The sequence below is a fragment of the Cupriavidus sp. GW823-FHT07A04 genome, from assembly GCF_058794615.1.
The window spans coordinates 57,286-107,926 of the sequence record NZ_JBXAHA010000009.1; the positions used below are offsets into that span (position 1 = coordinate 57,286).

The window sequence follows — 50,641 nt, forward strand, 5'->3', positions numbered from 1 at the left end:
TGCGGAACAACATGTCCCACCACGGAAAGATCACCCCATAGTTGCATCCGCCCAGCTTGGTGGGCCGGCCGATGGCTTCGTGGCCGACGCCAACCGCATGGTGGGTGCGGTGAAAGCGCGGTGAGACCAGCAGCCGCTCGCCCAATGTGCCAAAGTGCAGGCGCAGGTTGGCATGCTGCAGGCTCTGCAGCAGTTGCGACAGCGCCACCAGCAGCACGTACTGGGAAGGCTCCACGCCCACCGCGAGCGCCGCCACCGCAAACACCACGTCGCGCAGCATGTCGTCGAGCAGGTGGTTGCGGTTATCGCTCCATAGCGTCATCTGGCGCTGGCTGTGATGCAGCGAATGCAGGCTCCACCACCAGCGGTAGGTATGCGAGAGGCGGTGGTACCAGTAGTCGAGCAGGTCGAACAGCAGCAGGTAGATAAAGAAGCTGACCAGCGGGATCGACGTCACCGCCGGCCACCAGTCTTCCACATTGACCCGCTGCCAGCCGAGCAGGCGCAGATGCCCTTCCACACCGTCCATCAGCGGACCGAGCAGGAAGAACATGGCCAGCCGGAACAGGCCGAGGCGATGCACGACGGTGTAGAGGATGTCGGTGCGAATGGCGGCGCGGTCGGTCACGGCTTCGACCGGGCGCAGCTTTTCCAGCGGCCCGAGGATCAGCACCATCACCACGATCTGCACCAGCCCGACCAGCAGCCATTCGGTGCCGGTGAAGGCGTCCTCGGCATAGCCGCCCAGCCCAAGCTGGTAGACCACCGGCAGGATCACGTCCTGGAACAGCGTGGCTTCAATCTGGCCGATCCAGCCGTTGAGCAGGTCGAGCATCAGCGGCTCCCGGCTGGTTGTCCGGCCACCGTGGCGGACTGCCCGCGCTGCCAGTCGCGATAGGCGGGATGCTCGCGCAACGTGGCAAAGCAGAAACCCTTGCGCTCCAGGCCGCTGATCAGCGGCTCGAGCACGCCGGGCGCCCAGGGGTCCTTGCGCGACCAGATCCCGAGGTGCGCCATGGCGATGTCGCCATCGCGCAGGCCGCTCAATGCGCGCTCCAGCAGCGCCTTGTTCGGGAAACGCTCGGACGAAAGCTCGTCACCCAGGAAGCCGGCTGGCGCCCAGGCCACGTGCTTGAACCCGCATTGCTCGGCCCATTGCAGCGTCTGCGGCGCGGTATGGCCGCCCGGCGCCCGCCACAGCGGCGACATGGTCGCGCCGCTGAGGTGCTTCAGCGCCTGCGCGCTGCGGTTCAGCTCGCTGCAAAAGCTTTGCTGGTCCATCACCACGTCCTGCCCCGCATGCGCGCCGAACTGCGGCCGCATGGTGACCTTGCCGTCGCGTACGCCGCGCAGGTAGACATGATCGAACGTGTGGCTGCCAAAAACATGGCCATCGGCGGCCAGCGTCTTCCAGTACGCCGCCCAGCCCGGGTCGAGCGAGCTGTCCTTGTTGATGGTGGGTTCGTTGGCGAGGAAGAACGTGGCCTTGATATGGTGCCGGCGCAGCGTATCGGCGATCAGCGCCGCCTGGCTCATGCTGCCGGTGTCGAAGGTCAGGTAGAGCGTGCCGGCGCGGCAGGCCTGGGGCGCGCCGGCAGGCACCGGGCCCGCCGAACTGGCCGGCCCGGCGGCCAGCGCCAGTCCGGTGGCTGCAAGCCCGGCAGCCACCGCGCGGACCAAAGCGCGGGGCAACCGGGGCTGCGAATGCTTGCTCATGATGCCTGTCCTGATTTCCTGTGACTGCATTGGAGTGGCGGCGGCCATACTAGTTCGATGCCGCGCCCGCCATGGCGTTCCCGGACGGGCGCCCTCTCTCAATAAAGCGGTGCGCGGGTACGGAAATAAATGCCGTGCGGCGAGCGGCCCACGCGGATGGTCTTGACCAGCTTGCGGCTGGCCACGTCGATCAGGCCCACCGAACGCGCCCAGCGGAAGCTCACCCACAAGGTCTTGCCGTCGGCGGTCAGCTCCATGTCATCGGGGCCAGCCGGCAGGCCGGTGATGTCGCCAACCTTGGTCAGGGTCTGCTGGTCGATGATGCTGATGGTGCCGGAGACCCGGTTGGACAAGAACAGATGGCGCTTGTCGCCCACCGCGCGGAAATTGTGCGCGCCCTTGCCGGTCTGGATCTGCTTGACCACGGTGCGGGTATGCCAGTCGATCACGGCGACATAGTCGGCACCGGTCATGCCCACCAGCAGGTATTTCTGGTCCGGCGTAACCCACACGCCCGCCGGCGCCGAACCGGCGTTCATGCGCCACATCACGGTCTGCGTGGGCAGGTCGATGGCGACCACTTCGTTGGAGTCCTGCAGCGTGACGAAGGCAACACGGCTGTCGGCGGTAAAGGCGATATGGCTCGGCGTCTTGGCCAGTGGCAGTTGCTTGGCGATCTTGAGCGCCTTGCCGTCCCAGCGATACACGTCGACGCGATCAAGGCGGTTGCCCGTGGTCAGGAACCACTTCTGGTCGGGCGAGAAGCCGATCTGGTAGGGATCGTCGATATTGGCCACGCGCTGCTGGACCTTGCCGGTAACCGGGTCGAGGAACACGAGGTCGTTGCCGACCGCATTGGCAACGATCAGCGATTTGTCGTCGGGCGTGGCGATCAAGTGGTGCGGCTCCTTCCCGACCGGGAACGTCTCCAGCACCTTCTGGGTGTCCTTGTCGATCAAGGTGACGGTAGCATCACCCGAATTGAGCACCACCACCACTTCCGCCAACGCCGGCGCCGCTACCATCCCCAGGGCCAGGGTGCCGATGGCGGCAAACCCGGAAACTACACGACGCAATGCGAGCATAAGACTGTTAAACAATGACTTAATCGACCATTCTAACGTTTTCGGACTGTGATCCGATGACGTAGCGCAACAAACTAACATTTGGTCACAATCTCCGCGCGGGCTAGCGTTCGCGCGAAAGGCCGGCAACCCTGGTTTCAGCGCTGCATCGCTTCCCACACCTTTTGCAGACGCTTGACCGACATCGGCACAGGCGTGCGCAACTCCTGCGCGAACAGCGCCACACGGAGTTCTTCCAGCATCCAGCGGAACTCGTCCAGGCGCGCGTCTTCCACGCCCCGCCCCTGCTGCCGCAACTGCGTCTCGGCCCGCTGCCATTGCTGCAGCAGCGGCGTGATTTCCTGCAACCGCTGGGTGTCGCGCGCGGGATCGCCCTTGATCTTGTCGATGCGCATGGCGATGCCCTTCAGGTAGCGCGGGAAATGCACCAGTTGCAGGTAAGGCGTATCGGCCACAAAGTGCTTGCCCATCAGCCGCGTCAGCTGCGCCTGCATGTCGGCGTGCGCCGCGGCGAACGGCTTGGCCTGGATCAGCTTGCGCGGCAGCGTCGCGTACTCGGCCAGCACTGCCCCTACCAGCCGGGCAATCTCCTGCGCCAGCAGGCTCAGGCGCGAGCGCCCTTCTTCCTTGCGGGCGGCGAACTCAGCCTCGTTGCGCGGCAGCGGCGCCTGCAGGCAGGCCCGCTCCAGCGCCAGCATCACGATCTGGTCGCGCAACATTTCCTGCGTGCCCAGCGTCATGTACTGCATCGCCATCTGCTGCATGCCGGGGATGTTCTTCTCCAGGAACTTCACCTGCTCGCGCAACTGCAACGCAAACAGGCGGCGTAGCCCGGCTTGATGGATGCGCGCAGCTTCCTGCGGATCGTCGAACACCTCCACGTCGCAATGCGTGGCGTGGTCGACCAGCGCAGGATAGCCGTACAGCGTCTGGTTGCCCTTGCGGACCTCCAGCAGCTCGGGCAGTTCGCCGAAGGACCAGCTGGTCAGGTTTTCGTATTGCCCCGCCTCGGCCGCCGGCACATCGCGCGCGGCGATGTTCTGGAACGACTGCTGCGCCTGCCCGCCAAACTCGGCGCGCAACTGCGCCAGGTTGCGGCCCATGTCCAGTTGCCGGCCGTGCTCGTCCACCACCTTGAAGTTCATGGCGTGGTGGGCGGGCAAGGTTTCCAGCTTGAAGTCGGCGCGCTTGACCATGGTGCCAGTCTGCTCGCGGATGTCGGCAATCAGCACATCCAGCAACTCGCCCTCGCCAAAGGCATTGCGATCGACGAAGCCCGCCGCGTAATCCGGCAGCGGCACGCAATGGCGGCGCAGCTTCTGCGGCAGCGACTTGAGCAGCAGGTGCACCTTCTCCTTGACCATGCCCGGCACCAGCCAGTCCGCACGCTCCTGGCGCACCTGGTTGAGCGCATACAGCGGCACCGTCAGCGTCACGCCATCGCGATGGCTGCCGGGCTCGAAGTGGTACGTCAGCGACATATCCACACCCGCCACCGGCATCAGCTTGGGGAACAGGTCCGTGGTGATGCCGGCCGCCTCGTGGCGCATCAGCTCCTCGCGGTTCAGGTAAAGCAGCTTGCGCTCGCGCGCGCTCTCGGCCTGGTACCACTGCTCGAAGGTGGCCTGTTGGTGAATCTCGGCGGGGATCAGGCGATCGTAGAACGCGAAGATCAGCTCATCGTCGACCAGAACGTCCTGGCGGCGCGCCTTGTGCTCCAGGTTTTCGATCTCGCGCGTCAAGCGCTGGTTATGGGCGAAGAACGGCAGCTTGGTATCGAACTCGCCTTCCACCAGCCCGCGGCGGATAAACAGCTCGCGCGCCTCGGCCGGGTTCATCGGCCCGTAGTGCACGCGCCGGTGCTGGTAGACCACCAGCCCATACAGCGTGGCGCGCTCCATTGCCATCACCTGGCCGGATTTCTTCTCCCAATGCGGATCGCTCCAGCTGACGCGGAGCAAATGGCGGCCGACCTGCTCCAGCCATTCCGGCTCGATCTTGGCCAGCGTGCGCGCAAACAGCCTGCTGGTTTCGATCAGCTCGGCGCCGATGATCCAGCGGCCGACCTTGCGCGCGATCAGCGAGCCGGGCCACAGGTGGAACTTGATGCCGCGCGCGCCCAGGTACTCGCGCCCGCGGCCGTCGGCGTCTTCAATCTTGCAACCTACGTTGCCGAGCAACCCCGTGAGCAGCGCCTTATGCACCTGCTCATAGGTGGGCTCGCTCTCGTTGAGCTTCCAGCCCTGCTCGGTGACGGTAGTCAGCAGCTGCGAATGCACGTCGCGCCATTCGCGCAGGCGCACATGCGACAGGAAACTGGCGCGGCACTGGTCCTGCAGCTGGCGGTTGGTCTTCTTGTGCGCCACCGCGTCCTCGAACCACTTCCACATCTTGACCCAGCCCAGGAACTCGGAGCGTTCGTCCATGAACTTGCGGTGGGCCTGGTCGGCGGCTTCCTGCGCCTCCTGCGGACGATCGCGCGGATCCTGCACCGACAGCGCGCTGGCGATGATCAGCACCTCGCGCAGGCAATGGTGCTCGCGCGCGGCCAGCGTCATGCGGGCCACGCGGGGGTCCAGCGGCAGGCGGGCCAGCTGGCGGCCGACCTGGGTCAGCGCGTTGGCGTCGTCGCCCACGCTTTCCACCGCGCCCAGCTCCTGCAACAGCTGGTAGCCGTCGGCAATGGCGCGGCCCAGCGGCGGCTCGATAAAGGGGAATTCCTCGATCGCCGTCAGCTTCAGCGCCTTCATGCGCAAGATCACCGCGGCCAGCGACGAGCGCAGGATCTCCGGATCGGTAAAGCGCGCCCGGCTGACGAAATCGGCCTCCTCGTACAACCGGATACACACGCCGTCGGCCACCCGGCCGCAACGCCCGGCACGCTGGTTGGCGGCGGCCTGCGAGATCGCCTCGATCTGCAACTGCTCGACCTTGTTGCGGTAGGAATAGCGCTTGACCCGCGCCATCCCGGTATCCACCACATAGCGGATGCCCGGCACGGTCAGCGAGGTTTCTGCCACGTTGGTGGCCAGCACGATGCGCCGCGCGTTGGAAGGCCGGAACACCCGTTCCTGCTCCTGCACCGACAAGCGCGCGAACAGCGGCAGGATCTCGGTATGCGGCGGATGGTGCTTGCGCAGCGCCTCGGCAGCCTCGCGAATTTCGCGCTCGCCGGGCAGGAACACCAGCACATCGCCCGGGCCGAGGCGGCACAGTTCGTCCACCGCCTCGACGATGCCGTCGAACAGGTCGCGATCTTTCGATTGCGCGGACTTGGGCGCGCCCTCGCCGGGCGCCGGCTTGTCCTTCTCGATCGGCCGGTAGCGGATCTCCACCGGATACAGGCGCCCGCTGACCTCGATCACCGGCGCGGGCTTGCCGCCCTGCGCAAAGTGCTCGGCAAAGCGATTGGCGTCGATGGTGGCCGAGGTGATGACCAGCTTGAGGTCTGGCCGCTTTGGCAGGATCTCCTTCAGGTAGCCGATCAGGAAATCGATATTGAGGCTGCGTTCGTGCGCCTCGTCGATGATGATGGTGTCGTAGGCGCGCAGCAACGGATCGTTCTGCGTCTCGGCCAGCAAGATGCCGTCGGTCATCAGCTTGACCGACGCGCCCGCCGACATGGTGTCGTTGAAACGCACCTGGTAGCCCACGTGCTCGCCGAGCGGCGTGCCGATCTCCTGCGCGATGCGCTTGGCCGTGGAGGTGGCGGCAATCCGGCGTGGCTGCGTGTGGCCGATCAGGCCGCCGGTGCCGTCGGCACCCGGGCCGCGCCCGATCGACAGGCAGATCTTGGGCAACTGGGTGGTTTTGCCGGAGCCGGTCTCGCCGGAGACGATCACCACCTGGTTGGCCAGCAGCGCCTGTGCGATCTCCTCGCGGCGGCCGGATACCGGCAGCGCCTCGGGGAAGGTGATGGGCGGGAGCAGGTTGGCCTGGCGCACCGGGCGGCGTGCCTCGCGGGGCGGGCGTTCGGTGCGTTCGGTGCGCTCCGGGCGAGGCGGCCGGGGAGGCCGGGGCGTGCCGTTTGCCGGCTGCGGCCTGGCTTGCCGGGCCTGGCCCGGCTGCCGAGGTTGGCGTTCGGCCGGCGGGCCGGCCGCCGGCGTGGTGGACACGGCCGGCGCGCGCGCCGGCCTGGCGACAGGCTGGACAGCAGGCTGGGCTGGCGAGGGGGCGGCCTTGGGCGCGGGGCGGCCGGCATCGGTTTTCCGATCCGGCGACAAAGGTTTGGCGGGGCGTTGTGCTGACATTGGCCGGGATTATAATCCGCGGCATGAATGCAAGAACCGACACGCCAGCCGACGCGCCCGCGCCGTCCGAAATGGACGAGCCCCTGCCCGTCACCGCCCCTTCCACGCTGCCCGCGCACGCTACCGGCGCCGACCCCGTCGAGCGTGGCGCCCCCGACCACCAGCAGTTCGTCGACTGGCTGCGAGCGGTTGCGCCCTATATCCACGCCTTCCGCGGCAAGACCTTCGTGATCGCCTTCGGCGGTGAGCTGGTCAAGGCCAACATCCTTAACGCCCTGGTCAATGACGTGGCCCTGCTGCACGCCATGGGCATGCAGATCGTGCTGGTGCACGGCTCGCGCCCGCAGGTGGAAGAGCAGCTGGCTCTGCGCCATGTCGAGTCGCAATTCGCCGACGGCGTGCGCGTGACCGACAACGCGGCGCTGGAGTGCGCCAAGGAAGCCGCCGGCGAACTGCGCCTGGATATCGAGGCCGCCTTCAGCCAAGGCTTGCCTAACACGCCCATGGCTGGCGCCCAGCTGTCGGTGATCTCCGGCAACTTCGTCACCGCCCGCCCGCTCGGCATCGTCGACGGCGTGGATTACCAGCACACCGGGCTGGTGCGCAAGATCGACGGCGAGTCGGTTCGCATGTCGCTGTCGCACGGCAAGATCGTGCTGCTCTCGCCGCTTGGCTTCTCGCCCACAGGCCAGGCCTTCAACCTGTCGATGGAAGACGTGGCCAGCGCTACCGCCATCGCCCTGAAGGCCGACAAGCTGGTATTCATCACCGAAGTGCCAGGCGTGCAGGACCCCGTTGGCAAGCTGATGCCGGAAATGTCGCTGCGCACCGCCATCGAGCGGCTGCAGAACAACCACCTGCCGCCCGATGTCTCCTACTACCTGGAACACCTGGTCAAGGCGCTCAAGGGCGGCGTGCCGCGCGCCCACCTGATCCCCTTCCAGCTGGACGGCTCGGTGCTGCTGGAGCTGTTCCTGCACGACGGCGTCGGCACCATGATCTCCGACACCGACCTGGAAAGCCTGCGCGAAGCCACGCTGGACGACGTCGGCGGCATCCTGCAGCTGATCGCCCCGCTGGAGCAGGACGGCACGCTGGTGCCACGCGGGCGCCACCTGATCGAGCGCGACATCGCCAACTTCTCGGTGATCGAGCACGATGGCGTGCTGTTTGGCTGCGCCGCGCTCTACCCCTACCCGCGCGAAGGCATGGCCGAGATGGCCTGCCTGACTGTGTCATCCGAAGCCCAGGGCACCGGCGACGGCGAGCGCCTGCTCAAGCGCATCGAGCGCCGCGCCCGCAGCCTCGGCCTTGACCGCCTGTTCGTGCTCACTACCCGCACGGAGCACTGGTTCCTCAAGCGCGGCTTTGTCCACGCCACCGTGGACGACCTGCCGGAAGACAAGCGCAAGCTCTACAACTGGCAGCGCAAGTCGATGGTGCTGATGAAGAAACTGTGACGGCGGTGGGGGTAGCCTGAAGGCCGGCCCCCGCTTCGTTACAATAGCGGCACCGCAACGGTCGGCCCCTCGCCGCGCCGGCTACATCACACGACAACAAGGAGTTCCCATGGCCCGCATGGTTCAATGCGTCAAGCTCAACAAAGAAGCCGAAGGGCTAGACCTGCCGCCGCTGCCGGGCGAACTTGGCAAGAAGATCTGGCAAAGCGTGTCGAAGGAAGCCTGGGCCGGCTGGCTCAAGCACCAGACCATGCTGATCAACGAAAACCGCCTGAACATGGCCGACACCCGCGCTCGCCAGTACCTGCTCAAGCAGACCGAGAAGTACTTCTTCGGCGAAGGCGCGGACCAGGCACAGGGCTACGTGCCGCCGCCGGCTGCCTGATCTGGCTGAGCGCGGCTTGGCGCCGCGCGGTGGAAAACAAAAAGGGTGCCTGTTACGGCACCCTTTTTCATGTAACGATCCTCCAACGGGACCGGCAGACTCAATAATCGCTGCGCTTCACGCCCTCTGGCGTGCCCAGCAACAGTACGTCCGCGCCGCGCAGGGCAAACAGCCCCACCGTGACCACGCCCGGCATGTGATTGATGGCTTCTTCCATCGACTTCGGATTGTTGATCTTCAGGCCTGCCACATCCAGGATCACATTGCCGTTGTCGGTCTTGAAGATACCGCCTTCCTTGGTCATGCGCAGGCGCGGCTGGCCGCCAAATGCGGCCAGTTGGCGTGCGACCGCGGCGCGTGCCATCGGAATCACTTCCACCGGCAGGGGAAACGCGCCCATCACATCCACCAGCTTGCTGCCGTCGGCGATGCAGACAAAGCGCTTGGCCACCGAGGCCACGATCTTCTCGCGCGTCAGCGCGCCGCCGCCGCCCTTGATCATGGCGCCGCTGGCATCGATCTCGTCCGCGCCGTCGACATACACGGGGATCTCGTCGACCTCATTCAGGTCCAAGACCTGGAAGCCGTGCTGCTGCAGGCGGCGCGTGGACGCCTCCGAGCTGGAGACCGCGCCGGAAAAGCGTTCCTTGAACGCCGCCACCGCATCGATAAAGAGGTTGGCCGTGGAGCCCGTGCCCACGCCCAGCACCGCGCCCGCCGGCACTACCTCTTTGACATAGTCGGCCGCGGCTTGCGCCACCAGCGCCTTGAGTTCATCCTGTGTCATGACAACAGCCCATCTGCTTTGGGGGAAACCGCATAGTGTACCGGAATGCCGTGACATCCCCGGCGTAGGCGCGAGCCGACGGTACAATGACCCGAGGCATGCATCAGCGCGGCGCCCGGGGCCTGCCGTTTTGGTCCTGCGCCATCACCAACCCTTAAAAGCAACTCACTGACCATGAACCAGCTCGATCAGCTCAAGCAGTTCACCACCGTGGTGGCGGACACCGGCGATTTCCAGGTGATGAAGCAGTACACGCCGCAGGACGCCACCACCAATCCTTCCCTGATTCTGAAGGCCGTCCAGAAGGCCGAGTACCGTCCCCTGCTGGAAAAGGCCGTGCGCGGCAATGAAGGCACCGACGCCGTGATGGACGCCCTGCTGATCGCCTTTGGCTGCGAGATCCTGGCCATCGTGCCGGGCCGTGTGTCAACCGAGGTCGACGCCCGCCTGTCCTTCAACACTGAAGCCACACTGGCCAAGGCCCGCCACCTGATCTCGCTGTATGAGCAGCGCGGCGTGGCCCGCGAGCGCGTGCTGATCAAGATCGCCTCCACCTGGGAAGGTATCCGCGCAGCTGAAGTGCTGCAGCGAGAAGGCATCAACTGCAACATGACGCTGCTGTTCTCGCTGGCCCAGGCCGTTGCCTGCGCCGAGGCCGGTGCGCAACTGATCTCGCCCTTCGTTGGCCGCATCCTGGACTGGCACAAGAAGCAAGCCGGCGACAAATGGGACACTGCCGCCAACGCGGCCGACAACGATCCCGGCGTGCGTTCCGTGCGCCAGATCTACGACTACTACAAGAAGTTCGGCCACCCCACCGAAGTGATGGGTGCCAGCTTCCGCAGCACCGAGCAGATCCTGGCGCTGGCCGGCTGCGATCTGCTCACCATCAGCCCGGACCTGCTGGAGAAGCTGGCCGCCAGCGAAGGCACCGTGGAGCGCAAGCTGTCGGTCGACCAAGCGCAGGCCGGCAATATCGCCCGCATCGAGTGCGGCGAGGCGGCTTTCCGCTGGCAGCTCAATGAAGACGCGATGGCGACGGAAAAGCTGGCAGAGGGGATCCGCGCATTTGCGGCGGATGCGGTCAAGCTGGAGGCGTTGATTACGGCTTGAGAGGGGGGAATTGAGAGGGAGAAAACAGAAGCCGCCCGGGAATCCAGGCGGCGAGCCGGTTCAAGCTGGTGTCGCGCTCACACCGTCCCACAGCAAAGGCAAGACCACCCCGGCCGGTCCGCGCAGCACCAGATCGGCGGTCTGGTCCAGCGCCGAAGGCTCGGGATTGACCACGATGACATGCGCGCCATGGTCCTTGGCAGCGCCGGGCAAGCCGGCTGCCGGATAGACCAGCCCGGAGGTGCCCACCACGATGCACAGATCGCACTGCTCGGCCGCGTGCTCGGCGCGATAGCGGGCCACGCGCGGCAGTTCCTCGCCGAACCACACCACGCCGGGGCGCATCATGGCATTGCAAAGGGAGCAGCGCGGCGGCATGCCCGGCACGGCGGTCGCCGGGTCGCAACGGCCGCAGCCGTCAAGCCACTTGTTGGCGAACAGGTTGCCGTGCAGCTCGATCACCTCGCGGCTGCCGGCGCGCTGATGCAGGCCATCCACGTTTTGCGTGACCAGGGTCACGGCCTTCTGCGCGGCGAGCGCCACCAGGGCGATATGCGCTGGGTTGGGATCGGTGGCCGCCACCAGCTCGCGCCGGTGCAGGTACCACTCCCAGACCAGCGCGGGCTGTCGCCGGTAGGCGTCTTCCTGGGCCAGCTCCTCGGGATTGAAGCGCGACCACAAGCCGGTCATGGCATCGCGGAACGTGGGCACGCCGGACTCGGCGGATACGCCCGCGCCGGTGAGCACCATGATATTGGTGGCTTCGCCGATCAGGCGGCGCGATGCCGCGAGCGCCTGCGCGTCGATGTACGCCGTCATGGATGCCGCCCCAGCGCTCAGCGCTTCAGGCGGCGCTGGCGCACCGCCTCATACAGGCACACGCCGCTGGCCACGGAAACGTTCAGGCTTTCCACGCCGCCGGCCATCGGGATGCTCACGAGCTCGTCACAGGTTTCGCGGGTGAGGCGGCGCATGCCCTCGCCTTCGGCGCCCATCACCAGGGCAACCGGCCCCTTGAAATCGACGTCATAGAGCGTCTTTTCCGTGCCGTCGTCCGTACCGATCACCCAGATGCCGCGTTCCTGCAACTCGCGCAGCGTGCGTGCCAGGTTGGTGACAGTGATGTAGGGGACGGTTTCCGCCGCACCGCTGGCCACCTTGGCCACCGTGGTGTTCAAACCCACGCTGCGGTCCTTCGGAGCGATCACAGCGTGCGCGCCAGCGCCATCGGCCACGCGCAGGCAAGCGCCCAGGTTGTGCGGATCGGTGACGCCGTCGAGCACCAGCAGCAAGGGCGTGCCCTCGATGCCGTCGAGCAGTTCATCAAGATTGAGGGCCAGCGCCACATCTTCGGCGCGGGCGACCACGCCTTGGTGGCGGTCGGTGCCGGCCATGCCGCGCAGGCGCTCGGCATCCACCGGATGCAGGCGCACTTTGAGGCTTTCGGCAAGGCGGATGAAGTCCTGCATGCGGCGGTCACGCCGCGCGGATTCTACGTAGACATCGGTGACGCCAGCGGCGTCCTGGCGCAGGCGCGCGGTGACGGCGTGAAAGCCGATCAGGAGTTTTTGTTTAGCCATGGCGAGATTGTACATTCCCGCCGGAGCTTGCCCCGTGTCCGCAGCCATGGCGCCGGAACCGGGCAAGCCGGCGCCGGCGCCATGGCCGTCAGGTGCGCTTGCGCGAAGCGCGGCTGCTCTTGCCGGCCGGCTTGGCGCCGCCCTTGTGCGTCGAGCCCAGATGCTGCGGCTTGGGCTTGGCGGCGCGCTTGGCCGGCTTGCCGCCGGCCTTGGCGCCCTGCCCCACGTGCGGCTTGACCGGCGTCATGACAGCTTCGAACACCGGCTGCTCTTCGATCACGCGGTCCAGCGTTTCGTCGAACGACTCTTCCGGCTTGGAGCTGCCACCCAGCAGCGCGGCCAGCTGACGGCCCTTCTTGCGCGCGGGCACGGCGTGCGCGGCGGGCACGCGCGGCGCGGCATCGACGGTCGGGGCGCGGCCACGCAGGTTCTTGGCTGAGGGCTCCTGCACCAGGCGGAAGTCGATCTTGCGCGCATCGAGGTCCACGCGCGAAACCTGCACGCGAACGCGGTCGGTGAGGCGGTAGCGGATGCCGGTACGCTCGCCGCGCAGTTCATTGCGCGCCTCGTCGTACTGGAAGTAATCGCTGCCCAGCTCGGTGACATGGACCAGGCCTTCGACATAGAGCTCGTCGAGCTGCACGAAGATGCCGAACGAGGTGACCGAGCTGATGGTGCCCGAATATTCGCTGCCAAGCTTGTCGCGCATGAAGTAGCACTTGAGCCAGGCCTCCACATCGCGCGAGGCTTCATCGGCGCGGCGCTCGTTGGCCGAGCAGTGCAAGCCGAGCTCGTCCCAGATGGCTTCGTTGCGCTGGGCGCGCGCGGCGCTTCGCTCTGCCTTCTCGGCGGCGTCCTTGGCCTGCATGCGGCGTGCCTTGGGCGCGATCGCGGTGTTCAGCGCGGTGCCCGGCGCAAATGCCGGCCGGTACTTGGTATGGGCCAGCACGGCCTTGATGGCGCGGTGCGTGAGCAAGTCCGGATAGCGGCGGATCGGGCTGGTGAAGTGGGCGTAAGCCTCATACGACAAGCCGAAGTGGCCGATGTTGTCCGGGCTGTAGACCGCCTGCTGCATCGAGCGCAGCAGCATGGTCTGCAACATCGGCGCGTCGGGACGGCTCTTGATCTTGTCCATCACGTCGGCGTAGTCGCCCGCTTGCGGCTTGTCGCCACCGGCCAGCGAAAGCCCGACGGTGCGCAGGAACTCACGCAGGTTCTTCAGCTTTTCCTCGCTCGGGCCGGCGTGAATCCGGTACAGCGTGGGATGCTTGAAGCGTTCGAGGAAGTCGGCGGCGCACACGTTGGCGGCCAGCATGCATTCCTCGATCAGGCGGTGGGCGTCGTTGCGGGTGCGCGGCAGGATCTGCTCGATCTTGCCCTGCGCATTGCAGACGATATAGGTCTCGGTGGTATCGAAGTCGATCGCGCCACGCTCGCGCCGCGCCTTGAGCAGGACCTGGAACAACTCGTACAGGTTCTGCAGGTGCGGCACCAGGTCGGCACGCTTGTGCGCCTCCGGGCCCTTGGTGTTGGACAGCACCGACCAGACCTCGTTATAGGTCAGGCGCGCCGCCGAATGCATCACGGCGGGATAGAACTGATAGCCCTTGAGCTCGCCCTTGGCGGTGATCACCGCATCGCACACCATGCACAGGCGGTCGACTTGCGGGTTCAGCGAGCACAGGCCGTTGGAGAGCTTTTCCGGCAGCATCGGGATGACGCGGCGCGGGAAGTACACCGAGGTGGCGCGATCCAGCGCATCGGCGTCGAGCGCCGTGCCAGGGCGCACGTAGTGCGACACATCGGCAATCGCCACCACCAGGCGCCAGCCCTTCGAGCGGCCGATCTTGACGGGTTCGCAGTAGACGGCGTCGTCGAAGTCGCGCGCGTCTTCGCCGTCGATCGTCACCAGCGGCACGTCGCGCAGGTCGATGCGGTGCTCCAGGTCGGACTCGCGCACCTCGTCGGGCAGGCCGGCGGCTTCTTTGGCGCAGGCATCCGAGAATTCATGCGGCACGCCGTACTTGCGCACGGCGATTTCGATTTCCATGCCGGGGTCGTCGAAGTCCCCCAGCACTTCCACCACTCGGCCCACGGGCTGCACGTAGCGATCGGGGTAGTCGATGATCTCGACGCTGACCACCTGGCCGACTTGCGCCTTGCCTTGCGACTTCGGCGGGATCAGGATGTCCTGGCTGATGCGCTTGTCTTCGGGCGCCACCACGAGCACGCCGCCTTCGCTCAGCAGGCGGCCGATCACGTAGCGGTTGGCGCGCTCAAGGATCTCGACGATCTGGCCTTCGGGCCGGCCGCGCCGGTCGTAGCCGATCACGCGCACCTGGGCACGGTCGTTGTGCATGGCCTTCTGCAGCTCGCGCTCCGGCAGGAAGATGTCGTCATCGCCATCGTCGCGGATCAGGAAGCCGAAGCCATCGCGGTGGCCCTGCACACGGCCGACCACAAAGTTAGGCTGGTTGGCCAGCTCGTAGCGACCCTTGCGGTTGAGTTCGATCTGGCCATCGCGCTCCATGGCGGCGAGGCGTTTCTGGAAGCCGTCGTGTTCTTTGCGCGTGACAGCGAGCGCCTTGGCGATATCGCCGCCCGACAAGGGCGACCCCGACGTCCGCAGGACGCCAAGGATTTCTTCCCGACTAGGGATCGGATAGTTATTCTGATTCAATTTTTTCTAGAATTATTTGACAAACGATTTGCGGTCGCTATAATGAGCGCTTCGGTTGTTTCGACGCCCGCCCAGGTGGCGAAATTGGTAGACGCACTAGGTTCAGGTCCTAGCGGTGGCAACACTGTGGAGGTTCGAGTCCTCTCCTGGGCACCAGATCAAACGGAAAACCCGCAGCGCTTTCGAGCCCTGCGGGTTTTTTGTTTTCCGGCGTCTGATCTTGCAACTTGGCACTCCCGATTCGATATTGGCGCGACTGCGCGACTTAACTATTAACTATTGACTAAATACCAGTCGCAGCAACGACCGCTCCGGGGCGTGGAGTCCGCTCTTGCCTGTTGAGGCAGAGGCATCCACACAGCCTGGCGCTCACACGAACTGCCAGGGCGCGACCGGAGCAGCAGCCGACTGCTGCGCTGCGGGTGAGTGTATCAGTTTCAGTGGCGCTCCCGGCATTCTTCCGCCATCCACACGCTGGAATGTCGCGTTTTCCGACGTATTCAGGCGCAAACCACCCTATTGCTGCAGGCGTATGCCACACCGGCATGCCTGCGTGGCCCGCCAGTCGCTTGACAGCGACGGCCATCTGCAACTAATATAGTTTCACATCGCCTCACCCACCATGACCACCAGCAGCCGATTCGCCGTCGCCGTCCACATCCTCACCTTGCTGGCCAGCGCCGCGGAGCCCTTGCCGTCGTCATTGATCGCGGGCAGCGTGGGCACGAACCCGGTCCTGATCCGCCGCCTGGTCAGCCAGTTGGCCGAGGCGGGGCTGGTGAGCACGGTGATGGGCAGCAACGGCGGCGCCTCGCTGGCGCGCGCGGCGGCATCGATCACGTTGCTCGATGTGTTCCGTGCGGTGGAGTCGGCCACGCTGATCGCGCCGCACCACAGCGTGCCCAATCCGGCGTGCATGGTGGGACGGGAAATTACCGGTGCGCTGAAGCACGCCGCGGACCGCGCCCAGGCCGCGATGGATGGTGCGCTGGCCGAGATCACGATTGCCGGCATGCTCGCCGATGTGGAGCGCGCGGCCCGGCAACGCAAGCCGTAAAAATTTTTATCCCGATATGTAACTAAATTAGTTTCATATCGATATTCAACAGCGCAACAAAGGAGTCAACATGAAGATCGCAATCATCGGCGCCACCGGCCGTGTCGGCACCCGCCTCATCGACGAAGCCCTGAGCCGCGGCCACACGGTCACCGCCATCGCGCGCCAGGCCGACAAGCTGGCCACGCGGCCGGGCCTCGCCACGATCAATGCAGATGTCGCGGACACCAAGGCCCTGGCGGCCGCCCTCGCCGGCCACGACGTGGCAATCAGCACAGTACGTTTCCTGCAGACCACGGCCGAACAGATCACCTCCGCGGTCAAGGCCGCCGGCGTGCCTCGCCTGCTGGTGGTGGGCGGCGCGGGCAGCCTCTTCGTAGCACCAGGCGCGCAACTGGTCGATACGCCGCAGTTCCCGGAAGCCTATAAGGCGGAGGCCCTCGCTGGACGCGACTTCCTCAACGCCCTGCGCAACGAGACAGCGATCGACTGGACCTTCCTGTCCCCCGCCGCCCTGTTCGAGCCGGGCACGCGCACGGGCAAGTTCCGCGTGGGCGAGGAGACGCTGCTCTCCGACGCCAGCGGCAAGAGCTGGATCTCGATGGAGGACTATGCCATCGCCATGATCGACGAAGTGGAAAAACCGGCGCACTCGCGCCAGCGCTACACGGTCGCATACTAAGCAGGAAACAGGCAGGTGCCTCCGAAACATGCGTGCCATGGCGCGTGGCCATCGCGGCAAGCACGACGGAGGGCATAAAGAATAATGGCCGCCCTGCTGGCGGCCATTTGCGGCGAGCCGTGAAAGCGCAGGTTAGCCGAAGCGCCTGCGCCGCGGCGGTGCATTGCGCACTGCCTGCACGATGGGGGCACAAGGATGGGGCGAGCCCGCTCACCTCGGCGGCCATCTTCGATATCGGGCCGCCCGGGAATCAGGCCTGCGAGCTGCCGGCGGCGTGCTTGCCGCGCTTGAGCCAGGCCGCCAGGTTATGCGGACGCAGCGTGTCGTACTCTTCGAACGGCTGGTGAATCCAGGGATTCGTCGGCAGGAAGGTCACGTGGTAGTCCGGCTTGACCTTGGAGCAGGCCTTGTACCACAGCACGGACGAACGCACTTCCGTCACGGCGGGATAGCGCTCCTGCAAATGGCGGCCCACGCGCTCCAGCGTGACGCCGGAATCCACCAGGTCATCGACCAGCAGGATCTTGCCGGAGAGGTCGCCCTTGGTCATGGTGATGTACTGCGCGATATCGAGGTCGCCCTGCTGTGTGCCCGCTGCCTCGCGGTAGCTGCTGGTGGCCAGGATGGCGAGAGGCACGTCGAAGATACGGGACATCTGGTCGCCAACGCGCAGGCCACCGCGGGCCAGGCACAGGATCTTGTCGAACTTCCAGCCCGACTCGTGGACGTTCAGCGCCAGGCGCGCGATCAGGCTGTGGTAGTCGTCCCACGAGATCCACAGGTTCTCTTCGTCGTTCGATGGCAGGGTCATGATTGTTTTAGCTCTTCGGCTTTAGGCATAAGGTCTGTCGACCGATAAAGTTTCGGCCCGCTTGCGCGGGCCGATTTGCTCTTGTGCATCTGCCGTCTTTTTGCCTGCGCGGCTTCGTTCAGCCGCGCGGCGCCCTTACGGGCAAGACAGCATCAGGCTACGTAGGGGTGACGCAGCAGGATGGTTTCGTCACGGTCAGGGCCGGTCGAGATCATGTCGATCGGGATGCCGACCACTTCCTCGACGCGCTTCAGGTAGGTGCGAGCCTGTTCCGGCAGCGCATCCCAGGCCTTCACGCCGAAGGTGGATTCGTTCCAGCCCGGGAATTCCTCGTACACCGGCACGCAGCGCGCCACGGCATCCGAACCACGCGGCAGGATGTCGACGGTCTTGCCGTCCAGCTCATAGCCCACGCACAGCTTGAGGGTTTCAAGGCCATCCAGCACGTCGAGCTTGGTCATGCAAAGACCCGACACGCCGTTGATCTGCACTGAACGCTTGAGCGCGGCGGCATCGAGCCAGCCGGTACGGCGGGGTCGCCCGGTCACCGAGCCGAATTCCTTGCCGACGTTGGCCAGGCGCACACCCACCGGGTCCTGGCGCTTGGGGTTGTCGTTGTCGTACAGCTCACTGGGGAACGGGCCTGCGCCCACGCGGGTGCAGTACGCCTTGGTGATGCCCAGGATGTAATTCAGGCGGCCCGGGCCAACGCCAGCACCGGCGGCGGCCGCACCGGCCACGCAGTTGCTGGAGGTGACGAACGGATAGGTGCCGTGGTCGACGTCGAGCAGCGTGCCTTGCGCGCCTTCGAACATCAGGTTGCCGCCGGCAGCGTTGACCGCGTAAAGCTCCGCCGACACATCGGCCACCATCGGGGCCAAGCGCGGCGCGTAGGCCAGCATTTCGTCCAAAGTCTGCTGGAAGTCGACTGCTTCCGCGCCCAGGTACTGGGTCAGCATGAAGTTATGCAGGTCGAGGTTCTCGCGCAGCTTCTCGGCGAAGCACTTGGGATCGAACAGGTCCTGCACGCGCAGCGCGCGGCGGGCCACCTTATCTTCGTAGGCCGGGCCGATGCCGCGGCCGGTGGTGCCGATCTTGTCGGCGCCACGGCGCACTTCACGGGCCTTGTCGATGGCCACGTGGTACGGCAGGATCAGCGTGGTCGCTTCGGAAATGCGCAGGCGGTTCTGCACCTGCAGGCCGGCGGTTTCCAGTTCCTCGATCTCACGGAACAGCGCCTCCGGCGACAGCACGACGCCGTTGCCGATGTAGCAGATCGTGCCTTCACGCATGATGCCCGAGGGGATCAGGCGCAGGATGGTCTTCTTGCCGCCGATGATGAGCGTATGGCCGGCATTGTGGCCGCCCTGGAACCGCACCACGCCCTTTGCATGATCGGTAAGCCAATCGACGATTTTTCCCTTGCCTTCGTCACCCCATTGGGTGCCGATCACGACGACATTGCGTCCCTGGCTTACTGCAGAAGCGGACATGTTGATTTTGGTCAGTGGGTTAAAAACGTATTTTACTCTCGTTGCAGGTCAACTCCCCGATTTTGGGGAGATCGGCCTGCAACGCGGGGGAATTCCGCGGCCTGGCGCTTGCGCTCAGGCCCCGGCGCTGCGTGGAATCACCGTCCAGCCGCCATCCTGGCGGACCAGTTGGCGATCGCAGTTGAACTCGTCGAGCTGGTGCGTGTGCCCCGGCAGCGACTGGATGACGATCTCGCCGGCGGCGCGCAGCGCGGTAATCGCGGCACGCAAGGCAGGATCCGCATCCCACGGCGCGAAAATGGCAAAAGCACGCACTTCCAGCGGAGAAAGCGAGGCAACTTCGCGCAAATCCAGCGAAAAGCCGGTTGCCGGCCGCGCGCGGCCAAAGGCCTCGCCGACCTTGTCGTAGCGGCCACCGCGCGCCACGTAGTTGGGCAGGCCAGCCACGTAGGCAGTGAACATCACGCCACTGTGATAATGGTAGCCGCGCAGGTCGGACAAATCGATATTGACGCTCGCCCCGCTCACTTCCGCGGCCAGTGCAGCCAGTTCGTCCAGCGCACGGCCAATCGCCGGGCTCGCCGGCAGGGTCGCGCGGGCGCGCTCGATCACCTCCACGCCGCCGTACAGCGTCGGCAGCGCCAGCAGCGCGTCGCGCTCGGCCTGCGGCATGCCTTCGGTCAACTCGCGCAGCGCTGACACATCCTTGGTCTCCAGGGCCGCAAACAGCACATCCTCGATCCTGCGGCTGGACGGCAGGCCGTCCAGCAAGGCTTCCAGGATGCCCGCGTGGCAAAGGTCGAGGCGGATCTCGGTCAGGCCGGCAACCTGCAGCGCGGCCAGCATCAGGGCCTGGATTTCCACATCCGCTTCCAGGCCGGCATGGCCGTAGATCTCCGCGCCAACCTGGATCGGCTCGCGGGTTGCGCGAAAGCCGGCCGGGCGAGCGTGCAGCACATTGCCGGCGTAGCACAGCCGGGTCACGCCGGAGCGGTTCAGCAAGTGGGCATCGATGCGGGCGACTTGCGGCGTGATGTCGGCGCGCAGGCCCATGGTGCGGCCGGAGAGCTGGTCGACCAGCTTGAGCGTGCGCAGGTCGAGGTCGTGCCCGGTCCCGGTGAGCAGCGATTCCAGGTATTCCAGCATCGGCGGCATGACCAGCTCGTAGCCGTAGGTGCGGAACAAGTCCAGCATGCGGCGGCGCAGTTCCTCGATCTTGCGGGCCTCCGACGGCAGCACGTCGGCGATGTTTTCAGGCAGGAGCCAGTGATTGGACATGGTAAATCTCTTCACTTCACACAGTTGCCGGGGGGCCTTGAGCCACCCGTTGAAATTCGATCCCGCCGCGTGCCGTGCCGGGGGCACCAGCCGCAAGCGGGGAGCCAGTCACCTGGCATGGCGGATGAGACGGCAGCGACGCCCCTCGGGAGCCTCACTTGCCGCCCCTCCAGCCGGACAAAACCCCGGCAAGCCGGGGTTTTGTCGAAGCGCCTGGCGGACGGAACCGCCTAGCTTAGCGACGGCTCGCCGGAGGCGCCGCCGCCGGCGCCGCTGCGCCGCCCGACGACCGCATATAGCGGAAGAACTCGGAATTGGGCTCCAGCACCAGCACGTCGCGCTTGTCGCGGAACGTATTGCGGTAAGCCTCCATGCTGCGCCAGAACTGCGCGAACTGGGGATCTCGGCCAAACGATTCGGCGTAGATCTGCGAGGCGCGGGCATCGCCCTCGCCCTTGATCTTCTGCGCATCGCGGTAGGCCTCGGCCAGCACGACTTCACGCTGGCGATCGGCATCGGCGCGGATCTTCTCGCCCTCGGCCGCGCCGGTGGAGCGCAGCTCGTTGGCCACACGCTTGCGCTCGGCTTCCATGCGGCGATACACCGATTCGCTGATCGCGGGCAGCAGGTCGACACGCTTGAGGCGCACGTCGATGATCTCGACGCCCACGGACTGCGCATAGTCGGCCATCGCGGAGCGGATATTCTGCATCACCTTCTCGCGCTCGCCGGCCACCAGCTCCGCCACCGTGCGCTTGCCGAATTCCTCGCGGGCGACGGAGTCGATACGCTGGGTCATGCGGTCCTGCGCCCCGCGGATGTTGCCATTGAAGGCCACGTAGAACTTGCGCGGATCGGTGATGCGCCACTTGACGAACCAGTCCACCACCATGCTCTTCTTCTCGGCCGTCAGGAAGCGCTCCGAAGCGGCCACGTCGATCGTCAGCAGGCGGCGATCCATGAAAATCACGTTCTGCAGCGGCGGCGGCAACTTGAAGTGCAGGCCCGGCTCGTTCACCACCTGCTTGATCTGGCCAAAGGCAAACACCACGGCGTACTGACGCTGGTCCACCACGAACACCATCGAGGAGCCAATCGCCAGCACGATGAAGAGGCCGATTACTACGGAAATCAGTCGGTTCATGTCGGGTCTCCTCAGCGCGAATCGCGGTCACGGTTGCGCAACAGCTCGCGCGACCGGTTATCGCCGCTGGCATCGGGCGCGGGAGACGTGCCGCTGCCCGCGGCAGGGGCCTGCGCGGTGCCGGAAGCCGGCGCGCGCGCATCCACCGCCGATTGCGACATCAGCTTGTCCAGCGGCAGGTAGAGGAGATTGTTACCCTGGCGTGAATCCACCAGCACCTTGGTCGAATTGGTATAGATCTGCTGCATGGTCTCGATATAGATGCGATCACGCGTCACCTGCGGGGCCTTGGCATACTCGGCCTGGACCTGGCGGAAACGCGAGGCATCGCCTTCGGCCTGGGCGATCACTCGCGCCTTGTAGGCTTCAGATTCTTCGTTCAGGCGCGCGGCGGTACCCTTGGCACGCGGAATCACGTCATTGGCGTAGGCCTGGCCTTCGCTGATGGCGCGTTCGCGGTCCTGGCTGGCCTTGTTGACATCGTCAAAGGCCGCCTGGACCTGCTCGGGCGGCTGCACGCTCTGCACGTTGACGGAAATCACGCGGATGCCGGTCTTGTACGCGGTCAGGATCGACTGGATCGACTTGGCCAGGTTCTGGGCAATCTGTTCACGGTTCTCGTAAAGCACCGCGTCCATCTTGTTGCGCCCGACGATCTCGCGCACCGAGGTCTCGGCAGCCTGGGTCACCAGTTCTTCGTCGCCACCTCGGTCGGTCTTGTTGTAGAACAGGAATTCGCTCGCGTCCTGGATGTCGTACTGCACCGTGAAGCGGACGTCGATGATGTTCTCGTCCTGCGTCAGCATCGACGCGTCCTTCAGGTTGCTGTCCTTGATCGAGGTGGAACGGCCCACTTCAACCGAGCGCACGCCCGACAGGTTGACGATTTCGGCGGACTGGATCGGGTACGGCAGGCGCCAGTTGATACCCGGGCCCGTGGTGTACTTGAACTTGCCGAACTGGAGGATAACGGCCGTCTGGCCTTCCTGCACCATGAAGAAACCGCTGGCCAGCCAGATGCCAACCGCTGCGATCACCACCACGCCGGCGCCGATCCCCGAGCCCTTGCCCGGCGTGCGCGCACCGCCGCCAAAGCCCTGGTTGCCGCCACCACCGTTGTCCTTGCGGCCAAGCAGGCCGTTCAGGCGGCGGTTGAAATCGCGCCAGAGCTCGTCGAGGTCGGGCGGGCCATCCTGGGGCGGACGCTGGTTTTGCTGGCGATTGTTGTCGCGACTATCCTTGTCCTTGTCTTTGTCTTCGTCATCCGGGCCGCCCCTACCCCAACGGGGATCGTTCAAAGACAGGATCGCGCGCAAACGCTGCCAGGCCGTTCGCGACGGTGCATGGCCGCCGTTGCGGCCACCTGCGCGGCTGCCAAAGGCATGGCTCGATTCAGAATTCCGGGGAAACAGGGGCATGAAGTGCACGGGTCCGGGATAGTTGGAACAAGGGGATTCTAACAGTCATCGACGCCACTTTTACCCATTTGGGGCAATCTGGCTGCGATTTCCGTCGAACTGGCTCACTGCGTGTCGGGTTCTTCCGGATCCACCCGGGTGTCATCGCCGTCAAAACCGCTGTCGAGATCGTCGTCCGGGTAAGGCTGCGCATCGGCAAGGCGCGGATCCAGCGGGGGGCGCTCTGGCGGGCGCTCGGCCAGCCAGCGCGCCACCTCCACCAGCGCCTCGCGCAAGGCATCCAGGCCAATGCCGTCGCGCGCGCTGACGAACACGCGGGTCGGCACACCCTCCTCGTTGCGCTCCACGCGGGGGCCCTGCTCGAGCAGTTCCGGCGACGCGTCGATCTTGTTCATCACCACGATCTGCGGGATGTCGTCGGCATTGATTTCGGCCAGCACACGGTTGACCTGCTCGACCTGCTCATGGCGCACGGGGCTGGAAGCATCAACCACATGCAGCAGCAGGTCCGCGTGCACGGTCTCCTCCAGCGTGGCGCGGAACGCGGCCACCAGCTGGGTCGGCAGGTCGCGGATGAAGCCCACGGTATCCGACAGCACCACGTTGCCCGCGCCTTCCAGGTACAGCCGGCGCGAAGTGGTATCCAGCGTGGCGAACAGCTGGTCAGCGGCGTAGGCCCGGGCCTTGGTGAGGGCGTTGAACAGTGTCGACTTGCCGGCGTTGGTATAGCCGACCAGCGAGATGCTCAGGGTGTCGTTGCGCGCGCGCGCGCGCCGCTGGGTGCTGTGCTGGCGCTGCAGTCGCGTCAGGTCAGCCTTCAGCCGCTTGGCGCGCTCATCCAGCAGGCGGCGGTCGAGCTCGAGCTGGCGCTCGCCCGGGCCGCCACGCATGCCAATGCCCCCCTTCTGCCGCTCCAGGTGGCTCCAGGCGCGGACCAGCCGCGAGGCCTGGTACTGGACCTGGGCGAGCTCGACCTGCACCTTGCCGACGTGGCTCTGCGCCCGCTGGCCGAAGATGTCCAGGATCAGCCCCGTTCGGTCGATGACATGGCGCTGCAGGAAGCGCTCTAGATTGCGTTGCTGGGCAGGGCTGAGCGAGTGGTTGAACACCACCACGTCGGCATCGAGTGCATCGGCGGCCTCCTTCAGTTCCTCCGCCTTGCCGGAGCCGATGAACAGCGCCGGGTCGGGACGGGACCTGCGTCCGGTCAACGTGTGCACCGGCGTGGACCCCGCGGTCGACGTCAGCAACGCCAGCTCGCTCAGGCTTTCCTGGAAATCATGCTTGCCGAAATCGACACCAACGAGGATGGCGCGGGAGGACTCGGAATTGGAAGTGGCTCTAGATTGCAAACGGGAGGATCGCGAAACGCGAGAAAGGAAAACGGGTTGGAGGCTACTGGGAGGCAGCGGCTGGCGCCGTTAGGCAGAAGCCCTGGCCTGGGGAAGACGCTTGAAGCGGGGACTCTGTCCGTGGCGGAATGCACCAGGGTGAAGCATGTCCGTGCCCGTGGCCACTCTGCAGCCAGGATGGGCTGGCGTCTTTTGGTGTCGCGCCGGAGCATCTGGCCCCTGCGCGACACCGGCAACTGGCGGCCGTGCCGTGGTACGACTGGCCTGCCGGAAAACTGCGGTGCTATCCGCGAATGATCAGCCTTCAGCCGTTTCGTCCACGCGGAAATTCACGGCGCGGGCCGGTACGACGGTGGAAATCGCATGCTTGTAGACCATCTGCGTCACGGTGTTGCGCAACAGGACGACGTACTGGTCGAACGACTCGATATTGCCTTGCAGCTTGATGCCATTGACGAGGTAGATGGAAACCGGTACGTGCTCTTTGCGCAGCGCGTTCAGGAACGGGTCTTGTAGCAATTGCCCTTTGTTGCTCATGGCACACTCCAAATTTATAGATTTAGTGATAGATGATGGGGACGGTAATCCCCGATTCAAGTCAAACGGCGCAAGCCGCGCCAAAAAAAGATCAAAACGGTACCAAGCTAGCATCGCCTCGCAGGGAACCCCCTGCTACCGTGAATTTAGCCTCAGTTCCAAACGAACGCAAACGAAACTTGCCCGCCCGGGCTCCCGTCGACTGACTCAATCCTTCGAGTCGGCATATGGGTTTTTGTTCGTTCTAAATTCGATGCGAAGCGGTGTGCCCTTCAGTTTGAAAGCCGAGCGGAAACGGTTTTCGAGATAGCGCCGATATGTGTCGGCGATGCCGGAAAGCGAATTGCCGTGCACGATGATGATGGGCGGATTGGACCCGCCCTGGTGCGCGTAGCGCAGCTTGGGCCGCGTCGCGCCGACACGCCGCGGCTGCTGGAACTCGACCGCTTCCTGCAGGATCCGCGTGAGCTGCGGCGTGGGCAGCTTGACCATGGCCGCGGCATACGCGTCGTCCACCGAGCGCAGCAGCGCGCTGATGCCCGTGCGCTGCTGCGCGGACACAAAGTGGAAGTTGGCGAAGTCCAGGAACTGCAGCTTGCGCTCCAGATCGTGCTTGATACGGTCGCGGCTATGGCCGTCAAGGCCGTCCCACTTGTTGACGCCAACCACCAGCGCGCGCCCGGATTCCACGATGAAGCCGGCGATGTGCGCATCCTGCTCCGACACGTCCTGCTGCGCGTCGAGCAGCAGCACCACGACGTTCGCATCAGCAATCGATTGCAGCGTCTTGACCACCGAAAACTTCTCGATGGCCTCGAACACCTTGCCGCGCTTGCGCAGGCCGGCCGTGTCGATCAGCGTATAGGGCTTGCCGCCGCGCTCGAACTCCACATAGATGGCATCCCGCGTGGTGCCGGGCATGTCGAACGCGATCACGCGTTCTTCGCCGATCAGGGTGTTGACCAGCGTGGACTTGCCCACGTTCGGCCGGCCCACGATAGCGATCTTGACGCCGCGCTGGGCGCCCTCGTCTTCCTCGGCGAGTTCCGGGCGCTCTTTCACCGCCAGTTCCAGCGCCTCGTCGACCAGCTCGCGCACGCCATCGCCGTGGGTCGACGAAATGGCATAGGGATCGCCCATGCCAAGCTCGTAAAACTCCGACACCACGGTGGTGTATTTCATGCCCTCGGCCTTGTTCACGGCCAGCATGACGCGGCGCCCGGTCTTGCGCAGGTAATCGGCGATCACGCGGTCCTGGGGCGCCAGCCCGAGGCGGCCGTCGACGAGGAAGATCACCACGTCGGCCTCGACCACCGCCTGGCGGGTCTGCTTGGCCATTTCGGCAACGATGCCTTCCTTGGCCACCGGCTCGAAGCCGCCGGTGTCGATGGCGATGAACGGACGTTCACCGATGCGGCCTTCGCCATAGTGGCGATCGCGCGTGAGCCCGGGCAGATCGGCGACAAGCGCGTCGCGCGAACGGGTCATGCGGTTGAATAGCGTCGACTTGCCCACATTGGGACGGCCGACCAGAGCGATAACTGGTTTCATGCAATAAACGGAAATGGGGGCCGGCAGATGCCGCCCCCCAGGAACTCCGGAGTGATATGGGTCCGACGGCCGGGCGTCGCGCGCCTGGCCACTTTTCCTGTCGGGTGATCAGGCTTGCATTGCAACCCGACCTCGTTCACCTGCACGGCCAGAAGGGCCGTGCTACCGGATTGGCGCCGCCCGTGCCGACAGGTGCACGGACAGTCGCCATGAATGTCGACCGCCTCAGTCCGGCACGAAGCCGTAGAGGTTGCCGTCGCGTGTCTGTACCACCAGCGACGGGCCCGCCACCACCGGCGCAGCGGTAATCTCGCTGCCATCGGTCTTCAGGCGTGCCACGAACTGGCCGTCCTCGCGCGACAAGAAGTGTACATAGCCTTCGTAATCGCCCGCCACCACCGAACGTCCCACCGCCAGCGGCGTGCCGAGACGGCGATACAGCAGTTGATCGTTCTTCCAGCGTTCAGTGCCGTTCTGGCGGTCAAATGCATGGACCACGGAGCGCTCGTCCCCGGCGTACAGCGAAGTGTCATCCTGCGCGGGGCCGGTCGGCGAAGAAAAATCCTTGCCCCACTGCGGCTGGCCATTGGTCAGCTCAAGGCAGGCGATCCGGCCCTGGAACGTGGTCGCGCAGACCTGGCGGCCATTGACCATGGGCTGGCCCGTCACGTCATTAAGCCGTTCGATCTCGGACACGCCCTTCGGATAGGAAACCGTGCTCTCCCAGCGCAGCACGCCGTTGCCCGGAGCCAGCACACCCAGCTTGCCGCCGGGGAAGCCCATCACGATGCCGTCGCCGGCGAACACCATGCCCATCGAGGCGCGCAGGTTGAGCGCGGTCTGCGAGCGCTGGTAGATCCAGCGGCGCTCGCCGGTCTGCGCATCCAGGCCAAGCACCCGGGTATCGGTCGTGCGCACGACCACCAGGCCGTTGCCGACCAGCGGCGCCGAGAGAACCTCCCCATTGACCTGCTTCTTCCAGATCTGCTTGCCGCTGGCGTCAAAGGCAAAGACCGCGCCCTTCTCGCCCGCCACCGCCGTGACGGTGCCGTCGCTGCCGGGGCCGGAGGTCAGGTCGATGTCGGTCTTGGCCTCCCACAAGGTGCGTCCCGTGACGCCATCGAGCGCCAGCACCTTGCCGCCATTGGAAGATGCATAGACGGTGCCACCGGAGACAGAGGGTTGCAGCGAGTACGGGCCGCTCTTGCCGACGCTGGCCTTCCAGGCCTGGCGCACCGACAACGTCTGTGTGATCGGCTTGAGTTCGACCGGCGTGCGCTTGTCAGCCTTGCTGAACAGCGAGCAGCCGCCCAGGCTGGCGACGCTGGCCGCACAAGCGGCGGCCACCACCAGGCCGCGGACAGATTTGCCGTGTTGCTGGTTCTGGGCCGTGCCGGAAAACAATGACTTCATGAGGTTCCGATCCTGATTTAAGTTGAGGCGCAAGGGTGCGGGCAAGCGGGGCATGCATGGCATGCGAATCCCGCGGGCCTGCCGGCGAGCCGGGCCAACCGCCTTCAGGCGGTGCCCAGCGCGTCAAGCTTGAACTGAATGATCTGGCGCATGGCTGCATCGTTGGCGCTCAGCTTGTCTAGCGCCTTCTGGTAGGCCGAGCGGGCTTCCGGGCGCTTGTCCTGGGCAGCCAGCAGATCGCCCCGGCGGTCCGCATACAGCGCCACGAACGGTGCCGGCGGCTCGTCCTTGAGCAATGCCAGGCCCTGGTCGTAGGCCTTCTCGTCAAGCAGCACGCCAGCCAGGCGCACGCGCGCGAGGTGAGCGTACTCGCCATCGCCATGGTCGATCGCCCATTGCAACTGGGCCTTCGTACCTGCCAGGTCGCCTGCATCGTACAGCACCTTGGCCGATACCAGCGCGGTCATGGGGCCATAGGCGGTCTTGCCGAACTTTTCCTCGAGGTCGCCGGCGGCGCGCTTGATCCGCTCGACATCGCGGCTCTCGGCCGCCTTGACCACCTGCTCGTACAGCAGCGCCGCTTCTCCAGCCTGCTTGCGTTGCCAGTAGTTCCAGCCGCTCCAGGCAGCGAAGGCCAGCAAGCCGGCGATCAAGGCCCAGGTCACGGTGTTGCCGTACTGGCGCCACCAGGCCTTGAGGCTCTCAAGCTGTTCCTGTTCTTCTAGATCGTAAGCCATGTCGAGGGATCCACCCGCGTTTGTTTGTATGAAGGACCGCGCTCTTGCGGTCCCTGGTTCCGATACTGCCTGCTGACCAGCAGGCTTACTCGCTGGCGCCAACCATGGCGTCGATGATGTGGTCAACCAGTTTTTCAGCCTCCACCGTCACCTGCGCGCCGCCGCCTTCGGCCTGGGCGCCCTGGCGCAGGTCCTTGACCTGTGCCGTGCCCGCCACCACCTCATCCTCGCCAATGATAACGGCATAGGCCGCACCGCTACCGTCGGCGCGCTTCATCTGCGACTTGAAGCTGCCGCTCTTGCCGTCGGGCGTGGCATGCAGCAGCACGTCGAGGCCGGCATCGCGCAGGCGCTCGGCGATGATCATGGCCTGCTGGCCAGCCGCTTCGCCCTGGTGGACGAGGTACACATCGGCGCCTTCCGCCTGCGGCACGAGCTTTTCCTCTCGCAGCAGTTCGATGATGCGCTCGATGCCCATCGCCCAGCCACAAGCTGGTGCCGCCTTGCCGCCCATCCGCGCGATCAGCGGATCGTAGCGGCCGCCGCCGGCGATGGTGCCCTGCGCGCCGAGCTTGTCGGTGATCCACTCGAACACCGTCAGGTTGTAGTAGTCCAGCCCGCGCACCAGGCGCGGATTGATCTTGAACGGGATGTTGTTGGCCTTGAGCAGGCGCTGCACGCCGTCGAAGTGGGCAAGCGACTCCTCGCCCAGGAAATCGATCAGCTTGGGCGCGTTGCTTGCCATTTCCTGCAGCGCGGGATTCTTGGTATCCAGCACGCGCAGCGGGTTGGTGTACAGGCGGCGCTTGCTGTCTTCGTCAAGAATGTCCTGGAAGCCTTCCAGGTACTTGATCAGTTCTTCGCGGTGCGCGGCGCGCTCCTCGGCCTGGCCCAGCGAATTGAGCTCGAGGCGCACGCCGACCAGGCCCAGGTCATCCCACAGGCGCTGGCACATCATGATGATCTCGGCGTCCACGTCCGGGCCGGCAAAGCCTAGGGCCTCGGCGCCGAGCTGGTGGAACTGGCGATAGCGCCCGCGCTGGGGACGCTCGTGGCGGAACATCGGGCCGGTGTACCACAGGCGCTTGGGGCCGTCGTACAGCAGGTTGTGCTCGATGGTGGCCCGCACCGCGGCCGCCGTGCCCTCGGGGCGCAGCGTCAGTTGCTCGCCGTTGAGCGCATCGGTGAAGGAATACATTTCCTTCTCGACGATGTCGGTGACTTCGCCGATGCCGCGCACGAACAGCTGCGTGTGCTCAACGATGGGCGTGCGGACCTGCTGGTAGCCATAGGCACGCAGCATCGCGCGCGAGGCGTTCTCGAAATGCTCCCACAGCGGTGCGTCGGCGGGCAGCATGTCGTTCATGCCCTTGACGCCCTGCAGGGCTTTCACTGCCTTGCTCTTGCTCTCTGCCTTGCTGTCGGCAGCCTTGGCGCCATCGCTGGCGGCCGCCGGATTCACGGGTTGGTTCATTGTGTCTTGTCTTTCCCTGTAGCGCCTAGCCGCAACGGCTCAGGCTGCCACCTCATTGCCGGCGCTCCCGGCCTTGTTGCCGTAGTGGGTGCGCACATAATCGTCCACGATCGCCTGGAATTCCTCGGCGATGCGATCGCCGCGCAGCGTCTTGACCTTCACGCCGTCGACAAATACCGGCGCCGCCGGCGATTCGCCTGAGCCCGGCAGCGAGATGCCGATATTGGCATGCTTGCTTTCGCCCGGCCCGTTCACGATGCAGCCCATCACGGCCACATCCATTTCTTCCACGCCAGGGTAGGCGGTCTTCCAGGTCGGCATCTGCTCGCGCAGGTAGCTCTGGATGCTGGACGCCAGTTCCTGGAAGGTGGTGCTGGTGGTACGGCCGCAGCCCGGGCAGGCAATCACCATCGGGGTGAAGTTGCGCAGGCCCATGGTCTGCAGGATCTCCTGCCCCACGTAGACTTCCTTCTCGCGCGCAGCGCCGGGTTCCGGCGTCAGCGAAATGCGGATGGTGTCGCCAATGCCTTCCTGCAGCAGCACCGACAGCGCGGCGGTGGAGGCCACGATCCCCTTGCTGCCCATGCCCGCCTCGGTCAGCCCGAGGTGCAATGCGTAGTCGCAGCGCTTGGTCAGCTCGCGGTACACAGCGATCAGTTCCTGCACCTGCGAGACCTTGCACGACAGGATGATCTGATCACCCGAAAGCCCGATTTCCTCGGCCTTCTTCGCCGACTCGATCGCGGAGGTGATCAACGCCTCGACCATCACGTTCTGCGCCGGCCACGGCTCGGCGCGCAGGGCGTTCTCGTCCATGATGCGCGCCAGCAGCGACTGGTCCAGGCTGCCCCAGTTCACGCCGATGCGCACCGGCTTGTCGTAGCGGCAGGCCATTTCGATCATCTGCGCGAATTGCGTGTCGCGCTTGGCACCCTGCCCCACGTTGCCGGGGTTGATGCGGTACTTCGACAACGCCTGGGCGCAGTCGGGATAATCGCGCAGCAGCGTGTGGCCGTTGTAGTGGAAGTCGCCCACCAGCGGCACGTTCACGCCCATGCGGTCCAGCTGCTCGCGCAGGGCGGGCACCGCAGCCGCGGCTTCCGGCGTATTGACCGTGATGCGCACAATTTCGGAACCGGCACGCGCCAGTTCCTTGACCTGGATCGCGGTGCCGATGGCGTCCACCGTGTCGGTGTTCGTCATCGACTGCACGCGCACGGGAGCGTCGCCACCGATCGTGACCACATTGTCGCCCCACACCACGCGCGCCTGGCGCGTTTTGCGGCGGGGCAGCGGGCCGGGCAGCACCGGCATACAAGCCTTTTGGTTCATAGCATTACCACCTTGCAATGCGGCGTTGCGCATGGCTGGAGAAACGATGTTCAGGGCAGCGTCAGGCGCGCCACGTTATTGCGGTTGGCCGCCTGCAGGTCGACCGGCGTGCCGTTGCGCGTCAGCGACTCGACGCCCTTGACGTTGCCGATCACGATTTTGTACGGTGGCGTACCGCCGCCGCTGAGATCCTGGCCCGCACGCGCAGTACCGCCGAGCACAACCTTGCCGCTGCGGTCGCGGATCTCGTACCAGGTATCCGATGCGAAACGGATGCGCAGCTCGGCAGCACCGTCTGCCGCTGCGGGGGCAGGCACTGCCGCTGAAGCAGCTACCGCGGAGACGGCGGCCACGGCGGCCGGAGACGGCGCCGCCGAAGGTGCGGGTGCTGCCGAAAGCGCTGGCGCCACCGCCACCGGGCCGCTGGCGGGCAGTGACTCGGACGGCGCGGGGGCATCGGACGCGGCCATCACCGGCGGCAGTGCGGCCGTGACGGTACCGGGCTCGCTGCCTTGCACCGTGGCTTGCGCCGCCGGGGCCGCCGTGAGGGTTTCCTTGCGCGCTTCGATCCATTGCTTGAAGTGGTCCAGCCCGAACAGCACCCCGCCACCGATCACGGCGACCACCAGGGCCAGCCAGATCCACCGGCCGCCGGAGCCGCCGGAGCCAAAGCGGTTACGGTCGTCGAAGCTCTCGTTCAGGCCACCTTCGCGGCGCATGCCGATTTCCACCACCGGCACAGCCTGCGCGTGGAAACGCGCCAGCAAGGCGTCGATGTCGATCTGGAGCATGCGCGCGTAGGCGCGCATCACACCCTTGGCAAAGGTCACGTCGGGCAGCGCCGCGACGTCGCCCTGCTCGATGGCGGCCAGCTTGTGCGAGGCGACCTTCAGCCGCGCACTGACATCCTCCAGCGAGAAACGCTGGTCCTTGCGCGCTTGCGCCAGGCGTTCGCCAATCTCGCGCGCCACCGCCTCGCGCCCGGCATCCGCAGGGGTCCCCCCCGCATGACCCGTCGCTGCAGTCTGGCCTTCGGCGCGCTCGTGCTCACTCATCCCATGCTCCTTGTTCGTATGCGGTCAACTCACGCGAATCGGGGAAACGGCTGCGCAACTGTGCCACCAGGGCATTCTGCGCCGCTACATCACCCTGACGGCGGGCAATGCGCGCACCCAGCCAGAGGGATTGCGCGCTGACGAAATTGCTGCTGTTGATGCGGCCGACATACTGCTGGGCACGCTGGTAGTCCCCGCGCTGGTAATACAGCAGCGCCAGGTTGTTGTTGGCTACCGGGTTGTTGCGATCGTAGCGCAAGGCGCCAAACAAGCTCTTCTCGGCTGCCTCGCTGCTGCCATTGCGTAGCTGGCAGGCGCCAAGGCTGGTCAGTGCCTTGCCAGGCCCGCTTGCCGAGGGCGCGTTGACCGCGCGCTCCAGGTAAGGCACGGCCTCGGCATAGCGTCCGTTCACGCACAAGAACCAGCCGTAGTTGTTCAGCACGTCGCCGTCATCGGCACGCATGGCCAGCGCGCTACGGAAGCTCTCTTCCGCCAGCACGCGCTCGTTCATGTTCATGTAGACCAACGCGCGGATATGGTACGCGTCGACCAGCGTCGGGTCGATGGCAATGGCCTGCTTGGCCTCGTCCAGCGCGACGGTGTACTGCCCTGCCTCAAGGTAGCTGGTAGCCAACTGGAGACGGATGGTGGCACGCCGGCTCAGCTCGGTCTGGTCGGATGCGGTCTGCAACTCGGGCTTGACCGGCGGCGGCAACTGGCACGCGGACAGCAGCACCAGCCCCATCAGCGCCGCAACTATCAGACGGGTCATGCAGGCCGGGCCTCTTGCGGCTGGCCGGCCGCGGGCGCCGCCACAATCGGCGTGATCTTGCCGAACTTGCCACGCTGGGCCAGGCGGGTACGGTCCTTGACCTCGCCCGCGAGCTGGCCGCAAGCGGCATCGATATCGTCGCCGCGCGTCTTGCGGATGGTGGTGACGATGCCGGCGTCCATCAGGACCTGGGCGAAGCGGCGGATCTGCTCGTTGTTTGAGCGCTTGAGGCCCGACTCCGGGAAGGGGTTGAACGGGATCAGGTTGAACTTGCAGGGCACATCGGCCACAAGCTTCAGCAGTTCCCGGGCATGCTCGACGCCGTCATTGACGCCATCCAGCATGCAGTATTCGAAAGTGATGAAATCGCGCGGGGCGAATTCCAGGTAGCGGCGGCAAGCCGCCATCAGCTCGGCCAGCGGGTACTTCTTGTTGAGCGGCACCAGCATGTCGCGCAGCGGATCATTGGACGCGTGCAGCGATACCGCCAGCGCCACGGGCAAATCCTTGGCCAGCCGGTCCATCATCGGCACCACGCCGGAGGTGGACAGCGTCACGCGCCGGCGCGACAGCCCGTAGGCATGGTCGTCCAGCATCAGGCGCATGGCGGGCACAACCTGGTCATAGTTGAGCAGCGGCTCGCCCATGCCCATCATCACCACGTTGGAGATGACGCGGTCGTCCTTGGCGCCACGGCCCAGTTGGGCACGCATGGCAAACTCGGCCATCCACAGCTGGCCGATGATCTCGCCAGTAGACAGGTTGCGCGAGAAGCCTTGCTTGCCGGTCGAGCAGAACCGGCAATTGACGGCGCACCCCGCCTGCGAAGACACGCACAGCGTGCCGCGCGTCTCCTCAGGGATGTACACCGTCTCCACCGCATCGCCGGCGCCAACGTCCAGCAGCCACTTGCGCGTGCCGTCGGCCGACAGGTTGTCGGTGATGACGGCAGGCGAGCGGATCTCGGCGCGCGTGGCGAGCTTTTCGCGCAGCGACTTGGCGAGATCGGACATGGCATCGAAACGGCTGGCGCCGAACTGGTGAATCCAGCGCTGCAACTGCCGCGCACGAAACGGCTTCTCGCCGAGCTCTCCGCAATAGGCGGTAAGCGCGTCCGCATCCAGATCGAGCAGGTTGACGAGAGTGTTCATGACGGCAGTATCAACTTCTAAGGCAGTCTAGTCTTGTGGAATAGACCAGACAATCAGCGGCTGTAAACGTTCATGCCGGGGAAGAAGAAAGCGATCTCGACGGCAGCGGTTTCTGCTGCGTCCGAGCCGTGAACGGCGTTGGCGTCGATGCTGTCAGCGAAGTCAGCGCGGATCGTGCCGGCTTCAGCCTTCTTCGGGTCGGTTGCGCCCATCAGGTCGCGATGCTTGGTGATGGCGTTTTCGCCTTCCAGGGCCTGGATGATGACCGGGCCGGAAACCATGAAGTCCACCAGGTCCTTGAAGAACGGGCGCGCAGCGTGCACTGCGTAGAATTGCTCGGCTTCACCGCGCGACAGGTGAACCATCTTGGCAGCCACGATCTTCAGGCCTGCGGCCTCGAAACGAGCGTAAATCTGGCCGATGACATTCTTTGCCACGGCATCCGGCTTGATAATCGACAGGGTGCGTTCGATCGCCATAAAAACTCCAAAAAATGAAGGGGTTACAAGTCAAGTAAACGTGCAATTCTAGCACGAGACGGTTATGGTTTCGAGAAGGCCCATGGCCGCAGGTTCCCGGGAGCCAACCAAGGCACGGCACACACCATAAAGTTACCAAGAATGCACTTTTAATGACGTGCCACGCGCAGGGAACGCGAGAGGCCAGTTGCGATCCAATCACCACTGGCAGCGCGGATTTTGCGAAAATGTGGCTGATACGTTCCCTCAACCCTTGCAATTCCATTACTGCGATGCCACATTGGCGTTGTGCCCGCCTGGGTTACCCCGGCGCCTCACCGTTTTGAGACAGGAGTCACCATGGATAACAAGCTGAACACATACAGTTTCGGCAGCGGCACCGCGACGAGCGACGTCGTGGTGCGCAATCGGGTCATGCGCAACACCTACTGGTTGCTTGCCATTTCGATGATCCCCACCGTCATCGGTGCGTGGATCGGAGTCACCACGGGCTTCAGCCTGATGAAAGGCAGCCCCGGCCTGTCGATGATCCTGTTCCTGGGCATCGCGTTCGGCTTCTTCTATGCCATCGAGAAGACCAAGAACAGCAGCATGGGCGTGGTCCTGCTGCTGGCCTTCACCTTTTTCATGGGGCTGATGCTGTCGCGCCTGATCGGGTCGGTGCTGCAGTTCTCCAATGGTCCTGCACTGATCATGTATGCCTTTGGCGGCACAGCGGCGGTGTTCGGCGCCATGGCCACCATCGCGACTGTCAGCAAGCGCGATTTCTCCGGGCTGAGCAAATTCCTGTTCGTCGGCGTGATCCTGCTGATCCTGGCCAGCGTCGCCAACATCTGGCTGCAACTGCCGTCGCTGATGATCACGGTTTCGGTGATCGCCATCGGCATCTTCTCCGCCTACATCCTCTTTGACGTGCAGCGCGTGCTGAACGGTGGCGAGACCAACTACATCACGGCAACGCTGGCGATCTACCTGGACGTGTACAACGTCTTCGCCAACCTGCTGGCGCTGCTGGGCATTTTCGGCGGCAACCGCGACTAAGGCGGCGGCCCGGCCGCCCTGCCCCGGACTAAAAAGGCCAGCGCATCCGCGCTGGCCTTTTTCTTTGCCGCGGCCGCAAGGCCGCGCCCGCCTTCCTCAGCCGCTCAGGCGCGGTCGAACACCGCAATCGATTCCACGTGCGAGGTGTGCGGGAACATGTTGACCACGCCAGCACCGGAAAGCCGGTAGCCGGCCTCGTGCACCAGCAGGCCGGCGTCGCGCGCCAGCGTGGCCGGGTTGCACGAGACGTAGACGATGCGCTTGGGCAGCACGTCGCTGCCAGCCTGGGCCAGTTCACCCAGTGCCTTGCTGACCGCCAGCGCACCTTCGCGCGGCGGGTCGATCAGCCAGCGGTCGAAACGGCCCAGTGCGGCGATGTCTTCCGCACCCACCTCGAAGAGGTTCCTGCAGGCAAATTCGGTTTTGTGGTCCAACCCGTTGATGACCGCATTGGCCAGTGCCCGGGTGGTCAGGACCTCGCTGCCTTCGATGCCCATCACCGAGCGGCCGCGCGTGGCCAGCGGCAGCGTGAAATTGCCAATGCCGCAGAACAGGTCGAGCAGCCGGTCATCCGGCTGGGCATCCAGCAAGCGCAGCGCCCGGCCAATCAGCGCGCGGTTGATCTGGTGGTTGACCTGGGTAAAGTCGGTCGGCTTGAACGGCATGCGGATACTGAATTCCGGCAGCGTGTAGGCCAGTTCGCGGTCCAGCGGGTAGAACGGCACCACGGTGTCCGGGCCCTTGGGCTGAAGCCAGAACTGCACGCCGTGCTGGTCGGCGAAGGCGCGCAGCAGTGCCTCGTCGGCCTCGGTCAGCGGCATCAGGATGCGCAGCACCAGCACCGTCACATCCTGCCCCACTGCCAGCTCGACCTGCGGCAGGCGGTCTCGGATCGACAAACCCGTGATCAGTTCCCGCAGCGGCACCAGCAGGTCCGATACGTGCGGCGGCAGAACTTTGCAGCTCGCCATATCGGCCACATAGCTGCTCTTGCGCTCATGGAAGCCGACCAGCGCCACGCCTTTCTTTGCCACGTAGCGCACCGTCAGGCGCGCCCGGTAGCGGTAGCCCCAGTCCGGGCCGGCGATCGGGCGGAACACCACGTCCGGGCGCAGCTTCGACAAGTGCCAGAGATCGTCTTCCAGCACGCGTTGCTTGATGGCCACCTGCGCGCGTGCGTCCAGGTGCTGCATCGAACAACCGCCGCAAACGCCAAAATACTCGCAGCCCGGCTTCACGCGCATCGACGAGGCCTTCTTGATCATGCCCAGGTTGGCCTGCTCGAAGCTGGCCTTGCGCTTGAAGCTGCTGTAGCTGACGGTTTCGCCCGGCAGCGCGCCCTCGACAAAAATCACCTTGCCCGGGCTGCCATCCTCATTGACCAGCCGGCCAACGCCGCGCGCCTCCATGTCGAGGCTGTGGATCTGCACGACGGGCAGTTGCACGGGCGCAGGCTTGACCGGTGCGGGTACGGCCGGGGAGGCGAAGGCGCCACCTTCTGGCGCAGAATGGGCTTGCGTAAGAGTCACGGCTTGAGACACCTGGGGAACCTGACGTATTGTTTTGTGAAAGCGCGATTGTAGTCCAGACGCACAGCCGGGCGGCCCTGCGGCAAGCCCGGCGGCATGAAGACCGGGACAAGCGCGCGAGATAGGCGCAACATGGGTGCAGCACGCGCGAGGCACTCCCGGCACAGAACACCGGCACCGCGCGCCGTGGCAACCGAGCAGGGGGCGACATGGAACTGATTTCCTGGAACATCCAGTGGGGTCGTGGCGCCGACGGGCGCGTCGACCTGGCCCGCACCGTCAGGACGCTGCACGCGATCGCCGACGCCGATGTAATCTGCCTGCAGGAGGTGACGCGCGGCTATTCCGACCTCGCAGGCGAGCCTGGGCCCGACCAGGTGGCCGAGCTGGTAGCGCTGCTGCCCGGCTACCGGATCCTCTACGCGCCTGCGGTGGACCGTTTCACCGCGGACGGCGCGCCACGCCAGTTCGGCAACCTCATCGCCACCCGCCTGCCCTTGCTCGAAGTGTTTCGCCATGCCCTGCCCTGGCCCACCGATCCAACCGTCCCGTCGATGCCGCGCGTGGCGCTGGAAGCGACGGTAATGGCGGGAGAGCGTCGCCTGCGCGTGATCTGCACCCACCTGGAGTATTACTCGACACATCAGCGCGCGGCCCAGACCGACGCGCTGCGCGCCTGGCACCGCGAGGCCTGCGAGCACGCCAGCCAACCCGGCCTGCGCGAGACTGGGCCCGGCCCGTTCACGCCCGAAGCGCGGCCCGCTTCCGCCGTGCTGTGCGGCGATTTCAACGGCGCGCCGGACGATATCGCTTACCTGCGCATGTTGGCGCCATACGACGGTTGCCACGAAACCGGCATCATCGGCTGGCACGACGCCTGGACGCATACCCACCCCGGCAAGCCCCATGCGCCAACTTGCGCCCTGTATGACAAGGAGCAATGGCCGCAGGCGCCGTTTGCCTGTGACTTCGCATTCCTGACAGAGGACCTGCTGTCGCGCGTGCTGTGCTGCGAGGTGGATGGCGAAACACGGGCATCCGACCACCAGCCGATCTACCTGTCGCTGGCGGACGAATAGGGGCCTGTAACGGAGCGGCGCTTAGATTTCCGGTTCTTCGTCGTCATCGCCGCCGGCATATACCGGCTTGATGCGGAAAGACTGGAGGTACTGGATCCACTGCGAACCCGGCAACTCGGCGAGCGACTCCTGCACGAATTCGATTTCGGTATCGAACTGCTTCGGCGTCAGGCCGCCGCGCATCAACTGGAAACGGCAGTACACCAGGTAGGTATTGACGACATCGGTTTCGCAGTAATCGCGGATCGCGGGCAACTGGCCGTCCTGGTAGGCCTGCCAGACCTTGCTGCCGTCCATGCCCATCTTGCCGGGAAACCCGCACAGCTTGGCGAGATCGTCCAGCGGTGCGCTAGCGCGCGGCTGGTACATCGCCAGCAAGTCCATCAGGTCCAGGTGCCGCATGTGGTAACGACTGATGTAGTTGTTCCACTTGAATTCGCGGCTGTCGGACTCGCTGCCTTCGCCCATTTCCCAGTAGCGCGGCGCCACGATGCCATGCACCAGCCCGCGGTAATGCAGCACGGGCAGGTCGAAGCCGCCGCCGTTCCACGACACCATCTGGGGCGAGTAGCGCGCCACCAGGTCATAGAACTTCTGGATCAGCACCGCCTCGCCGTCTTCCAGCGTGCCAAGCGAGCCCACATGGAAAACCGGTGTGCCGTCGCGCTGATTACGGCGCAGCACGCAGGAAATGGCCGCGATGCGCTGCAGGTAGTGTGGCAGGAAATCGGTGCCGTTTTTCTCGCGGCGGGCCGCGAAAGCATGTTCGGCGACCTCGGCATCGGTCATGGAATCGGGATGGTCGTGCAGACGACGCAAACCATCGACATCGGGAATCGTCTCGATGTCGAATACCAGCACAGGTGTCATAGAACAGCGTCCTTGCGCACGCCTTGCGAAGCAAAATGGCGTTTGAGCTTGACCAGCGCCTCTTGCTGGATCTGGCGCACACGCTCGCGCGTCAGCCCCATTTCCTCGGCAAGTTCTTCCAGCGTGGCCGGCTCGATGTGATTAAGCCCGAAGCGGCGCTCGACAACATAGCGGTGCTTTTCGGACAAACGCGCCAACCATTGTTTCATCAGGTTTTCCAGCTCGCGGTGGGCGACTTCCTGGTCGGGCGCGGCGTTGTGCTCGTCCGAGAGGAAATCAAGCAGGCTGGATCCGGGATCGAGATCGAATGGCGTGTCGAGCGAGGTGGTGTGCTCGTTGAGCGCGAGCACGTCTTGTATTTCGTCAGGGGTCTTGCCCAGCAGGTGGGCAATATCTTCCAGGCTGGCATCGCGGCCGTCGGTGCCGCCCTTCTCCAGATGACGCTTGGCGCGCAGCACCTGGTTGAGTTCGCGGATGACGTGGACCGGCAGGCGTACGGTGCGCGCCTGGTTCATGATGGCGCGCTCGATGCTCTGGCGGATCCACCATGTGGCGTAGGTCGAGAAACGGAATCCGCGGGAGGGGTCGAATTTCTCGATGGCGTGCATCAGGCCGAGATTACCTTCCTCGATCAGGTCCAGCAGCGGCACGCCGCGATTGAGGTAGCCCTTGGCGATGCTGACCACCAGCCGCAGGTTGCGCTCGATCATGACCTGCCGCGCCGAGAAATCGCCGCCCTTGGCCAGGGTAGAAAAATGCAGCTCCTCCGGCGCAGACAGCAGCGGCTTGATGCTGATGCGATTCAGGTAATGCTGGACGGTGTCGGCTGCCAGTTCGGTGTGCAGCACGGTGCGGAAGTCGTCATGATCGGGCGCAGCCGGCTCGGCTGCGGCCTCGCCTTCTTCTTCGTCCTCGGACTCTTCTTCGTCCTCGTCGCGGGCCTGGCGCTCGACTTCCTCGACCATCAGGTCGGCCTCGCGCAGGCCTACCGCCGTACCCGTGGTGATGGGCTCATCGGTAAGCGGCACCAAGTCGGCGGCCGGGTCCTGGCCGTAGGACTCGGAATCTGCATCGGCATCGGCTTGCGCCACGCCAGTGGACTGCTGCAACTCCGGCTGCTTGGGACGCCGAGCGCGGCTGGTGCTTCCGGTGGAGACAGTTTTCTGGCGTGGCATGAACCCTCACTGTGGCGGCAAATACCGCATCGGATCGACTGGTTTCCCGTTCTTGCGTACCTCGAAATGCAGCTTCACACGATCGGTGTCACTGTTGCCCATCTCTGCAATCTTTTGTCCCTTGCGGACCGTTGCCTGCTCCGTCACCAGCACCTTGTCGTTGTGGCCGTACGCAGTGAGATATGTATCGTTGTGTTTGATGATGACAAGATTCCCGTAGCCGCGCAAGGGGCCAACGTGAATCACGCGGCCATCGTCGGCTGCTTGCACCGGATCGCCCTTTTTGCCGGCAATATCAATGCCCTTGTTGCCTTTTTCGTCGAAACGCCCGATCAGTTGGCCGGTGACCGGCCATGCCAGCTTGACCGAGCCATCGGCGGCTGGCGCGGAGCCCGCCGCCACGGGCGCGGAAGCCCCGCCAGCAGTGGCTGTCGACGGAACCGGCGTGGGCACAGGACGCGCCTGGTCGATCGGCTGGCCCTGCACGCCGCCTGGCGCCACCGGCATGGTGGCGACGCCGGTGCCCGCGTTGACGTCGGCGCCAGGAGGCGCCACGCGCAACAATTGACCCACTTCGATCTGGTTGGCATTGGCCAGCGAATTCCAGGCCGCGACATCGCGATAGGACTGGCCGTTCTCGAGCGCGATTCGATAAAGCGTATCGCCTCGCTTGACGCGATAGTACCCAGGCGGCGCGGGCTCCAGCGGGACGACACCGGCGACGCCGGCTCCGGAGGTGCGGTCCACCACGGGCGCCGGCATGGGCGAGGAGGCGCAGGCGGCCAGCAAGGCCAGCAGCAGGGAGGCGGTAGCGAGCTGCCCGGCGCGGGCGAAACGTTCCGTGTTCACGATATTGTGCATAGTTCGACTCAGATAGTGCCCGATTTTAATGGCACAAAGAAAACGGCTTCAAGCGCGGTCCGGTGAAATCGATGCCGGTTACGCCGCTCGATCAACAATAATTGCTGTGTGACGGTCTGCCCTGGGCCGCCGGCGGAGGGAGGTACCGCCACGGGCGCGATCAGCCGCCCGCCAATGGCAAGCTGCTCCAGCAACGCCTGAGGCACCTCCATGCCGGCCGCCGCCAGGATAATCGACGAAAACGGCGCCGCCTGGGGTAAACCCAGCATGCCATCGCCATAATGCAGGCGCAGGTTTGGCACCCGCAGCGGCCGCAAGTTCGCCTTGGCTTGTTCGTGCAGCGGACGAATCCGCTCGATAGAGAACACTTCGCGCGCCACCAGGCTCAGCACGGCCGCCTGATAGCCGCAGCCGGTGCCGATTTCCAGCACGCGCTCCAGCGGCTCATCCGCGCCGAGGCCATCGCGCAACAACTCGATCATGCGAGCCACCACCGACGGCTTGGAGATGGTCTGCTGGTGGCCGATCGGCAACGCCGCATCTTCATACGCTTGCGACGACAGGCCGGGCTCGACAAACAGGTGGCGCGGGATGGTAGCAATCGCGTCGAGCACGCGGTCGTCGCGGATGCCGGCCGCGCGCAGCCGCGCCGCCAGCGCGCCACGCGCGCGTTCCGAGGCCATGCCGCCGCCGCCCGCCGTGGCGGCACTGGCGCGCGCCTGCACGGCGCTCGCTGCCGGGGTGGGCGCAGCAGGCGCCTTGGCCGCGCGCGATTTGGCAGCCATCGCCGCGCCGCGCGCGCCGCCCACGGCAGGCATGCCAGCGGTACGCGCCGGCGCGGGCTTGCGCTCGACCACCGCGTCCAGCGACAGGGGAAATTTTGGGCGACGCGGGACGGAACTCATGACGGCCGGCTACTGCGCGGGCAAGGGCTTATGCCAGCCACTGGTTGACCTGCTCGAGCTGCCCGCGGTGAGTCAGGTCCAGCTGCAAAGGGGTCAGCGACACGAAGCCTTCGCCCGTGGCATGGAAATCCGTGCCCTCGCTCGCATCGCGCGCGTCGCCGGCGGGCCCGATCCAATAGTTGGTATCGCCGCGCGGGTTGACCTGCTTGATCACCGGCTGGGACGGATGGCGCTTGCCGAGCCGGGTGGCACGGTAGCCGTTGATGTGTTCGAACGGCAGGCTGGGAATATTGACGTTGAGCAGGAACGGCTCGGCCGAGGGCCTGGCGATATAGCGCTCGACAATGTCGCGTGCCACGCGCGCGGCGGCGTCAAGATGGGTCCAGCCCTTGTCCACCTGCGAAAAAGCGATCGAGGGAATGCCGAGCAGGAAGCCCTCGATAGCGGCGGCGACGGTGCCGGAATACAGCACGTCCTCGCCCATGTTCTGGCCCTGGTTGATGCCGGACACCACCAGGTCGGGCTTCTCGTCGAGCAAGCCGGTCAGCGCGATATGCACGCAATCGGTCGGCGTGCCGTTGACGAAGCGGAACCCTTTCTGCACGCCCTCCCGGGCTTCATAGATGGACAGTGGCCGCTGCAAGGTCAGCGAGTTGGATGCACCGCTGTGGTTTTGCTCAGGTGCAATCACCGTGATGCGCGCCAGCGGCGCCAGCGCGGCATGTAGCGCGGCTAGCCCCGGCGCCAGGTAACCGTCATCGTTTGCGAGGAGGATATGCATGGCCGGGATTGTACCTGACAAGGCTGCCGCAAGCGGCCTGTCCGCAGCGCAAATCCTGCTGCAAAACCAGTACCCGGCGGCGGCTCGCCAGCTTGTAACAGAACGACCGTGCTATTTTTGCGCTACACTTGCCCGGGCCTGCCTGGCGCAACTGGCATGGACCACGCGTGCACCGCGCATGCACCCTTTTGCGCCGTCTTCTGCCGGGCATCGAACATATCACCGGAGACATGATGAAAGCCGTACTTTGCAAAGCCTGGGGCCCGCCTGATTCGCTGGTGCTCGAAACCCTGCCGGACCTGGTGCCCGGCCCGGGCGAAGTCGTCATCGATGTGAAGGCGGCTGGCGTGAATTTCCCCGACGTCCTCATCATCCAGAACAAATACCAGGCCAAGCCGCAACTGCCCTTCTCGCCCGGCTCGGAACTGGCCGGCGTGGTCAATGCGGTGGGCGAAGGGGTGACGCACGTCAAGCCCGGCGACAATGTGATCGCCTACCTGGGCAACGGCGCCTTTGCCTCGCAGGCCAAGGCCCCCGCCGCCGCCGTGGTGCCGATGCCGCCGGGCATCGACTTCGAGACCGCCGCGGCATTCACCCTCACCTACGGCACCTCGCACCACGCGGTGATCGACCGCGGTGAACTGAAAGCGGGCCAGACCATGCTGGTGCTCGGCGCTGCCGGCGGCGTGGGCCTGGCCGCCATCGAAATCGGCAAGGCCATCGGCGCGCGCGTGATCGCGGCGGCCTCCACCGACGAAAAGCTCGCGGTCTGCAAGGACCATGGCGCCGATGCGCTGATCAACTACAGCACCGAAGACCTGCGCGAACGCGTGAAGGCGCTGACCGATGGCCGCGGCCCCGACGTGATCTATGACCCGGTGGGCGGCATCTACGCCGAGCCGGCGTTCCGCTCGATCGGCTGGCGCGGCCGCTACCTGGTGGTGGGCTTCGCCAATGGCGAAATCCCCAAGCTCCCGCTGAACCTGGCGCTGCTCAAGGGCGCCTCGCTGGTGGGCGTGTTCTGGGGTGACTTTGCGCGGCGCGAGCCCAAGGCCAATCAAGCCAACATGGCGCAGATGCTGGGCTGGATGAAGGAAGGCAAGATCCGCCCGCATATCTCCGCGCGCTATGCGCTGGAGCAGGCGCCGCAAGCCCTGAAAGACATGGAAGCCCGCAAGGTCACCGGCAAGATCGTCATCGTGCCCTGACGTTGCGCGCCTCTGGCGCCGTGCAAGAGCAAAAAAAGCGCCTGGTGCCGTAGCACCAGGCGCTTTTTTCTTGCTCGGCGGCGTTTCACGCAGCCATCACTGCGCGCATCAGAAGCGATGCTGCAAGCCGGCGGTCACCCCCACCTGGTTGTTTGCATAGCCGATGAAGTCCCTGGACAAGCTCACATTCTGCCCGTTGCGCGCCTTGGCATAGCCGCCCGACAGGTAAGCCGTGGTGCGCTTGGACAGCGCGTACTGGGCGCGCACCGAGAACAGGATCGGATCGGCATCGCTGCCGCCCTTGATATTCTGCTTGTAGACCGCGCCATACAACGTGAACGCCGGCGTGAAGTCATACGACGCGCCGCCCCAATACATATCGCTGCGATGAGACGCGGCTGCCGTGGTGAAGGTCCGCTTGTAGTTGCGATAGCCCGCGTAAAGCTTCAGGTCGCCGAAGTCATAGCTGGCGCCAGCGTGGATGCCCTGAATGTAGTCCGTGACATCGGCCGGCGTGGTGCTGGTGCCTGCGCCGTTCTGGCGGTCCCAGGTGGCGGCCGCGGCAAAGCCGCCCGCACTGTAGCCCACGCCGAGATCGTACTTGGACGAGCTCTTGAAGCTGCCGGCCACTTCGCCCAGTGCCACCGTGGCGCCCAGCTTCACGCCACCAAAAGTGCCGTCGTAGCGGATCGCGTTGGACGCGCGCGAGAACAAGCCATCCTTGCGCTCGCCGGTAGCGGTCGCCGAGGTCGCCCACGAGTAATTCGGCGCGTAGCCCATCGGGTCGAACGGCAGCATGAAATCATAGGTGGTGGTGAAGGTGCGGCCCAGCACCACTTGGCCGTACTTGCTGGACAAGCCAACAATGGCGCGCCGATCGAACAGCGTGCCATCGGAATCCAGCCGGCCTGTATCGATGGCGATGCCGCTCTCCAGCTGGAACAGTGCCTTGAGCCCACCGCCAAGGTCCTCGCTGCCGCGCATGCCCCAGCGCGACGTGTTCTTGCCACCCGAAGTCATCTTGACCACCGAACCATTCGGGCCGGCATGGCTGGCGTATTCGATGCCGGCATCCATGATGCCGTACAGGGTCACGCTGGATTGCGCCGCTGCGCCACCGGCCAGGCTCATGCCGACTGCTGCCAGCGCGATCGATTTCAGCTTCATGCTGTCTCCTCTTGTGATTTGTGAGTTGTGATTGTTGTGGTGATGTCCGGGCAGGCCCCCGGGATGGCACGCATGGTATGGCAGGCGCACTTTCAGTTCGCTTTCGAAATTCGACGGATTTCATCGCCGCGCCGGCGTTCGGGGTTGGGAGTTTCCCTAGCTTCAAAGTCGGGCCGGATACCTGTATTTCTCAGCGCGGCCCGCCTTCGCGGCCCTCCCCCGCTTTTACCGATTTCACCCGGGCGCCCTGCCCGCCAAGAGAATGCGAATCCTGCTCGTTGAAGACAATGTGATGCTGGCGAATGCCCTGGTCGAGGCGCTCGGCCAGGCGGGCTTCGCCGTGGACTGCATGCACGATGGCCGCGCGGCAGATCACCTGCTCTCGACTCAGGACTACGCGCTGGTCATCCTCGACCTGGGCTTGCCCAAGCTCGATGGCCTGGAGGTGCTGCGGCGCCTGCGGCAACGGCGCAATGCCATGCCCGTGCTGATCCTGACCGCGCACGGCTCAGTCGAGGACCGTGTGAAGGGGCTCAATCTTGGTGCGGACGACTACCTGTCCAAGCCGTTCGACCTGTCGGAGCTGGAGGCGCGCGCGCGCGCGCTGATACGCCGCAGCTTTGGTCACGAGAGCACGCAACTGCAATGCGGCCCGCTGTGCTATGACGGCATCAGCCGAGCCTTCGTGCTGGGCGGCGAGCCCCTGGCGCTGACCCGGCGAGAGCGCGCCGTGCTCGAGGTGCTGATGCTGCGCGACGGACGCGCCGTCAACAAGGAAGCCATGTCGGAGAAGATTTTCGGCATCGACGAATCGGTCAACCCGGACGCCATCGAAATCTACGTGCACCGCCTGCGCAAGAAGCTCGAAGGCAGCGGCGTGGCCATCGTGACCCTGCGCGGGCTGGGCTACCTGCTCGATGCCTGCGCACAAGCGAACATGGCCACGCCGGCTGCCCGATGAGAGTCCCGAGCCTGCGCCTGCAACTGTCACTCTGGCTGCTGCTGCCGTTGCTGGCCCTGCTGGCAATGGACGCATGGATGACCTATCACCGTGCGATGGACGCCGCCCACGTGGCGTTCGACCGCACGCTGGAAGCCTCGCTCAAATCGATGCGCGAAGGCATCCGCCTGCATGAGGGCCGCTTCGCCATCGACGTGCCTTACCTGGCGCTGGAGATCTTTGAGTCCGAGGCCGGCAGCCGGATCTACTACGTGATTCGCGACGAGCACGGCGCCACGCTGACCGGCTACGACGACCTGCCGATGCCGGCCACGCCAAAGCAGCCGCTCTACAAGACCGTCTTCTACGACGCCGTTTTCCGCGGCGAGCCGGTGCGCATGGCGGCGCAGCCGCTGCCGGTGCGCGACATGCCGTCGGGGCAAGCGCGGCTGGTCTGGGTGCTGGTCGGCGAGACCATCGAGCCGCGCCAGTCGCTGGCGCACGAGATCCTGGCCGGCTCGCTGCAACAGGAAATGGTACTGGTCACGCTGGCGCTGGGCATCGTGTGGTTCGGCGTGCGGCGCGGCCTGCGGCCGCTGCACCGGCTCAGCGCCACGGTGGCCGAACGTGGCGCCGACGACCTGGCGCCGCTGGAGCAAAAAGACCTGCCCGCAGAAATGAAGCCCCTGGTCGAGGCGATCAACCAGTACGTCGCGCGCCTGCACCGCATGTTGCTGGCGCGCAAGCGCTTCTTTGCCGATGCCGCCCACCAGTTGAAGACCCCGCTGGCCATCATGCAGGCGCAGTCAGAACTGGCGCTGCGCGAGCGCGATGGCGAACGCATCCTTCGCCATCTGCGGCCGCTGCACGATACCGTGCGCCACGCCGCCAAGGGCGTGCAGCAACTGCTTTCGCTATCGCGCCTGGAACCGGACAGTGGCTACGCGCCGGCGTTGCTGCCCTTGCGCCTCGATACGCTGGCCAGGGACGTCGCCCTCGAATGGGCACCGGTGTCGCGGGCCGGCCAGGTCGACCTGGGCTTCGAAGCCGATGCGCCGGTGCAAGTCTTGGGGCAAGCGGAACTGCTGCAGGAGTTGGCCGGCAACCTCGTGGACAACGCGATCCGCTATGCCGGCCCCGGCGCGCAGGTGACGGTCCGCGTGGCGGGTCCGGAGAACCAGCCGTTGTTGCAAGTGGTGGATAACGGCCCGGGCGTTGCTGCCGACGAGCGCGACAAGGTATTCCAGCGCTTCTATCGCGGCGAATCCACCCCGGGGCAGGATGGCAGCGGCCTGGGCCTGCCGATCGTGCGCCAGATCGCGCGCGCCCATGGCGCCACGGTGGCGCTTGAGGAAACCCCGGGCGGCGGCCTGACCGTCAGCGTGCGCTTCGCGGTGACCGCGGTGGCAGGCGCCGGGGCCGGGCTCGCGTCGCGCCAAAGCTGGCGGGACCACTAAGCGGCGGTTTCAAAATGAAGCGAAGCGGTTCTGGCTAGGCGGGCGGCCGCAGACAGTCAAGTGGATCGGCCAACGCCGTGCAACGACGCCAGCATCCTTTTGGAGATGGCCTCTAAGGCGGGCAATTGGACGGCAGCGCCAGCTCCTGCCGAAACGGATCGACCTTCAGGCTTGGATCCTTCATGCGCAAGCAGTAAGTCCCTGCAGCGCCGCGCACGCGCGCGGTACGACTCGTGCCCACCTGCGACTCGACAAGGGCTTCGCCCTGCGCGGCCCCTGCCATGCCCGCGGCAAGCCGCTGCGCAGGCGAGGCCACCGCGTCAGAGGCGGCGCGCTCGAAGACGGCCTCGCCCCGCTGACGACTGCGGGCGATATTGTCCCGCGCAACGCCAGTGGCAGATGCCGGATCTGCGGAGCGCATTGGTGCCAGCGGCAGCATGGGCACGCTGGCCGCGCTCGAACTGTTGAAAGGTACGCCCGCCCCGGGCGGCAAAGCCATCGTTGCGACTGGCTCCCGGCCGGGCTGCCCTGCGCACGCGCGCTCAGGCCGAGGCGCAGGCAAGGTCTGCGGCTTGGGAGAGGATGCAACGGGCTTGACGGTAGCGGCCGGCGTTGGCAACCCGGTGAACGGCAACACTGCCACCCACTGCATGGCCCGCGGGTCCCGCTCGCCCGGCCAAGGCAACGAGAGCGAGGCCTGCCGTGCCGGCCAGGGCACCGGACCCAGCACGAGCCCATGCGCCACCAGCACCAGCGCCACCACGATCGGCCACTGGCGGCGGCGCATGGCGTTCGCGCCGCGGTCAGCATTGGGCATCACGCTGGCTTAGCACCAGCTGACACGGACGATGCGTGAGGAAACAGGAGGATGCATAGCGACTCCGGTGACGGTGAGCAAGTCGTGATTCTATGCGGAAATGATTGTTTTACAAACAATTTTTATTGTAAAACAATAAATTAAAGCCAACTTCCACCACGTCCCGGCTCACTCTCGCTATCGCCCGGGCGCCAGCCCCACGGCTGGCTTACAGCCGCTCGGTCTCTCCGCTCTTGGGCTGCCACTTCATCAGCCGCTTCTCCACGCTGCCGACCAGCGTATCCAGCATCAGCGCCGCCGCGGTCAGCACCACGATGCCCGCAAACACGGTGTTGATGTCGAAGGTGCCCTCGGCCTGCAGGATCAGGTAGCCGACGCCGCGCGCCGAGCCCAGGTACTCGCCCACCACCGCGCCCACGAAGGCCAGGCCGACTGACGTATGCAACGAGGAAAACACCCAGCTGGTCGCGCTCGGCAGATAGACATGGCGCAGCAGCTGCTTGCGGTTCGCGCCCAGCATGCGCACATTGGACAGCACCACGGGGCTGACTTCCTTGACGCCCTGGTAGACGTTGAAGAACACGATGAAGAACACCAGCGTCACCGCCAGCGCTACCTTTGACCATATGCCCAGGCCAAACCAGACGGCGAAGATCGGCGCCAGGATCACGCGCGGCATCGAGTTCATCGCCTTGATATAGGGATCGAGGATGGCCGAGGTGAGCGGGCTGAGCGCCAGCCACAGGCCAACGCCAAGGCCCGCGGCCGTGCCGATGCCGAAGGCCAGCAGCGTTTCGATCAGGGTCACGCCGAGGTGGACGTAGATGTCGCGCTCGACGACGAACCAGTTCCAGATGCGCTGGGCCACCATCAGCGGCTCACCGAAGAAGAAGGCAACCTGCTGCGAGCGCGTGGCGGCATGCCAGGCGCCGAGGATCACAACGAGGACGAGCAACTGCCAGAATCGCAGCATGCCCTTGGAGTCGGGACGGAAAGCCATGGGAATCGAAACTCGAATTGAAATCAGACCGGATTGAATGGGAACGAAGCGCGCCAGGCCGTCTCAGGCCACCTTGCGCTGCTGCGCATAGCCCTTGAGGACTTCCTCGCGCAGCACGTCCCAGATGGCCGCGTGCAGCTCGATGAAGCGAGGATGGTTGCGGATCTCGGCCACGTCGCGCGGGCGCGGCAGGTCGATGGCGAACTCGCCGATCGGGTGCGTGCCGGGACCTGCCGACAGCACCACCACGCGATCGCTCATGGCGATGGCCTCGTCAAGATCGTGGGTGATGAACAGCACTGCCTTGCGCTTGGCCGCCCACAAATCCAGCACCTCGTTTTCCATCAGCTGGCGGGTCTGGATGTCGAGCGCGGAGAACGGCTCGTCCATCAGGATGATGTCCGGATCCAGTATCAGCGTCTGGGCCAGGCTCACGCGCTTGCGCATGCCGCCGGAGAGCTGGTGCGGATAGCGGTCGCCAAACCCGCCCAGGCCGACGCGGCGCAGCCAGGCCTCGCCCTCCTGCTGCGCTTCGGCACGCGCCATGCCGCGGAACTCAAGCCCGGCAATGACGTTGTCGAGCGCGCTGCGCCACGGCATCAGGGCTTCGGCCTGGAACATGTAGCCAGCGCGGGTGTTAATGCCGCGCAGCGGCTCGCCGAACACCCGTACCTCGCCGATCGAGGGCTGCAGCAAGCCGGCCCCCACATTCAGCAAGGTGGACTTGCCGCAGCCGGTCGGCCCCACCACGGAGACGAACTCGCCGGGCTGGATGTCCAGGGTGGTCTCCTTGACGGCGGTATAGCGCTGGCTGCGATCGTCGCGGGAGACGAAGGTGCAGGTGACGTTGTCGAGGGAAAGTGCGGGAGTGCTCATGGCAGGCTCTTGGCGGATACGGTGCTGAATGACGCAACGGGTGCGATCGATGCAGGCACCGCGGCTCCGCGCGATAGTAATGACGTGGAAAGCAGGTTCAGGACGGCGCGACCAGCGTCCCGCACGGCATCCCGTTTTCCCAC

The 50,641-nt window shown here is 65.4% G+C and carries 44 protein-coding genes and 1 tRNA gene (1 of these 45 cut by a window edge); 11 read left to right on the forward strand and 34 right to left on the reverse strand.

The genetic code is table 11. From position 1 onward, the window contains the following. The 4 genes from AC1Q7Q_RS16840 to hrpA form a co-directional block, all read right to left on the reverse strand. Window positions 1-835, reverse strand: the 5' portion of a protein-coding gene (locus AC1Q7Q_RS16840; RefSeq protein ID WP_492372417.1) for a sterol desaturase family protein. The gene continues 140 nt to the left of window position 1, outside the view; only the first 835 of its 975 coding nucleotides appear in the window; its start codon is at window positions 833-835; the stop codon falls past the left edge of the window. After that, complete coding sequence (locus AC1Q7Q_RS16845) at window positions 835-1,716, reverse strand: polysaccharide deacetylase family protein (protein ID WP_492372418.1); 882 nt, start codon at window positions 1,714-1,716, stop codon at window positions 835-837. The genes AC1Q7Q_RS16840 and AC1Q7Q_RS16845 overlap by 1 nt, the downstream gene beginning before the upstream one ends. A gap of 98 nt (window positions 1,717-1,814) precedes the next feature. Next, window positions 1,815-2,741 (reverse strand): YVTN family beta-propeller repeat protein, encoded by a 927-nt coding sequence (locus AC1Q7Q_RS16850; protein WP_492372450.1) that lies wholly within the window; start codon window positions 2,739-2,741, stop codon window positions 1,815-1,817. A gap of 197 nt (window positions 2,742-2,938) precedes the next feature. Further along, window positions 2,939-7,051 carry an ATP-dependent RNA helicase HrpA gene (gene hrpA, locus AC1Q7Q_RS16855; protein ID WP_492372419.1) on the reverse strand — a complete coding sequence of 1,371 codons (4,113 nt, stop codon included), beginning with the start codon at window positions 7,049-7,051 and terminating at the stop codon, window positions 2,939-2,941. A gap of 23 nt (window positions 7,052-7,074) precedes the next feature. Between hrpA and argA the strand changes: the two genes are divergently transcribed. Beyond that, entirely contained in the window at window positions 7,075-8,511 is a 1,437-nt protein-coding gene (gene argA / locus AC1Q7Q_RS16860) for an amino-acid N-acetyltransferase (RefSeq protein WP_492372420.1), read from the forward strand. Window positions 8,512-8,620: 109 nt separating this feature from the next. Then, a complete protein-coding gene (locus tag AC1Q7Q_RS16865; RefSeq protein WP_006157784.1) occupies window positions 8,621-8,896 on the forward strand; it encodes an oxidative damage protection protein in 276 nt (91 codons plus the stop codon). A gap of 100 nt (window positions 8,897-8,996) precedes the next feature. On the opposite strand, the gene rpiA is transcribed toward AC1Q7Q_RS16865, so the two are convergent. Beyond that, window positions 8,997-9,683, reverse strand: coding sequence for a ribose-5-phosphate isomerase RpiA (gene rpiA, locus AC1Q7Q_RS16870; protein WP_492372421.1), 687 nt, complete (start codon window positions 9,681-9,683; stop codon window positions 8,997-8,999). A 174-nt stretch (window positions 9,684-9,857) separates the two neighbouring features. On the opposite strand from rpiA, the gene tal reads away from it, so the two are divergent. Next, the gene (gene tal / locus AC1Q7Q_RS16875; protein WP_492372422.1) at window positions 9,858-10,796 is read left to right on the forward strand and encodes a transaldolase; all 939 of its coding nucleotides are present in this window, start codon (window positions 9,858-9,860) and stop codon (window positions 10,794-10,796) included. A gap of 60 nt (window positions 10,797-10,856) precedes the next feature. Here the strand turns inward: tal and AC1Q7Q_RS16880 are convergent, their stop codons facing one another. The 3 genes from AC1Q7Q_RS16880 to rnr form a co-directional block, all read right to left on the reverse strand. After that, window positions 10,857-11,615, reverse strand: a complete 759-nt coding sequence (locus AC1Q7Q_RS16880) for an SIR2 family NAD-dependent protein deacylase (RefSeq protein WP_492372423.1) — start codon at window positions 11,613-11,615, stop codon at window positions 10,857-10,859. A 17-nt stretch (window positions 11,616-11,632) separates the two neighbouring features. Beyond that, entirely contained in the window at window positions 11,633-12,376 is a 744-nt protein-coding gene (rlmB, locus tag AC1Q7Q_RS16885) for a 23S rRNA (guanosine(2251)-2'-O)-methyltransferase RlmB (protein WP_043352050.1), read from the reverse strand. An 88-nt stretch (window positions 12,377-12,464) separates the two neighbouring features. Beyond that, window positions 12,465-15,056 (reverse strand): ribonuclease R, encoded by a 2,592-nt coding sequence (gene rnr / locus AC1Q7Q_RS16890; protein ID WP_174423294.1) that lies wholly within the window; start codon window positions 15,054-15,056, stop codon window positions 12,465-12,467. 69 nt (window positions 15,057-15,125) lie between these two features. Here rnr and AC1Q7Q_RS16895 point away from each other — a divergent pair. From AC1Q7Q_RS16895 to AC1Q7Q_RS16905, 3 genes are all read left to right on the forward strand, one after another. Beyond that, a tRNA-Leu gene (locus tag AC1Q7Q_RS16895) sits at window positions 15,126-15,212 on the forward strand. A 466-nt stretch (window positions 15,213-15,678) separates the two neighbouring features. Continuing rightward, entirely contained in the window at window positions 15,679-16,113 is a 435-nt protein-coding gene (locus tag AC1Q7Q_RS16900; protein ID WP_043347423.1) for an Rrf2 family transcriptional regulator, read from the forward strand. Window positions 16,114-16,183: 70 nt separating this feature from the next. Next, a complete protein-coding gene (locus AC1Q7Q_RS16905) occupies window positions 16,184-16,795 on the forward strand; it encodes an NAD(P)-dependent oxidoreductase (RefSeq protein WP_492372424.1) in 612 nt (203 codons plus the stop codon). 250 nt (window positions 16,796-17,045) lie between these two features. Here the strand turns inward: AC1Q7Q_RS16905 and AC1Q7Q_RS16910 are convergent, their stop codons facing one another. From AC1Q7Q_RS16910 to ndk, 16 genes are all read right to left on the reverse strand, one after another. Then, the gene (locus AC1Q7Q_RS16910) at window positions 17,046-17,606 is read right to left on the reverse strand and encodes a phosphoribosyltransferase (RefSeq protein ID WP_043347431.1); all 561 of its coding nucleotides are present in this window, start codon (window positions 17,604-17,606) and stop codon (window positions 17,046-17,048) included. A gap of 152 nt (window positions 17,607-17,758) precedes the next feature. Then, the gene (locus AC1Q7Q_RS16915; RefSeq protein WP_174423299.1) at window positions 17,759-19,099 is read right to left on the reverse strand and encodes an adenylosuccinate synthase; all 1,341 of its coding nucleotides are present in this window, start codon (window positions 19,097-19,099) and stop codon (window positions 17,759-17,761) included. A 114-nt stretch (window positions 19,100-19,213) separates the two neighbouring features. Further along, window positions 19,214-20,377, reverse strand: coding sequence for an ATP phosphoribosyltransferase regulatory subunit (locus AC1Q7Q_RS16920; protein WP_492372425.1), 1,164 nt, complete (start codon window positions 20,375-20,377; stop codon window positions 19,214-19,216). Window positions 20,378-20,612: 235 nt separating this feature from the next. Beyond that, the gene (gene hflC, locus AC1Q7Q_RS16925; RefSeq protein ID WP_492372426.1) at window positions 20,613-21,521 is read right to left on the reverse strand and encodes a protease modulator HflC; all 909 of its coding nucleotides are present in this window, start codon (window positions 21,519-21,521) and stop codon (window positions 20,613-20,615) included. 11 nt (window positions 21,522-21,532) lie between these two features. Continuing rightward, a complete protein-coding gene (hflK, locus tag AC1Q7Q_RS16930) occupies window positions 21,533-22,939 on the reverse strand; it encodes an FtsH protease activity modulator HflK (RefSeq protein ID WP_492372427.1) in 1,407 nt (468 codons plus the stop codon). 104 nt (window positions 22,940-23,043) lie between these two features. Beyond that, a complete protein-coding gene (gene hflX / locus AC1Q7Q_RS16935) occupies window positions 23,044-24,291 on the reverse strand; it encodes a GTPase HflX (RefSeq protein ID WP_492372428.1) in 1,248 nt (415 codons plus the stop codon). 297 nt (window positions 24,292-24,588) lie between these two features. Then, window positions 24,589-24,828: an RNA chaperone Hfq gene (gene hfq, locus AC1Q7Q_RS16940; RefSeq protein WP_006157757.1), complete on the reverse strand. Its 240-nt coding sequence runs from the start codon at window positions 24,826-24,828 to the stop codon at window positions 24,589-24,591. 207 nt (window positions 24,829-25,035) lie between these two features. Then, a complete protein-coding gene (gene der, locus AC1Q7Q_RS16945; protein ID WP_043347450.1) occupies window positions 25,036-26,379 on the reverse strand; it encodes a ribosome biogenesis GTPase Der in 1,344 nt (447 codons plus the stop codon). Window positions 26,380-26,604: 225 nt separating this feature from the next. Further along, window positions 26,605-27,792 carry an outer membrane protein assembly factor BamB gene (bamB, locus tag AC1Q7Q_RS16950; RefSeq protein WP_492372429.1) on the reverse strand — a complete coding sequence of 396 codons (1,188 nt, stop codon included), beginning with the start codon at window positions 27,790-27,792 and terminating at the stop codon, window positions 26,605-26,607. A gap of 104 nt (window positions 27,793-27,896) precedes the next feature. Further along, complete coding sequence (locus AC1Q7Q_RS16955) at window positions 27,897-28,529, reverse strand: YfgM family protein (protein WP_441640348.1); 633 nt, start codon at window positions 28,527-28,529, stop codon at window positions 27,897-27,899. Between the two features lie 85 nt (window positions 28,530-28,614). Next, entirely contained in the window at window positions 28,615-29,895 is a 1,281-nt protein-coding gene (gene hisS / locus AC1Q7Q_RS16960) for a histidine--tRNA ligase (protein ID WP_492372451.1), read from the reverse strand. A gap of 147 nt (window positions 29,896-30,042) precedes the next feature. Next, window positions 30,043-31,335 carry a flavodoxin-dependent (E)-4-hydroxy-3-methylbut-2-enyl-diphosphate synthase gene (ispG, locus tag AC1Q7Q_RS16965; RefSeq protein ID WP_492372430.1) on the reverse strand — a complete coding sequence of 431 codons (1,293 nt, stop codon included), beginning with the start codon at window positions 31,333-31,335 and terminating at the stop codon, window positions 30,043-30,045. 50 nt (window positions 31,336-31,385) lie between these two features. Next, the gene (locus AC1Q7Q_RS16970; protein WP_492372431.1) at window positions 31,386-32,390 is read right to left on the reverse strand and encodes a RodZ domain-containing protein; all 1,005 of its coding nucleotides are present in this window, start codon (window positions 32,388-32,390) and stop codon (window positions 31,386-31,388) included. After that, the gene (gene pilW, locus AC1Q7Q_RS16975; protein WP_492372432.1) at window positions 32,383-33,162 is read right to left on the reverse strand and encodes a type IV pilus biogenesis/stability protein PilW; all 780 of its coding nucleotides are present in this window, start codon (window positions 33,160-33,162) and stop codon (window positions 32,383-32,385) included. Before pilW ends, AC1Q7Q_RS16970 begins: the two co-directional genes overlap by 8 nt. Then, window positions 33,159-34,313: a dual-specificity RNA methyltransferase RlmN gene (gene rlmN / locus AC1Q7Q_RS16980; protein ID WP_006157748.1), complete on the reverse strand. Its 1,155-nt coding sequence runs from the start codon at window positions 34,311-34,313 to the stop codon at window positions 33,159-33,161. The genes pilW and rlmN overlap by 4 nt, the downstream gene beginning before the upstream one ends. 53 nt (window positions 34,314-34,366) lie before the next feature. Continuing rightward, a complete protein-coding gene (gene ndk, locus AC1Q7Q_RS16985; RefSeq protein WP_492372433.1) occupies window positions 34,367-34,792 on the reverse strand; it encodes a nucleoside-diphosphate kinase in 426 nt (141 codons plus the stop codon). Window positions 34,793-35,131: 339 nt separating this feature from the next. On the opposite strand from ndk, the gene AC1Q7Q_RS16990 reads away from it, so the two are divergent. Continuing rightward, window positions 35,132-35,833 (forward strand): Bax inhibitor-1/YccA family protein, encoded by a 702-nt coding sequence (locus AC1Q7Q_RS16990; protein WP_006157746.1) that lies wholly within the window; start codon window positions 35,132-35,134, stop codon window positions 35,831-35,833. A gap of 104 nt (window positions 35,834-35,937) precedes the next feature. On the opposite strand, the gene rlmD is transcribed toward AC1Q7Q_RS16990, so the two are convergent. After that, on the reverse strand, window positions 35,938-37,272 hold the full coding sequence (rlmD, locus tag AC1Q7Q_RS16995; protein WP_492372452.1) for a 23S rRNA (uracil(1939)-C(5))-methyltransferase RlmD: 1,335 nt from the start codon (window positions 37,270-37,272) through the stop codon (window positions 35,938-35,940). A 299-nt stretch (window positions 37,273-37,571) separates the two neighbouring features. Between rlmD and AC1Q7Q_RS17000 the strand changes: the two genes are divergently transcribed. Beyond that, on the forward strand, window positions 37,572-38,441 hold the full coding sequence (locus AC1Q7Q_RS17000) for an endonuclease/exonuclease/phosphatase family protein (RefSeq protein ID WP_492372434.1): 870 nt from the start codon (window positions 37,572-37,574) through the stop codon (window positions 38,439-38,441). A gap of 21 nt (window positions 38,442-38,462) precedes the next feature. On the opposite strand, the gene AC1Q7Q_RS17005 is transcribed toward AC1Q7Q_RS17000, so the two are convergent. Genes AC1Q7Q_RS17005 through surE form a run of 5 tightly spaced genes read right to left on the reverse strand, consistent with a single transcriptional unit; the run spans window position 38,463 to window position 43,033 of the window. After that, entirely contained in the window at window positions 38,463-39,311 is an 849-nt protein-coding gene (locus tag AC1Q7Q_RS17005) for a 3'-5' exonuclease (protein WP_174423309.1), read from the reverse strand. Further along, entirely contained in the window at window positions 39,308-40,486 is a 1,179-nt protein-coding gene (gene rpoS, locus AC1Q7Q_RS17010) for an RNA polymerase sigma factor RpoS (RefSeq protein ID WP_492372435.1), read from the reverse strand. Before rpoS ends, AC1Q7Q_RS17005 begins: the two co-directional genes overlap by 4 nt. 6 nt (window positions 40,487-40,492) lie before the next feature. Continuing rightward, a complete protein-coding gene (locus AC1Q7Q_RS17015; RefSeq protein WP_492372436.1) occupies window positions 40,493-41,347 on the reverse strand; it encodes a peptidoglycan DD-metalloendopeptidase family protein in 855 nt (284 codons plus the stop codon). 8 nt (window positions 41,348-41,355) lie between these two features. Then, window positions 41,356-42,252: a protein-L-isoaspartate(D-aspartate) O-methyltransferase gene (locus AC1Q7Q_RS17020; RefSeq protein ID WP_043347478.1), complete on the reverse strand. Its 897-nt coding sequence runs from the start codon at window positions 42,250-42,252 to the stop codon at window positions 41,356-41,358. Window positions 42,253-42,280: 28 nt separating this feature from the next. After that, window positions 42,281-43,033 (reverse strand): 5'/3'-nucleotidase SurE, encoded by a 753-nt coding sequence (surE, locus tag AC1Q7Q_RS17025; protein ID WP_492372437.1) that lies wholly within the window; start codon window positions 43,031-43,033, stop codon window positions 42,281-42,283. Between the two features lie 233 nt (window positions 43,034-43,266). On the opposite strand from surE, the gene AC1Q7Q_RS17030 reads away from it, so the two are divergent. Then, the gene (locus AC1Q7Q_RS17030) at window positions 43,267-44,241 is read left to right on the forward strand and encodes an NADPH:quinone oxidoreductase family protein (protein WP_253927666.1); all 975 of its coding nucleotides are present in this window, start codon (window positions 43,267-43,269) and stop codon (window positions 44,239-44,241) included. A 108-nt stretch (window positions 44,242-44,349) separates the two neighbouring features. Here AC1Q7Q_RS17030 and AC1Q7Q_RS17035 read toward each other — a convergent pair whose 3' ends face one another. Then, window positions 44,350-45,408 (reverse strand): porin, encoded by a 1,059-nt coding sequence (locus tag AC1Q7Q_RS17035; protein WP_492372438.1) that lies wholly within the window; start codon window positions 45,406-45,408, stop codon window positions 44,350-44,352. Window positions 45,409-45,670: 262 nt separating this feature from the next. Between AC1Q7Q_RS17035 and AC1Q7Q_RS17040 the strand changes: the two genes are divergently transcribed. Both AC1Q7Q_RS17040 and AC1Q7Q_RS17045 read left to right on the forward strand, forming a co-directional pair. Further along, on the forward strand, window positions 45,671-46,369 hold the full coding sequence (locus AC1Q7Q_RS17040; RefSeq protein ID WP_492372439.1) for a response regulator: 699 nt from the start codon (window positions 45,671-45,673) through the stop codon (window positions 46,367-46,369). Beyond that, window positions 46,366-47,805: a sensor histidine kinase gene (locus AC1Q7Q_RS17045; protein WP_492372440.1), complete on the forward strand. Its 1,440-nt coding sequence runs from the start codon at window positions 46,366-46,368 to the stop codon at window positions 47,803-47,805. The genes AC1Q7Q_RS17040 and AC1Q7Q_RS17045 overlap by 4 nt, the downstream gene beginning before the upstream one ends. 112 nt (window positions 47,806-47,917) lie before the next feature. Here the strand turns inward: AC1Q7Q_RS17045 and AC1Q7Q_RS17050 are convergent, their stop codons facing one another. The 3 genes from AC1Q7Q_RS17050 to AC1Q7Q_RS17060 all read right to left on the reverse strand — a co-directional run bounded on the left by AC1Q7Q_RS17050 (window position 47,918) and on the right by AC1Q7Q_RS17060 (window position 50,498). After that, window positions 47,918-48,622, reverse strand: a complete 705-nt coding sequence (locus AC1Q7Q_RS17050) for a hypothetical protein (RefSeq protein WP_492372441.1) — start codon at window positions 48,620-48,622, stop codon at window positions 47,918-47,920. Between the two features lie 208 nt (window positions 48,623-48,830). Continuing rightward, complete coding sequence (locus AC1Q7Q_RS17055; RefSeq protein WP_492372442.1) at window positions 48,831-49,622, reverse strand: ABC transporter permease; 792 nt, start codon at window positions 49,620-49,622, stop codon at window positions 48,831-48,833. A gap of 63 nt (window positions 49,623-49,685) precedes the next feature. Further along, on the reverse strand, window positions 49,686-50,498 hold the full coding sequence (locus AC1Q7Q_RS17060) for an ABC transporter ATP-binding protein (protein WP_492372443.1): 813 nt from the start codon (window positions 50,496-50,498) through the stop codon (window positions 49,686-49,688). Window positions 50,499-50,641 lie beyond the last annotated feature (143 nt).

Excerpts from the sequence above, each read along its gene's own strand:
- AC1Q7Q_RS16845 (WP_492372418.1), bottom strand. The coding sequence starts at position 1,716 with ATGAGCAAGCATTCGCAGCCCCGGTTGCCCCGCGCTTTGGTCCGCGCG.
- AC1Q7Q_RS16850 (WP_492372450.1), bottom strand. The coding sequence starts at position 2,741 with ATGGTAGCGGCGCCGGCGTTGGCGGAAGTGGTGGTGGTGCTCAATTCG.
- hrpA (WP_492372419.1), bottom strand. The coding sequence starts at position 7,051 with ATGTCAGCACAACGCCCCGCCAAACCTTTGTCGCCGGATCGGAAAACC.
- argA (WP_492372420.1), top strand. The coding sequence starts at position 7,075 with ATGAATGCAAGAACCGACACGCCAGCCGACGCGCCCGCGCCGTCCGAA.
- AC1Q7Q_RS16865 (WP_006157784.1), top strand. The coding sequence starts at position 8,621 with ATGGCCCGCATGGTTCAATGCGTCAAGCTCAACAAAGAAGCCGAAGGG.
- rpiA (WP_492372421.1), bottom strand. The coding sequence starts at position 9,683 with ATGACACAGGATGAACTCAAGGCGCTGGTGGCGCAAGCCGCGGCCGAC.
- tal (WP_492372422.1), top strand. The coding sequence starts at position 9,858 with ATGAACCAGCTCGATCAGCTCAAGCAGTTCACCACCGTGGTGGCGGAC.
- AC1Q7Q_RS16880 (WP_492372423.1), bottom strand. The coding sequence starts at position 11,615 with ATGACGGCGTACATCGACGCGCAGGCGCTCGCGGCATCGCGCCGCCTG.
- rlmB (WP_043352050.1), bottom strand. The coding sequence starts at position 12,376 with ATGGCTAAACAAAAACTCCTGATCGGCTTTCACGCCGTCACCGCGCGC.
- AC1Q7Q_RS16900 (WP_043347423.1), top strand. The coding sequence starts at position 15,679 with ATGACCACCAGCAGCCGATTCGCCGTCGCCGTCCACATCCTCACCTTG.
- AC1Q7Q_RS16905 (WP_492372424.1), top strand. The coding sequence starts at position 16,184 with ATGAAGATCGCAATCATCGGCGCCACCGGCCGTGTCGGCACCCGCCTC.
- AC1Q7Q_RS16910 (WP_043347431.1), bottom strand. The coding sequence starts at position 17,606 with ATGACCCTGCCATCGAACGACGAAGAGAACCTGTGGATCTCGTGGGAC.
- AC1Q7Q_RS16915 (WP_174423299.1), bottom strand. The coding sequence starts at position 19,099 with ATGTCCGCTTCTGCAGTAAGCCAGGGACGCAATGTCGTCGTGATCGGC.
- AC1Q7Q_RS16920 (WP_492372425.1), bottom strand. The coding sequence starts at position 20,377 with ATGTCCAATCACTGGCTCCTGCCTGAAAACATCGCCGACGTGCTGCCG.
- hflC (WP_492372426.1), bottom strand. The coding sequence starts at position 21,521 with ATGAACCGACTGATTTCCGTAGTAATCGGCCTCTTCATCGTGCTGGCG.
- hflK (WP_492372427.1), bottom strand. The coding sequence starts at position 22,939 with ATGCCCCTGTTTCCCCGGAATTCTGAATCGAGCCATGCCTTTGGCAGC.
- hfq (WP_006157757.1), bottom strand. The coding sequence starts at position 24,828 with ATGAGCAACAAAGGGCAATTGCTACAAGACCCGTTCCTGAACGCGCTG.
- der (WP_043347450.1), bottom strand. The coding sequence starts at position 26,379 with ATGAAACCAGTTATCGCTCTGGTCGGCCGTCCCAATGTGGGCAAGTCG.
- bamB (WP_492372429.1), bottom strand. The coding sequence starts at position 27,792 with ATGAAGTCATTGTTTTCCGGCACGGCCCAGAACCAGCAACACGGCAAA.
- AC1Q7Q_RS16955 (WP_441640348.1), bottom strand. The coding sequence starts at position 28,529 with ATGGCTTACGATCTAGAAGAACAGGAACAGCTTGAGAGCCTCAAGGCC.
- hisS (WP_492372451.1), bottom strand. The coding sequence starts at position 29,895 with ATGAACGACATGCTGCCCGCCGACGCACCGCTGTGGGAGCATTTCGAG.
- ispG (WP_492372430.1), bottom strand. The coding sequence starts at position 31,335 with ATGAACCAAAAGGCTTGTATGCCGGTGCTGCCCGGCCCGCTGCCCCGC.
- AC1Q7Q_RS16970 (WP_492372431.1), bottom strand. The coding sequence starts at position 32,390 with ATGAGTGAGCACGAGCGCGCCGAAGGCCAGACTGCAGCGACGGGTCAT.
- pilW (WP_492372432.1), bottom strand. The coding sequence starts at position 33,162 with ATGACCCGTCTGATAGTTGCGGCGCTGATGGGGCTGGTGCTGCTGTCC.
- rlmN (WP_006157748.1), bottom strand. The coding sequence starts at position 34,313 with ATGAACACTCTCGTCAACCTGCTCGATCTGGATGCGGACGCGCTTACC.
- ndk (WP_492372433.1), bottom strand. The coding sequence starts at position 34,792 with ATGGCGATCGAACGCACCCTGTCGATTATCAAGCCGGATGCCGTGGCA.
- AC1Q7Q_RS16990 (WP_006157746.1), top strand. The coding sequence starts at position 35,132 with ATGGATAACAAGCTGAACACATACAGTTTCGGCAGCGGCACCGCGACG.
- AC1Q7Q_RS17000 (WP_492372434.1), top strand. The coding sequence starts at position 37,572 with ATGGAACTGATTTCCTGGAACATCCAGTGGGGTCGTGGCGCCGACGGG.
- AC1Q7Q_RS17005 (WP_174423309.1), bottom strand. The coding sequence starts at position 39,311 with ATGACACCTGTGCTGGTATTCGACATCGAGACGATTCCCGATGTCGAT.
- rpoS (WP_492372435.1), bottom strand. The coding sequence starts at position 40,486 with ATGCCACGCCAGAAAACTGTCTCCACCGGAAGCACCAGCCGCGCTCGG.
- AC1Q7Q_RS17015 (WP_492372436.1), bottom strand. The coding sequence starts at position 41,347 with ATGCACAATATCGTGAACACGGAACGTTTCGCCCGCGCCGGGCAGCTC.
- AC1Q7Q_RS17020 (WP_043347478.1), bottom strand. The coding sequence starts at position 42,252 with ATGAGTTCCGTCCCGCGTCGCCCAAAATTTCCCCTGTCGCTGGACGCG.
- surE (WP_492372437.1), bottom strand. The coding sequence starts at position 43,033 with ATGCATATCCTCCTCGCAAACGATGACGGTTACCTGGCGCCGGGGCTA.
- AC1Q7Q_RS17030 (WP_253927666.1), top strand. The coding sequence starts at position 43,267 with ATGAAAGCCGTACTTTGCAAAGCCTGGGGCCCGCCTGATTCGCTGGTG.
- AC1Q7Q_RS17035 (WP_492372438.1), bottom strand. The coding sequence starts at position 45,408 with ATGAAGCTGAAATCGATCGCGCTGGCAGCAGTCGGCATGAGCCTGGCC.
- AC1Q7Q_RS17040 (WP_492372439.1), top strand. The coding sequence starts at position 45,671 with ATGCGAATCCTGCTCGTTGAAGACAATGTGATGCTGGCGAATGCCCTG.
- AC1Q7Q_RS17045 (WP_492372440.1), top strand. The coding sequence starts at position 46,366 with ATGAGAGTCCCGAGCCTGCGCCTGCAACTGTCACTCTGGCTGCTGCTG.
- AC1Q7Q_RS17050 (WP_492372441.1), bottom strand. The coding sequence starts at position 48,622 with ATGCCCAATGCTGACCGCGGCGCGAACGCCATGCGCCGCCGCCAGTGG.
- AC1Q7Q_RS17055 (WP_492372442.1), bottom strand. The coding sequence starts at position 49,622 with ATGGCTTTCCGTCCCGACTCCAAGGGCATGCTGCGATTCTGGCAGTTG.
- AC1Q7Q_RS17060 (WP_492372443.1), bottom strand. The coding sequence starts at position 50,498 with ATGAGCACTCCCGCACTTTCCCTCGACAACGTCACCTGCACCTTCGTC.